56 protein-coding genes (2 of these 56 cut by a window edge) are annotated in these 55,109 nt (G+C 67.4%); 30 read left to right on the top strand and 26 right to left on the bottom strand.

The genetic code is table 11. From position 1 onward, the window contains the following. Window positions 1-1,092, top strand: the 3' portion of a protein-coding gene (locus ACFRAU_RS04355) for a PucR family transcriptional regulator (RefSeq protein WP_377998955.1). Its footprint begins 501 nt before the window's first position; only the last 1,092 of its 1,593 coding nucleotides appear in the window; its start codon lies beyond the left edge, outside the window; it ends in the stop codon at window positions 1,090-1,092. Window positions 1,093-1,187: 95 nt separating this feature from the next. Here the strand turns inward: ACFRAU_RS04355 and ACFRAU_RS04350 are convergent, their stop codons facing one another. Further along, entirely contained in the window at window positions 1,188-1,697 is a 510-nt protein-coding gene (locus ACFRAU_RS04350; protein WP_377998954.1) for a MarR family winged helix-turn-helix transcriptional regulator, read from the bottom strand. A 109-nt stretch (window positions 1,698-1,806) separates the two neighbouring features. Between ACFRAU_RS04350 and ACFRAU_RS04345 the strand changes: the two genes are divergently transcribed. The 6 genes from ACFRAU_RS04345 to ACFRAU_RS04320 all read left to right on the top strand — a co-directional run bounded on the left by ACFRAU_RS04345 (window position 1,807) and on the right by ACFRAU_RS04320 (window position 7,008). After that, entirely contained in the window at window positions 1,807-2,538 is a 732-nt protein-coding gene (locus ACFRAU_RS04345; RefSeq protein ID WP_377998953.1) for a hypothetical protein, read from the top strand. Between the two features lie 94 nt (window positions 2,539-2,632). Continuing rightward, window positions 2,633-3,733, top strand: a complete 1,101-nt coding sequence (locus ACFRAU_RS04340) for a hypothetical protein (protein ID WP_377998952.1) — start codon at window positions 2,633-2,635, stop codon at window positions 3,731-3,733. 66 nt (window positions 3,734-3,799) lie between these two features. Next, a complete protein-coding gene (locus tag ACFRAU_RS04335; RefSeq protein ID WP_377998951.1) occupies window positions 3,800-4,693 on the top strand; it encodes a potassium channel family protein in 894 nt (297 codons plus the stop codon). Between the two features lie 97 nt (window positions 4,694-4,790). Then, a complete protein-coding gene (locus tag ACFRAU_RS04330) occupies window positions 4,791-5,654 on the top strand; it encodes a sugar phosphate isomerase/epimerase family protein (RefSeq protein WP_377998950.1) in 864 nt (287 codons plus the stop codon). A 155-nt stretch (window positions 5,655-5,809) separates the two neighbouring features. Further along, window positions 5,810-5,959, top strand: a complete 150-nt coding sequence (locus tag ACFRAU_RS04325; protein ID WP_377998949.1) for a hypothetical protein — start codon at window positions 5,810-5,812, stop codon at window positions 5,957-5,959. A 68-nt stretch (window positions 5,960-6,027) separates the two neighbouring features. Continuing rightward, window positions 6,028-7,008 (top strand): SAM-dependent methyltransferase, encoded by a 981-nt coding sequence (locus ACFRAU_RS04320; RefSeq protein ID WP_377998948.1) that lies wholly within the window; start codon window positions 6,028-6,030, stop codon window positions 7,006-7,008. Here the strand turns inward: ACFRAU_RS04320 and ACFRAU_RS04315 are convergent. Continuing rightward, a complete protein-coding gene (locus tag ACFRAU_RS04315) occupies window positions 7,000-7,521 on the bottom strand; it encodes a flavodoxin domain-containing protein (RefSeq protein ID WP_377998947.1) in 522 nt (173 codons plus the stop codon). The genes ACFRAU_RS04320 and ACFRAU_RS04315 overlap by 9 nt on opposite strands. 182 nt (window positions 7,522-7,703) lie before the next feature. On the opposite strand from ACFRAU_RS04315, the gene ACFRAU_RS04310 reads away from it, so the two are divergent. The 4 genes from ACFRAU_RS04310 (at window position 7,704) to ACFRAU_RS04295 (ending at window position 11,374) form a co-directional block, all read left to right on the top strand. Continuing rightward, window positions 7,704-8,780, top strand: coding sequence for a glycerophosphodiester phosphodiesterase family protein (locus tag ACFRAU_RS04310; protein WP_377998946.1), 1,077 nt, complete (start codon window positions 7,704-7,706; stop codon window positions 8,778-8,780). Window positions 8,781-9,002: 222 nt separating this feature from the next. Further along, window positions 9,003-9,815 (top strand): hypothetical protein, encoded by an 813-nt coding sequence (locus ACFRAU_RS04305; protein WP_377998945.1) that lies wholly within the window; start codon window positions 9,003-9,005, stop codon window positions 9,813-9,815. Window positions 9,816-9,917: 102 nt separating this feature from the next. Continuing rightward, the gene (locus ACFRAU_RS04300; RefSeq protein ID WP_377998944.1) at window positions 9,918-10,463 is read left to right on the top strand and encodes an RNA polymerase sigma factor; all 546 of its coding nucleotides are present in this window, start codon (window positions 9,918-9,920) and stop codon (window positions 10,461-10,463) included. Continuing rightward, window positions 10,463-11,374, top strand: a complete 912-nt coding sequence (locus tag ACFRAU_RS04295) for a hypothetical protein (protein WP_377998943.1) — start codon at window positions 10,463-10,465, stop codon at window positions 11,372-11,374. Before ACFRAU_RS04300 ends, ACFRAU_RS04295 begins: the two co-directional genes overlap by 1 nt. Before the next feature lie 127 nt (window positions 11,375-11,501). Here the strand turns inward: ACFRAU_RS04295 and ACFRAU_RS04290 are convergent, their stop codons facing one another. From ACFRAU_RS04290 to ACFRAU_RS04280, 3 genes are all read right to left on the bottom strand, one after another. After that, complete coding sequence (locus ACFRAU_RS04290; RefSeq protein ID WP_377998942.1) at window positions 11,502-12,251, bottom strand: DUF2182 domain-containing protein; 750 nt, start codon at window positions 12,249-12,251, stop codon at window positions 11,502-11,504. Between the two features lie 19 nt (window positions 12,252-12,270). Continuing rightward, a complete protein-coding gene (locus ACFRAU_RS04285; RefSeq protein ID WP_377998941.1) occupies window positions 12,271-12,876 on the bottom strand; it encodes a DUF1326 domain-containing protein in 606 nt (201 codons plus the stop codon). Between the two features lie 166 nt (window positions 12,877-13,042). Then, window positions 13,043-13,477 carry an Lrp/AsnC family transcriptional regulator gene (locus ACFRAU_RS04280; protein ID WP_377997823.1) on the bottom strand — a complete coding sequence of 145 codons (435 nt, stop codon included), beginning with the start codon at window positions 13,475-13,477 and terminating at the stop codon, window positions 13,043-13,045. Window positions 13,478-13,556: 79 nt separating this feature from the next. Between ACFRAU_RS04280 and ACFRAU_RS04275 the strand changes: the two genes are divergently transcribed. After that, window positions 13,557-14,303: an AzlC family ABC transporter permease gene (locus tag ACFRAU_RS04275; protein WP_377998940.1), complete on the top strand. Its 747-nt coding sequence runs from the start codon at window positions 13,557-13,559 to the stop codon at window positions 14,301-14,303. Next, entirely contained in the window at window positions 14,296-14,622 is a 327-nt protein-coding gene (locus ACFRAU_RS04270; RefSeq protein WP_377998939.1) for a branched-chain amino acid transporter permease, read from the top strand. Before ACFRAU_RS04275 ends, ACFRAU_RS04270 begins: the two co-directional genes overlap by 8 nt. A 9-nt stretch (window positions 14,623-14,631) precedes the next feature. On the opposite strand, the gene ACFRAU_RS04265 is transcribed toward ACFRAU_RS04270, so the two are convergent. The 3 genes from ACFRAU_RS04265 to ACFRAU_RS04255 all read right to left on the bottom strand — a co-directional run bounded on the left by ACFRAU_RS04265 (window position 14,632) and on the right by ACFRAU_RS04255 (window position 19,649). After that, window positions 14,632-15,966 carry a hypothetical protein gene (locus ACFRAU_RS04265; protein WP_377998938.1) on the bottom strand — a complete coding sequence of 445 codons (1,335 nt, stop codon included), beginning with the start codon at window positions 15,964-15,966 and terminating at the stop codon, window positions 14,632-14,634. Between the two features lie 99 nt (window positions 15,967-16,065). After that, window positions 16,066-18,396: a hypothetical protein gene (locus tag ACFRAU_RS04260; RefSeq protein WP_377998937.1), complete on the bottom strand. Its 2,331-nt coding sequence runs from the start codon at window positions 18,394-18,396 to the stop codon at window positions 16,066-16,068. A gap of 305 nt (window positions 18,397-18,701) precedes the next feature. Beyond that, window positions 18,702-19,649, bottom strand: a complete 948-nt coding sequence (locus ACFRAU_RS04255) for a 2-hydroxyacid dehydrogenase (RefSeq protein WP_377998936.1) — start codon at window positions 19,647-19,649, stop codon at window positions 18,702-18,704. A 242-nt stretch (window positions 19,650-19,891) separates the two neighbouring features. Between ACFRAU_RS04255 and ACFRAU_RS04250 the strand changes: the two genes are divergently transcribed. From ACFRAU_RS04250 to ACFRAU_RS04210, 9 genes are all read left to right on the top strand, one after another. Then, entirely contained in the window at window positions 19,892-20,524 is a 633-nt protein-coding gene (locus ACFRAU_RS04250; RefSeq protein ID WP_377997829.1) for an RraA family protein, read from the top strand. A 48-nt stretch (window positions 20,525-20,572) separates the two neighbouring features. Then, window positions 20,573-21,922, top strand: coding sequence for an MFS transporter (locus ACFRAU_RS04245; RefSeq protein ID WP_377997830.1), 1,350 nt, complete (start codon window positions 20,573-20,575; stop codon window positions 21,920-21,922). Between the two features lie 86 nt (window positions 21,923-22,008). Next, window positions 22,009-22,812: a LamB/YcsF family protein gene (locus ACFRAU_RS04240; protein WP_377998935.1), complete on the top strand. Its 804-nt coding sequence runs from the start codon at window positions 22,009-22,011 to the stop codon at window positions 22,810-22,812. A gap of 85 nt (window positions 22,813-22,897) precedes the next feature. Further along, a complete protein-coding gene (locus ACFRAU_RS04235; RefSeq protein ID WP_377998934.1) occupies window positions 22,898-23,767 on the top strand; it encodes a carboxyltransferase domain-containing protein in 870 nt (289 codons plus the stop codon). Beyond that, window positions 23,754-24,782, top strand: a complete 1,029-nt coding sequence (locus ACFRAU_RS04230) for a biotin-dependent carboxyltransferase family protein (RefSeq protein WP_377998933.1) — start codon at window positions 23,754-23,756, stop codon at window positions 24,780-24,782. The genes ACFRAU_RS04235 and ACFRAU_RS04230 overlap by 14 nt, the downstream gene beginning before the upstream one ends. A 92-nt stretch (window positions 24,783-24,874) precedes the next feature. After that, on the top strand, window positions 24,875-25,672 hold the full coding sequence (locus ACFRAU_RS04225; RefSeq protein WP_377997834.1) for an SDR family oxidoreductase: 798 nt from the start codon (window positions 24,875-24,877) through the stop codon (window positions 25,670-25,672). 119 nt (window positions 25,673-25,791) lie between these two features. Further along, window positions 25,792-26,964, top strand: a complete 1,173-nt coding sequence (locus ACFRAU_RS04220; RefSeq protein ID WP_377998932.1) for a pyridoxal phosphate-dependent aminotransferase — start codon at window positions 25,792-25,794, stop codon at window positions 26,962-26,964. A gap of 5 nt (window positions 26,965-26,969) precedes the next feature. Next, complete coding sequence (locus ACFRAU_RS04215) at window positions 26,970-27,578, top strand: TetR/AcrR family transcriptional regulator (RefSeq protein WP_377998931.1); 609 nt, start codon at window positions 26,970-26,972, stop codon at window positions 27,576-27,578. 24 nt (window positions 27,579-27,602) lie between these two features. Next, the gene (locus tag ACFRAU_RS04210; protein ID WP_377997837.1) at window positions 27,603-28,202 is read left to right on the top strand and encodes a TetR/AcrR family transcriptional regulator; all 600 of its coding nucleotides are present in this window, start codon (window positions 27,603-27,605) and stop codon (window positions 28,200-28,202) included. Here the strand turns inward: ACFRAU_RS04210 and ACFRAU_RS04205 are convergent. The 8 genes from ACFRAU_RS04205 to ACFRAU_RS04170 form a co-directional block, all read right to left on the bottom strand. Then, window positions 28,199-28,723, bottom strand: coding sequence for a hypothetical protein (locus tag ACFRAU_RS04205; RefSeq protein WP_377998930.1), 525 nt, complete (start codon window positions 28,721-28,723; stop codon window positions 28,199-28,201). The two genes, ACFRAU_RS04210 and ACFRAU_RS04205, sit on opposite strands and share 4 nt — an antisense overlap. Then, window positions 28,707-28,922 (bottom strand): hypothetical protein, encoded by a 216-nt coding sequence (locus tag ACFRAU_RS04200; protein ID WP_377998929.1) that lies wholly within the window; start codon window positions 28,920-28,922, stop codon window positions 28,707-28,709. Before ACFRAU_RS04200 ends, ACFRAU_RS04205 begins: the two co-directional genes overlap by 17 nt. Beyond that, window positions 28,922-29,977 carry an L-idonate 5-dehydrogenase gene (locus ACFRAU_RS04195; protein WP_377998928.1) on the bottom strand — a complete coding sequence of 352 codons (1,056 nt, stop codon included), beginning with the start codon at window positions 29,975-29,977 and terminating at the stop codon, window positions 28,922-28,924. Before ACFRAU_RS04195 ends, ACFRAU_RS04200 begins: the two co-directional genes overlap by 1 nt. A gap of 16 nt (window positions 29,978-29,993) precedes the next feature. After that, window positions 29,994-30,770 carry an SDR family oxidoreductase gene (locus ACFRAU_RS04190; protein WP_377998927.1) on the bottom strand — a complete coding sequence of 259 codons (777 nt, stop codon included), beginning with the start codon at window positions 30,768-30,770 and terminating at the stop codon, window positions 29,994-29,996. A 233-nt stretch (window positions 30,771-31,003) separates the two neighbouring features. Further along, complete coding sequence (locus ACFRAU_RS04185) at window positions 31,004-32,455, bottom strand: MFS transporter (protein WP_377998926.1); 1,452 nt, start codon at window positions 32,453-32,455, stop codon at window positions 31,004-31,006. 62 nt (window positions 32,456-32,517) lie between these two features. Continuing rightward, window positions 32,518-34,008: an NAD-dependent succinate-semialdehyde dehydrogenase gene (locus ACFRAU_RS04180; protein ID WP_377998925.1), complete on the bottom strand. Its 1,491-nt coding sequence runs from the start codon at window positions 34,006-34,008 to the stop codon at window positions 32,518-32,520. A 65-nt stretch (window positions 34,009-34,073) separates the two neighbouring features. Further along, window positions 34,074-37,211, bottom strand: coding sequence for an FAD-binding and (Fe-S)-binding domain-containing protein (locus ACFRAU_RS04175; RefSeq protein ID WP_377999079.1), 3,138 nt, complete (start codon window positions 37,209-37,211; stop codon window positions 34,074-34,076). Between the two features lie 95 nt (window positions 37,212-37,306). Continuing rightward, window positions 37,307-38,584 (bottom strand): aspartate aminotransferase family protein, encoded by a 1,278-nt coding sequence (locus ACFRAU_RS04170; RefSeq protein WP_377998924.1) that lies wholly within the window; start codon window positions 38,582-38,584, stop codon window positions 37,307-37,309. A 66-nt stretch (window positions 38,585-38,650) separates the two neighbouring features. Between ACFRAU_RS04170 and ACFRAU_RS04165 the strand changes: the two genes are divergently transcribed. The 4 genes from ACFRAU_RS04165 (at window position 38,651) to ACFRAU_RS04150 (ending at window position 43,514) form a co-directional block, all read left to right on the top strand. Further along, the gene (locus ACFRAU_RS04165; RefSeq protein ID WP_377998923.1) at window positions 38,651-39,640 is read left to right on the top strand and encodes a D-2-hydroxyacid dehydrogenase; all 990 of its coding nucleotides are present in this window, start codon (window positions 38,651-38,653) and stop codon (window positions 39,638-39,640) included. A gap of 190 nt (window positions 39,641-39,830) precedes the next feature. Beyond that, window positions 39,831-41,012: a M24 family metallopeptidase gene (locus ACFRAU_RS04160; protein ID WP_377998922.1), complete on the top strand. Its 1,182-nt coding sequence runs from the start codon at window positions 39,831-39,833 to the stop codon at window positions 41,010-41,012. A gap of 4 nt (window positions 41,013-41,016) precedes the next feature. Beyond that, a complete protein-coding gene (locus ACFRAU_RS04155) occupies window positions 41,017-42,270 on the top strand; it encodes a PLP-dependent aminotransferase family protein (RefSeq protein ID WP_377998921.1) in 1,254 nt (417 codons plus the stop codon). Beyond that, window positions 42,267-43,514, top strand: coding sequence for a M20 family metallopeptidase (locus ACFRAU_RS04150; RefSeq protein WP_377998920.1), 1,248 nt, complete (start codon window positions 42,267-42,269; stop codon window positions 43,512-43,514). The genes ACFRAU_RS04155 and ACFRAU_RS04150 overlap by 4 nt, the downstream gene beginning before the upstream one ends. A 101-nt stretch (window positions 43,515-43,615) precedes the next feature. Here ACFRAU_RS04150 and ACFRAU_RS04145 read toward each other — a convergent pair whose 3' ends face one another. The 3 genes from ACFRAU_RS04145 to ACFRAU_RS04135 form a co-directional block, all read right to left on the bottom strand. Further along, window positions 43,616-44,305 carry a GntR family transcriptional regulator gene (locus ACFRAU_RS04145; RefSeq protein ID WP_377998919.1) on the bottom strand — a complete coding sequence of 230 codons (690 nt, stop codon included), beginning with the start codon at window positions 44,303-44,305 and terminating at the stop codon, window positions 43,616-43,618. A 221-nt stretch (window positions 44,306-44,526) separates the two neighbouring features. After that, entirely contained in the window at window positions 44,527-45,039 is a 513-nt protein-coding gene (locus ACFRAU_RS04140; RefSeq protein WP_377998918.1) for a DUF3830 family protein, read from the bottom strand. A gap of 8 nt (window positions 45,040-45,047) precedes the next feature. Then, window positions 45,048-46,478, bottom strand: coding sequence for an amidase (locus ACFRAU_RS04135; protein ID WP_377998917.1), 1,431 nt, complete (start codon window positions 46,476-46,478; stop codon window positions 45,048-45,050). Window positions 46,479-46,658: 180 nt separating this feature from the next. Between ACFRAU_RS04135 and ACFRAU_RS04130 the strand changes: the two genes are divergently transcribed. Then, window positions 46,659-47,399 (top strand): maleate cis-trans isomerase, encoded by a 741-nt coding sequence (locus ACFRAU_RS04130; RefSeq protein WP_377998916.1) that lies wholly within the window; start codon window positions 46,659-46,661, stop codon window positions 47,397-47,399. A gap of 107 nt (window positions 47,400-47,506) precedes the next feature. Here the strand turns inward: ACFRAU_RS04130 and ACFRAU_RS04125 are convergent, their stop codons facing one another. After that, the gene (locus ACFRAU_RS04125) at window positions 47,507-48,244 is read right to left on the bottom strand and encodes an Asp/Glu/hydantoin racemase (protein ID WP_377998915.1); all 738 of its coding nucleotides are present in this window, start codon (window positions 48,242-48,244) and stop codon (window positions 47,507-47,509) included. Window positions 48,245-48,331: 87 nt separating this feature from the next. On the opposite strand from ACFRAU_RS04125, the gene ACFRAU_RS04120 reads away from it, so the two are divergent. Beyond that, entirely contained in the window at window positions 48,332-48,790 is a 459-nt protein-coding gene (locus ACFRAU_RS04120; protein WP_377998914.1) for a RidA family protein, read from the top strand. A 4-nt stretch (window positions 48,791-48,794) separates the two neighbouring features. Here ACFRAU_RS04120 and ehuA read toward each other — a convergent pair whose 3' ends face one another. The 6 genes from ehuA to ACFRAU_RS04090 form a co-directional block, all read right to left on the bottom strand. Further along, window positions 48,795-49,610, bottom strand: coding sequence for an ectoine/hydroxyectoine ABC transporter ATP-binding protein EhuA (gene ehuA, locus ACFRAU_RS04115; protein ID WP_377998913.1), 816 nt, complete (start codon window positions 49,608-49,610; stop codon window positions 48,795-48,797). After that, window positions 49,594-50,250 carry an ectoine/hydroxyectoine ABC transporter permease subunit EhuD gene (ehuD, locus tag ACFRAU_RS04110; RefSeq protein WP_377998912.1) on the bottom strand — a complete coding sequence of 219 codons (657 nt, stop codon included), beginning with the start codon at window positions 50,248-50,250 and terminating at the stop codon, window positions 49,594-49,596. Before ehuD ends, ehuA begins: the two co-directional genes overlap by 17 nt. Then, window positions 50,247-50,945, bottom strand: a complete 699-nt coding sequence (ehuC, locus tag ACFRAU_RS04105) for an ectoine/hydroxyectoine ABC transporter permease subunit EhuC (RefSeq protein WP_377998911.1) — start codon at window positions 50,943-50,945, stop codon at window positions 50,247-50,249. The genes ehuD and ehuC overlap by 4 nt, the downstream gene beginning before the upstream one ends. Window positions 50,946-50,973: 28 nt before the next feature. After that, window positions 50,974-51,867, bottom strand: a complete 894-nt coding sequence (gene ehuB, locus ACFRAU_RS04100) for an ectoine/hydroxyectoine ABC transporter substrate-binding protein EhuB (RefSeq protein WP_377998910.1) — start codon at window positions 51,865-51,867, stop codon at window positions 50,974-50,976. Between the two features lie 379 nt (window positions 51,868-52,246). Further along, the gene (locus ACFRAU_RS04095; protein ID WP_377998909.1) at window positions 52,247-53,326 is read right to left on the bottom strand and encodes a TM2 domain-containing protein; all 1,080 of its coding nucleotides are present in this window, start codon (window positions 53,324-53,326) and stop codon (window positions 52,247-52,249) included. A 415-nt stretch (window positions 53,327-53,741) separates the two neighbouring features. After that, window positions 53,742-54,158 (bottom strand): ester cyclase, encoded by a 417-nt coding sequence (locus ACFRAU_RS04090; protein WP_377998908.1) that lies wholly within the window; start codon window positions 54,156-54,158, stop codon window positions 53,742-53,744. Window positions 54,159-54,341: 183 nt separating this feature from the next. Between ACFRAU_RS04090 and ACFRAU_RS04085 the strand changes: the two genes are divergently transcribed. Both ACFRAU_RS04085 and ACFRAU_RS04080 read left to right on the top strand, forming a co-directional pair. Beyond that, complete coding sequence (locus ACFRAU_RS04085) at window positions 54,342-54,632, top strand: YegP family protein (RefSeq protein ID WP_377998907.1); 291 nt, start codon at window positions 54,342-54,344, stop codon at window positions 54,630-54,632. A gap of 113 nt (window positions 54,633-54,745) precedes the next feature. Further along, on the top strand, window positions 54,746-55,109 hold the 5' portion of the coding sequence (locus tag ACFRAU_RS04080) for a RecQ family ATP-dependent DNA helicase (protein WP_377998906.1). The gene runs 1,400 nt beyond the window's last position; 364 of the gene's 1,764 nt are visible here — the first part of the coding sequence; the start codon lies at window positions 54,746-54,748; its stop codon lies beyond the right edge, outside the window.

Genomic DNA, 55,109 nt, shown 5'->3' with positions numbered 1-55,109 from the left:
CCCATCGACGAGCTCCGCAGGATCACCACGCTCACCCTGCAGGAAACCACCCAGCCGGCGTTTGACCAGGACTTCAAGGTGGTCTATGCGGCACCCGGGGCGGTCGTGGTTCCCGCCGCGGACGACGGCATGGCCCGGCTCGCCCTGGCCGTCCGCGCCGGCGGCGAGCTGCTGGGCTCCATCTGGATCATCGACCCCGGGGACGAAAAACGCGCGACGGCCCTGAACGCGCTGGACCGGATGGCACCTCTGGCCGGGCTGCACATGCTCCACGCCCGCTCGGCCTCGGACTTTGGCGAACGGCGCAACGCGGACCTCATCCGGACGCTCATGGACGATACGCCGCATGCCTCCTTTGCGGCCGCGCAGCTCGGGCTCGATGCCGCCAGCGGTCTCGCGGTAGCAGCGTTTTCCATCGTGCGGCCGGAGACCGTGAGCCTGGAGTCGGTGCGTGAGATCCATCGTCTGCTGCATTTGGTGACCACTGTGTGCAACGTCCAGTTCACCACCAGCCACAGCGCACTGATCGGCTCAGTGGTGTACGCGCTGCTGCCGTGCCAGGGGTCCTCGCCCAGGGCCGCGCACGGGCGGATCCTGCACGAAATCGAGGCCTACGCGCACACCATCAGCTCCTTCCCGGTCATCGCCACCGTGGGAGGAATCGCCCAAAGCATCGACGGTCTCCCCCGCTCCAGGTCCCAGGCCACGCAAACCCTCCAGCACCTGCTCAACCAGCAGGCCCGCGGCGCCAGCGCGCCCCGCGTCGCGCTCTACGAGGACTTCCAGATCCCGCTGAACCTGCTGAAAATCGGTGAGTTCATTGCGGACAACGGACTGGCCGGCGCGGACCAGATCGCCAAAATCCAAGCCCACGACGCCGCGCAGCAAACCGATTACCTCAACACCCTGCGGACGTACCTGGCCACCAACGGAAACATCTCCGCCATGGCCGCGCAATTGCACGTGCACAACAACACCGTCCGGTACCGCGTGACCCGCCTCGCCGAGGACTTCAACCTGGACCTGGCGGACCCGCAGAAACGGCTCTGGCTGTGGCTGCGGGTGACCACCATGGACCTCGCAGCCACATAGCCCTGCCCCAGCATCCAAAGGCGCGGTGGGGACCGCGGCGGTTGCCGCCGTCGTCGGCTCTAAGGCACGACGGCGGGCCGGCGCCCGGCGTGCGGTCAGCCCTTCCGCCCGGCGTTCCGTCCGCCGTCGGGGGCTGAGCCGCGGTGGACGTCGCGGTGGAGGTCGCGGTCCAGCCCGTGGCCGTCGGCGAGCTGCGCGAGCAGCAGCTCAAGCTGCGCGACCTGTTCCCCGGAAAGCGGGGCCAGAAGCTCCGCCTCATGCTGTTCGGCGATCCCGCGCAGGTCACGCAGCACCCGCTGGCCCGCGTCGGTGAGGTGAAGTTCGTAGTTCCGCCGGTCGGTGTTACTGCGGACCCTTTCCACCAGCCCGCGTTCCTGGAGGGAGTCGATGAGGGACACCACCCGGCTGGGGACGGCACCCAGCCTGTCCGCGAGGGAGCGCTGGCTCAGTCCGGGCGCGCGGCCCAGCAGGCGGAGGACACCGGCGTCGCCCGGCGTGAGGCCGATCTCGCGCGTGCGGTCGGCAAAACGGGACGACGCCACGGCACCGAGCTGCGACAGGAGAAATGCTGTCCGTTTCGACCGGCCGGGGGTGGCTGAGTTCATGACTCCAGAATACATCCTTGACAGAATAATTCTGTAGGTGAACCATTTTAGTAGTGATGCAATAACGGTCCGGCCATGAGGGCCCGGGCCGGGCGGAAAGGGTTCAGCCATGAGTAACCGTTCAGTTCCGAATGAACCACACCGGGCCCGTTCGGGCGGCCCGCACCCGGGGGTTCTGGCCAGTGCCAGCCTGGGCATTTTCCTTGCCGGCCTCATCACATCCGCGGCGCTCACGGGTGGCCAGACGTTCGTTTCCCCGTTCGCGCCCGCCGACCAGGTGGCCGCGTTCTTCCGGCAGAACATTGCCGCAGCGAGGGTGGGCGGCATGCTCCAATTCGGCTCCGCCGTGCCGTTGGGAATCTATGCGGCCACCGTCTACGCGAGGCAGCTCCGGCTTGGGGTGCGCGTTCCCGGGCCGGCGATCGGCTTCTTCGGCGGCATCAGCGCAGCCATCTTCCTCATGTTCTCGGGTTCCGTGACCTGGCTGCTGAGCCGGCCCGAGGTCACCACGGACGCCACGCTCACGCACGCGCTCTCCTTTCTCGCGTTCATTACGGGCGGCGTCGGCTTCGTCGTCGGACTCGGCCTACTCGTGGCGGGGATCGCCGTCCCGTCGCTGATCCTGCGGTTCATGCCGCGGTGGCTGGCCTGGACCGGCCTCGTCATCGCCGCCCTGTCCGAGCTGAGCTTCCTGTCCATGGCGGTCGAGCCGCTCCAGTTCCTCCTGCCGATCGGCCGCTTCGGCGGGCTCCTCTGGCTGATCGCCGCCGGCTTCCTGCTGCCACGCAACCGGGCCGCAGCGAACCAGGAACCGCGGACGCAAGGGACGGTAACGCGATGACGACGGCGGAGGGCGGCTTTGCGCTTCCCTTGTGGGCCCAGCCGGAGCGGCAGTACGATCCCCTCACCTGACGGTTCCGTGGAAGTGGGCAACGATGCTCGAGACTGCGCGCAACACCAGAACGGACAGCCGCCGCGACCTGGTCACCGAACTCCTGGGCCTGTGGCTGGTGCTGGCCGTCTTCCTCGACGGCTGGGCGCACATTAACCTGCCGAGCCTGGAGACGTTCTTTACCCCGTGGCACGCGGCCCTCTACTCCGGCATGCTGGCCACGGCGGCGTGGACCGCCGTCGTGATCTGGCGCAACCGGACACCCGGGCAGCCACTGCTGCAGGCAATACCGCCGGGCTACCGCGGGACCGCGGCTGGCGTGGTCCTCTTCGCCACGGCCGGCGGCCTGGACCTGCTGTGGCACGAACTCCTGGGCATCGAGGTTTCACTGGACGCTCTGGTCAGCCCCACGCACCTGCTCCTCGGCTTCAGCCTCTTCCTCATCCTGGGCACCGCCGTGCGGAGTGCCCGCGCGGCGGTTCGCGCAGCCGGCCACACCGGGAATCTCCGGCTGACCCCGGCGGCGATTTTCGCCGTCGTCCTCATGACCGGGCTGGGAGCGTTCTTCCTCATCTACGTCTCCGCCTTCGTCCGGCCGGGACCGACAGCCCTCTTCACCCCGACGCCGTTCGGCAGCCCCGGACGCAACCAATCGGAGCTGCCGGTAGTCGTCACCCTGGCGAGCTACCTGCTGACCACAGCGCTGATCATCGCCCCGTTCCTCTTCACACTCTCCACCGCTCAGCGCCCCGCCCGTGGCATCGTCACCCTGCTGGTGCTGGTCGCCGCCTGGCTTCCCGTGGCGATGATCGGCCTGCACCCCTATTCGATTGCCGGAGCCGCGGGCGCGACCATTGCCGCCATTGTTGCCGACCTGCTGCTGACCCGGATTCCGGACACCTGGCTGGGCCGGCGGCTGCCCGCCGTCACCGCCGGCATCGCGGCGCTGCTGTGGACGGGACAGCTGGTGGCGTTCACGGTGACGGACGCGATCCGCTGGCCGGTCTCGCTCTGGCTGGGCTCGGTGGTGCTGAGCGCGGCGGTGGCGGCCGGCCTCGCACTGCTCAGTTCGTGGGCGCCGGGGCGGTCGGCGCGTCCGGAACAGGGCGACGGCGGCGGCAGCCCCGCCGTCGAAAGTCTCTGACCGCGAGCGCCAACACATGGCCATGCCCGTAGGGCACCAAGGGATGGCGGGATCCTAAGATGAGGCATGGACTTCTGGGACGTCTTGTGGACTGCGACCGGAGCCGGGCTGATTCTGCTGATGCTCGTCGACGTCTTCCACACCCTGCTTTACCCGCACGGCTCCGGTCCCGTGTGCAGGACAATAATGCACGGATTCTGGCGCCTCTCCAGACTGTCCAGGAACGGATCCTCGTCGATCGCGGCTCCCGCGGCCATGGCTGCCGTCATCGGCGCCTGGGCAACCATGGCTGTCCTGGGCTGGGCATTTCTCTACCTGCCGCACCTGCCCGAGGGTTTCATCTACGGTGACAGGGTTCCCCGGCAGGCGGATTTCCCCGAAGCCGTCTACATCTCCATGGTCACTCTTTCCACCGTCGGATTCGGCGAGGTGGTGGCAGGCCATCCTTTGCTCAGGCTCGTCTCGGCCGCCCAGGCAGTCATGGGCTTTGGTTTGCTGACGGCCACGGTCTCGTGGATCCTTCAGATGTACCCTGCCCTGAACCGCCGCCGTGCCCTTGCCCATCAACTGAACCTTTTCCGGGAAGCGGCAAGTCCCGGCGGTCCGCTCACCATCAGTCCAGGCCATGCCGCCGCGCTGCTCGAGTCACTGGCCGGCAGCGTCGCGGCCGTCAGCATAGACCTGCTCGCCTTCCACGAAACGTACTATTTCCAGGAGGTCGAGCAGAGGGGCTCCCTGCCGGCCACAGTCACGTACGCCCAGCAGCTCGCGTCCGAAGCCAAGGCCAGCGACAACACCGACCTGCAGTTCGCAGGGCGGATGCTTGAGGCGGCATTGGACGATCTCGCCAAGGTTCTCCGGGGCAGGTTCGGGCACGCCGGCACAACGTCCACCGAAGTTTTCGAGCACTATTCCACGCACCACCGGCACCGCCGGTCCCGCGAAGCCGGCACTCCGTAGGTTCGGCTACGTTAGAGCATTGACATCCCGAAATATGTCCTGACAAACTGACAAATGCGCCACACTGGCACTCGGTCACGCTCTTCCAAGGGAAAACATGAAGATCTCAATGAATTCGACGGCGGCGTTCCACGGCACCACCGTCCGGGACATCGCGGTGGCCAAGGCGGCCGGCTATGACGCCGTGGAACTCCAGACGCCCAAGTTGTTCCGCTTCCTCGATGCCGGCTACACGGGGCACGATCTGGTGCCGCTGCTGGACGGATTTCCAGTCTCCGGTGTGGGCGCCATCCAGGAGGCCCCGGACGAGGAGCTCAAGCGGGATGCCGCCCGGCTCTCCGAGGTGGCAAGCATCGTCGGGGCGCCGTTCGTGCAGATGTGCACCGGCCCGGTGGACGTGCGGGTGGTCAAGGAGTTCCGCGCCGGCTCCCTGGGCGACGACGACCTGCGGTTCCGCGGCGCGCTGGGCATGGGCGATAAGGAGGCTCTCGCCGACACCGCACGCCGGGTGGCCCTGGCCGCGGACATCGCCGCCGACCACGGCGTGAGCCTGTACCTGGAGCCGCTGGCCTGGTCCCCCGTGAACCGCGTCAGCCAGGCGCTGCAGATCTTCGAGACCATCGACCGGCCCAACGCCAAACTGTGCGTGGACTTCTGGCACTTCTGGGCCTCCGGCGACACCCCCGAGGACATCGCGGCCCTCCCCGCGGACCTGATCGCCGCCGTCCATGTGTGCGACGGCCTGCATGTTCCGCCCGGCGAGGTCCCCGACCAGTCGGTTTCCCGCAACGTCTGGACCGGCGCGGGCAACATCCCGCTGCAGGAGTGGACCGACGCCTGCAAAGCCACCGGCTACGACGGCTGGTACTGCCCGGAGACCTTCTGCGACAAGGTGGCCGAGCTCGACGACGTCCTCGTCGCCTCGACATTGCGCAACACCGTCCGGATGCTTCTCGCCTGACAGTTCTGCCTGGTTCAGCGGTGAAATCCCCCGCCACCATGTGAGCAGACGGATACAAGAACGAAACGTTGGGTCGACGCCGTGAAACATGCCATGGCTACGCTAATTCCTACCTAAGAGCGGTTCATCCGCAGGTCATTTGGAAGGAAATAGCCATGCTTTGGAATACCTTGAACCTGTTTTTCACCGCGCGCACTGACGGGAACTCCCACTTCGGCGAGGCCGCGTCGAATTCCACTTTTCCCCAGGGCCAGCTCACGTCTGCTGCCTGGGAAGGCTGGTGGGACAGCGCCGCGCAGGCATGACCCGCATCACAGGCATTCGGGGGTAGGCTCGCCACGAGTGATCCACGACGGCGGGGAGGGCGAGGGGCGTGACAGAACAGGGACGCAGTGCCGAACTGGAGGGCAGCAGCGGATTCAAGGACCGGGGACTTCCGCTGACAGCCTTGGCCGTCGCGGCCGGCCGGGCCGTCGAGACGTCACGGGCCGACCCGCTCGTGGCGGATCCCTTCGCCTCAGCACTGGTGGTGGCGGCGCGCTCCCACCTGGACCTGCCGACAGTGTGGCCGGCAGAACCAGCGGAAGCCCCTCCCCTCCAGCAGCCTCTCCTGCTTGCCTCCATCTACATCGGCATGCGGACCAGGTTCATCGACGACTTCCTGCAGTCCGAGCCTCCCACAACGCAGACAGTGGTTCTCGGCGCAGGACTCGACACCCGGGCCTTCCGGCTGCCGTGGCCGGCCGGGGCCAAGGTCATTGAGATCGACAGCGCCAACGTCCTGGAGTTCAAGTCCCATGTGCTGAGCCGGCTTGCCGCGAAGCCCGGGTGCGAACTGATCACCCTGCCCGCGGACCTGTCCCTGCCCTGGCGGGAGCCGCTCCTCGCCGCCGGCTTTGACCCGGCGCAGCCCACCACGTGGGTCCTCGAGGGCCTGCTGCCGTACCTCGATGCCGCTTCGCAGCACGCGGTGCTGGGGGAAATTGCAGCACTGTCGGCACCCGGATCCCGGGCGGTGATCGAGCGGGCGGTGCCACTGCCGAAGACTGACGACATCGAAGCCAAGCTGCTGGAGTTCAGCCAGCAGACGGGCCTGCCCATGAGCGAGCTGCTGGCGCGGGCCGATCCGCCGGACCCGGTGGAGCTGCTCGAGGCAGCCGGCTGGCGCTGCAGCGGGCACAGCGTTGAGGAGCTGTGTTCGACGTACGGCCGGGTCCTGTCCCTGGCCGCCGGCCCCGAAACCGAACCCGAACCCGAACCCGAACCCGAACCCGAAAAGGATGAGTCCACACGGGAGCCTCAGCCAGCTCCCGGCGAGTCCCGGGGAGGCTTCGTCACCGCCTGGCTACGGTAGATCGGATTTTGTTAGTTCGGCGGTGACCTGGTCCGTCCAGGCGTCCACAGCCGCCCAGTCCCGCAGATCCCCGAAGCGTCCGCCGGTGAGCCGGAACAGCGCCCGGAGCACCGCCGGCAACTGGCTGGCCTGGTAGACGCCGGAAAAGACAGCGTGGCCGCGAAGCTGAACGTCCTGGAACTGCGTTTGCTCCAGACGTTGCTGCTGCAGTACCGCACCGCGGTTCCGAAACAGCTTTGGCAGGCCGTCGGCCATCCCCACGCTGAAGGCCCAGACGGGCCGTTCGGCCAGCCCGGGCGCATGCTGGCTGAGGAACTGCACAGCCGGGGGCAGCCACGCCTGGTTGTGGATGGCGCTGCCCACCAGCACCGCCTCGTAACCGGCGACCGACTCGACCTCGTCCACGGACCGGCACTCCACCTCGCCCAGTGCAGCCGCCATGCGTGACGCCACATGCTGGGCTATCTCGCGGGTGGAACCCAGCGCACTTGCATAGGCAACAAGAACAGTCATGGTTGAGCCTCCTGCGTTTTCTTTCTCCAGTCTGAGGGAACCCGTGCCGTCTGGAAACTGGTCCGGGCAACGTCGTTAACCTCAGCGCCACCTCCCCGCAGACGGAAGGCAACCTGGCCTCCCTAGGGTGAACGGGTCGGCGGCTCAGCGCCGGCCACCGACTCCCGGAGGAACCAAAAACCATGCGCAAAGTCCTTACCGCAGCGGCCGCCGTCGCGCTTTTCACCACAGCGTTTGCCTCAACGGCGGGAACCGCCGTCGCCGCTCCGACAGCGGACGCCGGGTCGCCGTCGTCGAACGCTGCCGGCAGCGAAACGTCCGCTATCAAGACGATTGAGCGCAACGGTTCCTTCGACCTGCAGTCGCACCGCGGCGGCCGCGGCGAGTGGACCGAGGAGTCTCTGGCCGCGTTCGCGAACTCGCTGAAGCTGGGCGTGAGCACGCTGGAGCTGGACACGCACCTGACCGATGACGGCAAGGTGATCGTCTGGCACGACGACACAATCCAGGCCAACAAGTGCGTGGACACCGCGCCCGCCACCGCCAACGACCCCGAGTACCCGTACGTGGGCCGCCGGGTGGCAGAGCTGTCGCTGGCCCAGATCAAGACCCTCAACTGTGGCTTCAGGCAGCTGCCGGGCTACCCGGAGCAGCAGGTGATCGAGGGCAACCGCATCGCCGAGCTCAAGGACGTGTTCGCATTGGTCACGGAGTCCGGCGCCAAAAAGGTCCGTTTCAACGTGGAGACCAAGGTGGAGGACGGCCAGGCCGGCGGCGCGGGTTCCGTGGCGCTGACCAAGGCCGTGGTCACCGAGATCTACATGGCGGGGATGTCCCGCCGCACCACCGTGCAGTCGTTCGACTGGTCCACGCTGAACTACACCAAGAAGATCGCCCCGCAGCTGCCCGTCGTGGCACTCTCCAGCGGCGACGCCTGGCTGCAGGTGGGCAAGCCCGGCGCAGCTCCGGAGCTCGGCGGCATCGACATCGACGACTACGACGGCTCCCTCCCCAAGGCCGCCAAGGCCCTCGGCTACGACGTCATCTCCCCCGCGTTCGCATCCGTCACGCCGAAAATGATCGCCGAGGCGCACGAGTTCGGCCTGCCCGTCATCCCGTGGACCGTGAACACCACCGCGGACATGGCCCGCCTGATGGACCTCGGCGTGGACGGCATCATCACCGACTACCCCACCCGCCTGCGCACGCTCATGGACCAGCGCGGGCTGAAGCTGCCGAAGGCCTACGCCAGCCACTGACCGGGCCGGGCCCCACGCCACATCCAGAACGTACGACGGCGGGCCGTCCCCTTTTCGGGGGCGGCCCGCCGTTTCTGCCCGCCGTCGAGCCACGCATGTCGTCTGCCAAAAGTTTTTTTACCAAACCCGTAACCTTTGTGACTGAATTTAGGATCCACAGAGTGCGGAGAGAAAACCGCAAAGTTGAACGCAACTATTTTCGTCAACGGAGGGTCTCATCTCATGTCTTTGTTCACTCTTACTGGAAGCAGGCTGGCGGCAACCGTGCTCGCGGCGGGGGCTTTGGTGGTAACCGGGACCGGCTGCAGTGCCGTAACCGCGTTGCTGCAGGACAGTTCCACCGCCGTGGACGCGGAAACGCCATCGCCCACGCCCACGCCCACGCCCACGGAAACAGAATCGCCGTCACCCGCCCCAACGGCTACGGAGACGGAATCACCCTCCCCGAGCCCCACGGCCACGGAGACGGAAACGCCGGCCCCGGCCCCCACGGCCACCGAAACTGAGTCGCCGTCGCCCACGCCAACGGAAACGGCCACGCCGAGCCCGTCCCCCACCGAGACCGACAAACCGGCCCCCGCGCCGACCTCTGCCCCCAAGGGACCGGACGCCACGGGTCCGGCGGCCTTCGGCCTCTGCAACGCCTTCATCCACGGCGGCCTGGGCCACAAGTCCACCGCGCGTGCGGCGCTTGTGCGGGCGGCCGGCGGCGAAAGCAAGATCGTCTCTTACTGCGTGGACTTTGCCAAGCGCCACTCGGATGACGATGATGCCCGCAAGTCCACCAAGTCTGAGACACGCCGGTCCGGCGAGGAGCAGACCGAGCGGCGGGCGGAGCGCAAGGTCGAGCGCCCCGTGGAGCAGCGGGTGGAACAGCGCGTGGAGCAGCCGCGCCAGGCCCCGGCACGTGGCTCGTGGGACGGTGCACGCCACCACTCTGATGACTCGCACAAGCGCTCCGGCGATTCACACTCACGTGGCAACTCGCACGAGCGTTCCGGCAACTCGCATTCGCATTCCGGCGGACACCGGTAGCCTGTCAGCAGGAGGAACGTCGGGCGGGGGGGACGCACAGTTCATCCCGCCCGGCGCCACATCCGAAGGATGCCCGCGATGGGGCATCTGCACAGGGGGCGCATGCAACCGGTCAAAGGTGATCCCACGACGCCTGATCAATCCGACGAGGGCGTCTTTTGCGCTGTCTACCGCGAGTTCTCGCCTGCCGTGCTGAGCTACCTCCGGGCACGCGGCCTGGAGGACCCGGAGGGAACCACGCAGGAGGTGTTCCTGGCCCTGCACCCGCAGCTTGGGCAGGTGCGCGGCGGGCCGAAGGGGATCAAGTCCTTGGTCTTCTCCATCGCCCATGCGCGCTACGTGGACGAGCAGCGGCACCGCAGCAAGGCCCCGCAAACCACCGGCTACGATCCGGAAGCCGACCCGCGCAGCGATCCGTCCGCCGAAGACCAGGTGCTGGCATCGGAGAGCACCGCGAACGTCAAGGCGCTGCTCGGGACACTGCAGCAGGACCAGCAGGAGGTCCTCGCGCTGAGGATCGTCGCGGACCTGTCCCTGGAAACGACGGCGGAAATCATGGGCAAAACTCCCGGCGCCATCAAGCAGCTGCAGCGCCGGGCCCTGTGCCGGCTCAGGAAACTCCGTCACCTATTGAGAGAAGGTGCGTAATGACGAATTCGGACAGCGGGCAGGAAGAGCGCCGGCTCGACGACGAGCGTTGCGTGGACGGACTGCTCGCCGAGGCGGGCCTTCCGGACGACGACGAGATGCGCGCCCTGCTGCTGGAGATGAGGAACCTTCGGGTTGCAGACGTGCCGGAGCCGTCGGCGGAAGTAGCCGCCTTGATGGGACAGCGCGAAACAGCGGATGTGATCCGTCTGCAGGACTGGCCCCGGAAGCACCCGAGAACGGGGCGCGTTATGTTCACCAGCCTGGCTGTGGCGGCTTCGCTCGGCATCGCCGGCGGGGCGGCCGCCGGGAATGACACGCTGCGCGGCCAGGCCGAGGGAACCATCAGCGGCATCATCTCCCTCTTCCAGCCCACCCCAGCCAAGCCGGCGCCAACATCTCCGGCGCCAACGTCTCCGGTTCCGGCCTCACCGGCACCGGCACCCAAGCCCGCCCAGGCACCCTGGCCGGCACCCGCCGTCGTCCTTCCTCTTCCCGAGTCTGCCCCTGCAGCCCCCGTCAGCGTTCCGGCTCCCCGGGCAGAGTCATCCGGAGGCGACCGGCGGGAGGACTTCCCGAAGCCCCGGCACGGCCGGCACGGGCGGGATGACGCCGGCCCCGGGCGTTCAGCCGCGGTGACGCAGCCAGGCGGAACGCCGGCAGAGACCGGGTCATCCCGCCGGGCTGACGTACCACGGCACCCGACCGAACGCGGCGCGTTCGACGGGCGGGGGCACGATCGGCTGGCGTTCGAAAGGCGGGGGTACGATCGGCTGGCTGGCGGAACGGAGGCGCCGCGCCACGGGAACCCCAAGGGCAAGGCGCGCCACAACGGCGGCGCCGGCCAGGATGCCGGCCGTGGCGCCTGGCACCCCGGACCTGCTCCTGCTCAACGCGGCGACCGGCGGTAGGCGTATCGGCCAGACACCGTCTGACGGAGTTCCCGTTCCCCCATCGATTGCTCCCTAACTGCCGTTTTGAGGCCTGAAAAGGGCAGTTACGGAGCAGTCGATGGTCCGGGAAGCGCGTGGCCGGAGCCTACATCCCTGATGACATGTACAGACCGGGCAGCAGGGCGGGATTTCCCAGGGCGAAGAAGGCGAAGATGATCAGCGCCACTCCAACGATCCTGCTGAGCGCACGCCCGTGGCTCCACGACTTCTCCAGCAGCACGGTGACCGCGATGACGGCCATCCAGGCGAGGTTCATCACGCCTACGGCGATAAGGACCACCATCAGCCCCCAGCAGCATCCGATGCAGTACAGACCGTGGTAGAGCCCCACGCGCAGGTCGCGGAGCCGGCCCTTGTAGCTTGAGACATGGAGCAGGAACGCAACGGGTGAGCGGCAATGGCGGAGGCAGAAGTCTTTGAGCGGCGTCAGTTGATAGATGCCTGCGGACATCACCACCCCGGCTCCCACCCATGGTGCGGCGTCCGGCGCTCCCGTTGCCAACTGTTCCGCCAGCAGCGCGGCCGCGAAGGCGACGGCGCCGAAGATCGCCCACGCCGCCAGGTACCCGATGACGAGCGCGGCGGTTCGGGTCGCCCGGATGGGTGCGCTCCGGGTCGCCCGGATGGACCGCAGATAAAGCGTGGTGAGGGGCGATAACGCCGGAAGCATCATTGCCGCCATCATCAGCGTCCAGGCCGCCAGGAAGCCGGCAAGCCCGAAGCCCATCGTGCCGGGCCCGGGGGTCATCTCCCGGAAGCCCAGGACGGTGAAGTACCAAGCGACAGCCGCGCAGCCAAGCAGAACCAGCAGTGCCGCGTGGTTGCGGACTGTCACATGTGCCTGCCCCGACAAGTCAGGCCGACCAGGCGAACGGTGCCGAGAAGGAGTTCTTTCCGGCGTTGTCCCACGACAGGCCGAAGACATCCACCGTGGACGTGGTGGCGCGTCCGGCGGCCAGCGTGTCGGCGGGGAAGCCGACGCCGCTGACCTTGACGCCGGCGCCGGTCGGGTCCATTGGCGAGACGAAGTCCTCCACCGACATGTCGACCGCTGTGCCGATCCGGACGCGGTGCTCCCGCCCGTCATCCTCATAGGTGAAGTCGCGGGACTCGATGCCCAGCATCTCGCCGATCAGGGGGGCCATGCCCTCCATCGGTCCGCCCAGCTGGCCGCCGAACACGGCCCCGAGCGCCTCGGCCTGTTCGGGTGAGGCGGCTGCGTCCATAAGGACGCCTACCTTCCAGCCGCCCTCGCTCATCAGGGCAGGCGCGTCGGTCACCACGCAGACGTTCAGGCCGCCGACGTCGACGCCGTTGACGGTGCCCTTCTGGACGTGGAAGGCCAGCGCCACCGTGCAGCGGTCCTCATCCGCAGGCAATGTTTGGCCGGAGGTGGTACACGGGCAGACCATGTCGCAGTTGCAGTTTTCGAAGTACGTGCCTTCGATTTGCCATGCCATTTCGGGGCTCCTTTCCCACGAACCCCCCTTATGGCTGACAGTGTGCTCCGGGCTACGGACCGCGTCAATAAGGAAATACCGCGGTGCGGAAGCCCCGGCAGACGCGGAAAATGCCGGGCCGGACGGCTGGTGCAGAGGCCACTGACCAGGCCCGGGTTAACGCGACTCAGCCCTTGATGGTCTTCATGGTGAACCTGGAGCTGAGCTTCTGAATCCCGGGAATCGTCATCACATGATCGCTGAGGAACGCCTCGTACGCAGGGAGGTCCTTCACCTTGATCCTGATGAAATAGTCCGGCGAACCGAACAGCCGGTGCAGCTCGGTGACTTCGCTGAACGCAGCCATGGTGCTTTCAAACCGGTCCACGCTTTTCCGGTCGAAGTTGGTGAGCTCGACGTCGAGCAACACCTCGAAGCCCCGCCCCACCGCGGCCGGATCCACCACCGCCCGGTAGCCGCGGATCACTCCGGCCTGCTCCAACCGCTGGACGCGCCGCAGGCACGGGCCCGGCGTCAGCCCCACTTCCGCCGCCAGATCGACGTTGGGAATCCTGCCGTCCCGCTCCAAAACCTCAATTATTGCTGCGTCCAATGAATCCATACGAATAGATTGCTCCAGCGACCTATGGAGTGGCAATTTTAGCAATCCTGTGTCTCGGAAAACCTGAAAAAATTGGGACATGCAAAACGCCCCTGAATTGCCCCTTCCCTCTTCCCGGCGGCGGGAGATGGCCCAAGGGCTGAAGGACTCCTTCGCCGCAGGGCTGGGCATGTACCCGCTCGGCATTGCCTTCGGCCTCCTGGTGATTCAGGCAGGCCTGCCCTGGTGGGTGGCTCCGGCCTTATCCATTGCGGGCTTCGCCGGCTCGCTGGAGCTCCTGCTCGTGGGACTGATCGTGGCCGCCACGCCGCTGGCGGCCATCGCCCTGACCACCTTCCTGGTGAACTTCCGGCACGTCTTCTACGCCTTCTCGTTTCCGCTGGGGGTAGTGAAGCACCCGGCAGCCAAGGCATATTCGGTCTACGCACTGATCGACGAAGCCTATGCCGTCACGGCCGCCTCCCGTGACACCTGGACTTCCTGGCGGCTGCTCACCATGCAGCTGGCATTCCACAGCTACTGGGTAGGCGGAGGCCTGACCGGCGTTGCGGTGGCGGCCCTGCTGCCCGGTCCAATTCGTGGTTTGGACTTCGCGCTGTGTGCCCTGTTCGTCACGCTCACGCTCGACGCCGCCCGCACCCGCAAACAGGTACCTTCCGTCCTGCTGGCCGGACTAAGCTTCGCCCTGACCACGCTGGTTCTCCCAGGCCAGGCACTCTTCGGAGCACTGCTGTTGTTCCTTCTCCTGCTGCTGGCCCGCTACGCGCTGCTGCGCCGCAATGCAAAGAAGGACAGCCGCCTTGTGAAGGAGACAGTCGATGCCTGAAACCGGCTACATCCTCGCCGTTTGCGCGATCGTTTTCGTGATCACCCTGAGCCTGCGCGCACTGCCGTTCGCGGCCCTGAACAAGCTCCGGGGCTCGCGCCTGGTTCAGGTCCTCGCCCTGTGGATGCCGGCGGGCATTCTTGGAATCCTGGCCGCCTCCACCCTGCAGCACACCCTTCAGGCCGAACCGGCCAAGGCAGCTCCCGCCCTCGCCGCGGTGGCCATCACAGCGGCGACCCACCTGCTTGGCGGGCGGCGCACATTGCTCAGTGTCGGCGTCGGCACAACCGCCTACGTGGTGCTGGTCAACCTGCCCTGAACCGGGGGCTCAGGAAACTTTGTAGCTCAACCGGTACCTGGCGCCGTCCTTCGTAAACTCCATGATCCCGTCCTTGGCCCCGCGTTCGAGGACCTGCTGACCGAGGTAGTCGTCCCCCTCGACGTCGTTTTCATAGAGCTTCACGGAAACCTTGCCGGTGAACTGGACGGTCCTGTCGATTTTCTTCTTGTCGCCCTCGCTGATCTGCACGGACTTCCCCAGGTTCTGATCCTCCACCCGGATCCGGATCTCGTCATCGCCGACGAAGTCCTCCTGCTCAACGCAGTGCAGGGTTCCGAGATGGATTTTGCCGCCCGGTACGGATGTTAGCGTGCTGAGTTTGGCCCGGTGCACGCCACTGATCACGTTGATCGCCGGGTTCCCAGTGGCACCGTTGTACTTGTACGAACCGGATTCGAACAATAGGTACGCCTCGCCATTCGGCGTGGCGGTGATTCCTTCCGCCATGCTGGGCGCGCGGAAGCAGCGTACGGATGCCCTGTCGAGGTTAGTTTCGCCCTTGTTGGTGATGTACACGTTGCTGCGGTACTTGCGCCCGCTGGACGTGCTGAAGAGGAAGCGTCCGTCCGCGACCGCCACGCCCTGCGTCCACTGGGGCACCTCCCAGCGCAGGCCGTTTCCGTCCGCTTTCCGGTCCAAAGTCAGGGATCCGTCGCCGGCGATCGTGTAGCTGTACATCCAGTCACGGTGCTTGTCGCTGAACTTGCCCGCGTACAGATGGTGCCCGTCGATGGTCATGAATGACGCGCCGTAGACCTTGCGGTCCTCGCCGTCCGGACTGACGGATCCGCCTTTGGCCGTCATCGCCTCCCTGAGATCGGTCAGGCTGTACTTGCGGATTGTGTGCCAGCCATCTTTCTTGGGGCCGTCCACGAAGGCCCACTTGCCGTTCAGTGCGATGGCACCGGCGTGGGTCTGGTGCTTGTCGCTATCCCTCGGCTCGATGTCAACGGTGCCCACAGTTCTGTTCCCCGCCTTCGGATCGAGGCCGACGATGTGCGCCTTGCCCTTTCCGTAGGTCGACACGGGCAGCAGATCGTTGCCCTTGCCGTCCCAGTTCTTCCACCAGGCGACACCCTGCGGCGTGTGGTCGCTGAGCTCGTTGCCGGTCAGCTCCGGCCCCGGTTTGAAGCGCGAGTCGTACATGTACGAGGCGGACTTGCCGTCGTACAGGGGTGCCGTTCCGCCGGTGGCGGCCTGCTCGCATTTGATGGTGGTGGTGGTTTCCGGTGGTTTCGTTTCCTGCGCTCCCGCGACACCCGCCGTCGTCAGAAGCAAAAGCGGTGCGGTGAGCGCCGCGACGGTTGTTCTTCGCACATGCATGGTGATCAGACCCTCAGCGTCCGTTTGGTCTTGTCCGTCCCGGTGACGGGGATCCGGCCGAACTTCTACGCCTATCACGTGGAAGCCGGACCGTGCATGTCACACCGTGGATGGGTCCTCTGGCGGCGTATCCTTCAGCTGGCGCAGCCACTCCGTCAGGTGCCGGGCATCGGGCGCGATCAGGACCCGCTGCTCGATGCTTTTCTGCAGTTTGGCGATGAAGGAGTCCTGCTGTCCCGCTGCGGCTGTTTCCACGGCTTCTTCATTGAGCCAGCCGGGTTCTATGTCGGCAGGAGACTCGATACCCGCCTGTATGAGCGCTCCGATCACTTCCACGCGGAACTTCTGGACAGGCCCGGCCTCACCGTGGGCCGGCACTGCCTCGGCCCGACGGACTAAGGTGGCCAGCCGGGCAAGGCGCTTGATCACCAACGGGTTGACTTGGAGGTACGCGCTGATGTCGCTCTGCCCCACCTCATGAGCGTACAGATCGCGTGGTCTTGCTATCCCTGCCTTAGGCAACTGCTTTTCGTAAGGCTCGAACGCCTCCAGCTTCCAGAAGTCCTGCCGCGGCTCTATCCCCAGGAACTTCAGGAATTCCTCCTTCTTCCGCAGCTCCGCAAGCTCGGGGTCCTTCCGCGCCCACGCCTTGAGTCGCGGATCCGCAAATGCAAGCTTGAGCCGGCGGGCTATCTCTGGTTCGGCTGCGACGCCCTTGTTTCTGGCGATGCTGCATGCCGCGTTATAGGCCGTCTGGGGTGCGACGGAGTCGAGCGCCTGCTGGCACAACTCAGAGTGCGGAGCGGCCTGCTCAGAAAGGGAGGGACTGAGGTCCTTGTAGGCGAGCGCCGCGTAGAGACGCATTGCGTGCGCCCAAGGTCCGGGGATCTGTAGCCGTTCCGTCGGCGCCAGTTCCTGAACCATGTTCCCAGCGATGTCCCGTGCAAGCCGGCGCCACTCGTCGTCGGACTTTGATGGCTTGACTGGCAAGTTGAGAGCAACGTTTACGAATGTCAGTTCAACCCGATACAGGAGAGCCAGGTAGCCAGCCGCCGATTTCGCTCCCCGCCCGATATCTCGCCGGACCGCCGTGGCCCTGCGCCACAGCCAGTCCGCGTAGTTCCGAAGCGCCTCCGCGTCAGTGCTTTCCCGCAACAGCGAGTGTTGCAATGCCACCTCGGCGGGCAGGTTTCCCGCGTCGTAGTCAAGGGCGGCGCCCAGCAGCTTCGTTTCCTGTTCCGCTGCGATCCCGGAGCCGGTTGTGGCGATGCAGTGCAGCCCGAGGCTGCGCCAGTCGGTGGCACCACACAGCCCCTCGAACCCGTGATGGTTCCGCGCGAGGGTAGCCAGGACAAAGGCTGCCGCCATCTTATGCAGTTCTGCCTGCGCAGTGGGGCCGGCCTTCGAGGCAGTTGCTTTTCCGTCTGCGGCGGCCTGCTCCCCTGCCAGACCGAGGATCGTCCTGTCGATGTTGGCTGCCGCTACAGTCCAGCCGTTTCGTGTGATGGCGATCGTCAGCGCGTTCTCGCCTGCGGGGGAAGCAGCCACCCTCCATGGCGTGACGCCAAAAATAGACGTCACAACCTTCTGAACCGCAGCCAAGAACTTATTGCTGAACGTCAGGGCCACAGCGGTATCGCCGAGGTCATCGACGTCGGTGCCTACAGTGGTCTCGACTCCCCGCGGCGGTGCGGCACCGAACTCATGCAGAAGGGCAGCAATGTGCTCGGTGTCAGCTCCGTTGCTCTTGCCATCCGGACCGCGCACGTCCAGCGACACACGCAGCCTGCTGCTCAGATAGAGGGCGAAAGCCACGGCACCGCATAGCGCGGCAAATGCCCACTCAAGAACGACGAGGCCCCAGACGGCACGGGTCAGGCCAGCCGCCGCCGCAGCTGCACCCACTGCCAGAACCGTGCCGGCGGAACCCAGAAGTATCAGGCCCAGCCCACCGAAAAGCAGTCCTGCCCGCCACCCTGGACGCATCTTGACGAAGGGCATCCTTGGAACAAAGACCAATAGCCGCCCCAGCAGCAGAAAGAAAGCCACCACCCCCAGCAGCGCCGGCCCCGCCCCCAGCAGGGGTTTTATCCACTCCGCCTGGAACCGGTCCCAGTTGGCGCCAGCCCGCTCGGCCGGGTTCTGCGGCGGGGCCGGTGGCGCGGGCTGCGCCGCCGCACGGATGGCCGCCAGCCGTTCCTGCTCGCAGGCCGTCGTGGCGGCGACCACGGGGGTTCGTACCTGGCCACGGATTTTTTCGATCAGCGCCAAGGCGTCAGCCGGCTTTCCGGCCTGCGTCAGGTCAGCGGCTTGGGCACACAGGCGGCCGAGGTCATCTGTCGGCGTCGGACTCGCCGCGGCACTGGTTGGAAGGAATCCGACCACCGCCGTGAGGCAAAGCGTGCCCAATGCCGGCAGTGCGCCCAACATCAGCGACCTGGCTCCAATTAGCCGGTGCCGCGCAACATCAGAGTTTGTGATTGCCTCGGGTGTCGAAACTGACGCCTTCGAAAGTGCCCTGCCCATGTCCATCGCCAGCCCTCAGGGCCACACGGCATTGTGCGGCTCGCAGGGTTATTTTGCGCTCACTCCCAACAAAGGAAAAGAGCGCAAAACTTTGGCCGCGGTTTCTGCAGGCTCAGGCGGCGGGCGGCTCCCCAAGTGACTCGCAGTTGTTGTCGTTTTGGGGTGTCAAAACGACAACAACTGCGAGTCAGTTGGGATGGGGTACAGGCTCAACCGGCGAACGGGCCGTCCTGCACGAGGTTGGCCGGGCGGTTCCCGCCGGCCAGCGCCTCGAGCTGCCGGGCCAGGAGTTTAACGATCCGCGGTTCGAACGCCGACGCGTTGCCGCCGATATGCGGCGTGATGAGCGCGTTCTCCGACGACCACAGCGGGTGGTCGCTGGGCAGCGGTTCCGGGTCGACGACGTCGAGCGCGCAGTGCAGCCGGCCGGACAGCACCTCCGCGGTCAGGGCCTCGGTGTCCACCACCGGGCCGCGCCCCACGTTCACCACCAGGGCGCCGTCCGGCAACGCTGCCAGGACCTCGGCGTTGACCAGCTTGTGCGTGGCCTCGTTCAGCGGGGTCACCGCAACCAGAACGTCGTGCGTGGCGGCCAGGGAAACCAGGCTGGCGGCGGCGTAGACCTCGCCATGCTCGTCCGTGCGGGCACTGCTGCCCACCCGGGTGAGCTCCACCTCGAACGGCGCCAGCCGCTTGGCGATCTCATGGCCGATCCCGCCGACGCCGATGAGCAGCACCCGGCGGTCCGCCAGGGACGGACGGCGCTGCGGACGCCAGCTGCCCGTCTGCTGGTCCCTGACCGCCGCGTCGATGCCGCGGAGCTTGGCGAGGATAAGCCCGACGGCGAATTCGGCCGTCGCAGCAGCGTGCACACCCGCTGCAGTTGCCACGGCGGCCGACGCACCCGCCGCCTCCGGCACGCCGTCGTACCCTGTCGACTGCGTCTGGACCAGCTGAAGGTTGCTCGCCTTCGCGAGTGAGCCCAGGACAGCCGACGCGTCGATGTACGGAAGGACCACTGCGTCGATCTCCTCGAGGGCAGCGCCCTCCGGGTCCGACCGCAGATCCCACACAGCGCCCCTTAGGTTCCCGGGAAGCGGCTCCAGGCGTGCAAGGAGATCCCGGTCGGGAAAGCTGACGGTGCGGATTGACGGCATAGTGGCGTCCTTTTCGAAGGAAGAGATGTGCGAAAGTTTTCTCATATGCGATCATCATCGCATCCGGGCCGCGGCGTGACAAGGGCGGCACCAAGCCCGCGCAGGCGGAACTGAACCTTTTACATCCCGGAAACAGAAAAGGCTTGACGGATGGAAAAAGAAACGCGAAACTTTTCTCATATGTGATTGCGGTCTCAGGATCAGCCGCCGCATCCAACTCTCCAAACTGAAGGTGAAACCCCATGGCAACAACGCTCGAACTCACTGTCCGCACCGCACAGTGGACCCGCCCCTCCCGGGACCTGGTCAAGGCATTCGAGAAGTTCCCGGTGGCCAACATCGGCGACGCAATGGAGCGGCTGGGCCTGGTGGACGGCAACATCAACCCCGTCTGGGCCGGCGCGCACTGCGTCGGTTCCGCACTCACCGTCCTCGGTGCAGCCGGGGACAACGCGGCCGTCATCGAGGCACTGAACTACATCGAGCCCGGCGACGTGGTGGTCATCAACGGCTTCGGCCACGAGCACCGTGCACTGGTGGGCGAGCAGCTGTCCCAGCGCTTCGAGGCCGCCGGCGCCACCGGCGCAGTGATTGACGGCTACATCCGCGACCGCGCCACCATCACGGAAATCAAGTTCCCGGTCTTTGCCCGGGGCACCACCCCGGCTGGCCCGTTCAAGAACGGCCCCGGTGTCATCGGCGAACCGGTGGCCATCGGCGGCATTGTCTGCTCCCCCGGCGACATCGTCGCCGCCGACGACGACGGCGTCGTCATCATCCCCCAGGCCCGCGCCGCGGAAATCCTGGAACGCGTTATCGAAGTCGCCGCGCACGAGGCCGAAATGACGGCCGAAGTCACCCGCGAATACAGCTAATCCAAGCTTCTCCCGCAACAGGGACCCTCCTAGACTGAGAGAACTCCAATGACTAATTCATCGACGGAATCAGTGGACCTCAACACCGCTCAAGTACAGGTCGTCACAGCCGACGGCAAGATGGTGCGCAAGGCGACCTTCGCCGGCACCATGGGCTCCTTCGTGGAGTGGTACGACTACGGCATCTACGGCCTCCTCACCACCTACCTGGCCATCAACATCATGGGCTCGAAGGACCTCGGCTCCCTGCTGCTGACCAACGTCGGCTTCCTGGTGAGCTTCCTGGCCCGCCCGTTCGGCAGCGTGATCTGCGGCTACCTCGGCGACAAGCTGGGACGCAAGAACCTGCTCGCCGTGCTCCTGCTGCTCATCTCCGGCGCCACGGCCTGCATCGGCCTCATCCCGTCGTCGTCCGTCATCGGCTGGGCCGCACCGGCACTGCTGATCCTCTTCCGCATCCTGCAGGGCTTCTCCGCCGGCGGTGAAGTGGCCGGCGCCATGGCCTTCGTGGGCGAATACGCCCACAACCGGCACCGCAACTACAGCATGAGCTTCATCGCCGTCGGATCCTTCTGCGCCCTCCTCTTCGGCAGCGCACTGTCCGCGTCGCTCATCACCACCCTCGGCGACGCCACCATGGAAGCCTGGGCCTGGCGCGTGCCGTTCCTGTTCGCCCTGCCGCTGGGCTACGTGGGCTACTACATCCGCTCCAAGATGGAGGACACCCCGCACTTCGCCGCCCTCCGCGACCGCAAGCAGGTGGAACGCAACCCGCTGCGCGCCGCCCTGACGTCCAAGCGCCACCTGAAGGCCATCGCGCTGACCATCTTCCTCCCGGCAGTCAACGGCCCCGGCTACTACCTGCTCTTCGCCTACATGCCCACCTACCTGAAGACCCAGCTGGGCACTGGCAACAACTTCTCCATGGTCCAGGCTCTGACCGTGACCGCCTTCAGCCTGGTGGCCATCATCATCTCCATCCCGCTCATGGCCCGCCTGTCCGACCGCATCGGCCGCAAGCCCGTGCTCGCCGTGTCCGCCGTCCTCATGGCCGTGGTGTCGTACCCGATGTTCGCCATGATCACCACCGGCAACATGGTCCTGGCCTGCATCGCCACCGTGGTCATGGCCATCGCCTTCTCCGGCCACGCCGCCGTCGTCCACACCGTCCTGACCGAAATGTTCCCGACCACCGTCCGCTACAGCGCCTACAGCATCGGGTTCAGCATCAGCACCATCATCTTCGGCGGCAGTGCCCCGCTGGTCATGACCGAGCTCATCAAGGCAACGGGCAACAGCATGGTCCCCGCCTACGCCGCCATCGGCACCGCCATCATCACGCTGGTGTCCGTGTCCTTCCTGAAAGAAACCAAGGGACTGCCGCTGCAGACCCACTAAGCAAACCACGACGGCGGCCTGCCGCCCTCGCCGGCCGGCCGCCGTCGGACCATCAGCACCACAACCTGAACCACCGGGAGCAAACCTTGAGCATCAATTCAGTGGCCGTCGTCGCAGACCTCGGCGAAAGCTACGGCAACTACACCATCGGCGACGACGACGCCCTCCTGGGCCTGGTCACCGCCTCCAACATCGCGTGCGGCTTCCACGCCGGCGACCCGCGCGTCATGGACGCCACGGTGAAGTCCTGCGTGGAGCGCGGCATCGAACTCGGCGCCCACCCCGGCTACCCGGACCTGGTGGGCTTCGGCCGGCGCCTGATCGAGGCCAGCGAAGTGGAAATCCGCACCGACGTGCTCTACCAGATCGGCGCCCTCGACGCCTTCGCCCGCATCCACGGCGGCAAGATCAGCCACGTGGCCCCGCACGGCCGGATGGGCAGCATCGCCCAGACCGACGCCAAGCACGCCCGCGCCATCACCGACGCCATCAAGGCCTACGACCCCTCCTTCATCGTGATCTGCCAGAACGGGCTGCTCGCCGACGAGTCCCGCAAGCGCGGCCTCGAGGTGGGCTACGTGTTCCTGGCCGACCGCGGCTATGGCGAGGACGGCATGCCCGTCTCCCGCAACACCGAGGGCGCCCTCCTGCACGACCCCGAAGAAATCGGCCGCCGCGTGGTCCGGGTGGTCACCGAAGGCACCGTCCGCGCGGTCACCGGCAAGGTGGTTCCGCTCGGTCACGACGCCGACGTGGTCCTCCTCCACGGCGACCACCCGCAGGTCCTGGAAAACGGCACAGCGCTCCGTGCGGCCCTGGAGGCCGCCGGCGTCAAGGCCACCGGGCTGCAGGACGTCCTGGCCGAGAAAGCCCGCCGGGCCGCGGCGTAGTTTTTAGCCGACACCGCCAGCACCTGCCCCTGCACCTGCACCTGCACCTGCACCTGACACGTCACCTGACACGAACCAAGGAATCATGGACACCCAGCCAGAGCCCGAGCAGCCGACGCAACGATTATTCGACATCGAGGCGACACCCTTTGGCGACTCGGCCCTGATGCTGAAGGCGGCGGCCGGCACGGCGGAGGAACGCCAGGCCGGAAGCCGCCGGCTCCGCGAACTGGTGTTCGAGCTGCAGCCGCACGGGCTGCTGGACGTGGTGGCCGGCGTGGATTCGGTGCTGGTGGAGTTCGACTGCCTGGCCGTCAGCCACGGCCAGCTCGCCCAGACCATCCGGCTGGCTGCGGCAGGCGGCGGCGCTACTGTTGGCGGCCTGGCCGCTGCGGGCAGCGGACTTGCCCCTGTGGGCGGCGGGCTGGCCGCTGCGGGCAGCGGGCCTGCCACTGCGGGCAGCGGGACGCGGACCGGCACCGGACGCTCCCCCGAACTCTTCGAGATCCCGGTGGTGGTCAGCGAGGCCTTCTCCCCCGACCTCCCCGGCGTCGCCGACGAGCTCGGCATCAGCCAGGAGGCCGTGCTGGAAATCCTGGAGAGCACGGAACTGTCCATCAACCTGCTCGCTTCCGCGATGGCGCCGATGATGGGCAGCCTGCCTTTCCCCGGCCAGGTCAGCCGCTGCCGGGAGCCGCGCACCAACGTGGACCCCGGATCGGTCATGGTGGCCGGCACCAGCGCCATCATCCAGCCTTTCCCCGGCCCGAGTGGCTGGAAAGTCATCGGCCGCACGCCGCTCACCGTCTGCGACATCCGCGAGGACCCGGCCACGTCCTACACCCCCGGCGACCGCGTGCGTTTCCGGGTGATTCCGGAGAGTGAATGGGACGCCCTCGAGGGCCGTTTCCTCCGCCCAACAATTTCCGGAGGGCTCACCGATGGCAACCGCTGATCTGACCGTTGGCCTGAAGATCCGCGAGGCCGGCTGGCTTTCCACGTTCCAGGACCTTGGACGGGAACATTCTGAATACATGGGCGTGCCCTGCGGCGGCGCGGCCGACCAGCATTCAGCCGCCGTGGCCAACATCCTGGTGGGGAACCTCCGCACCGCCACGTGCGTCGAGATCATGGGTGGCCGGTTCAGCTTCACTCCCGATGCTCCCGTGCTGGTCGCCGTCACCGGTGCCCCGGCGGACGTGACGGTCAACGGGGAGGCCGCCGCGATGTGGGAGCCGGTCTGCGTCCCCGCCGGCGCACGCGTGGTCATCGCCAACGCGCGGGGCGGCATGCGCAACTACCTTGCCTTCAGCGGGGCTCTGGCCACCGGACTGTTCATGGGCAGCGCCGCACCGGAAGCGCGCATGGGCTTCCCGCAGCAGATCGGCGCCGGGCAGGATCTTCAGCTCGCCACCAGCTATGCGGGCTTCGAGCACCCCTACCTGTCCCAGCCCCTCTTCCGGCTTCCCGTGCCCATCCCGGCTTTCAGCCCGGGCACGTGGCGCGTCGACATCGTGGAGGGTCCGGAAACCGGTGCCGCGCCCGGCATCAAGGAACTGCTGGCCTCCCGCGAATACACCGTCACCGCCAAATCAAACCACGTTGGCCTGCGGCTGGACGGGCCGGTGGTCCACCCGGAGGGACTCGGCGAAATCGTGTCCCACGGCGTACCGATCGGCGCGTTCGAGATCCCGCACGGCGACGAACTGATCATCCTGGGACGCTACCGGACGCTCACGGCGGGCTATCCGATCGTCGCCTTCGCCACGCGGGCGTCCCTGCCGATGCTGGGGCAGGCCCGCCCCGGCCAGAGGATGACCTTCCGCTGGGTCAGCAACGACGAAGCTGTCGAGGGCTACCGCGAACAGCAGCGCCTGCTCACGGTCCTCGAGGGCCGGGTCCGCAGCCTGTTCGCCGCCGTCCGGCTGCCCCACGCATCAGTGCCGGCCGCCACCCCTGCCGCGGCCTGAGCCCGACAAAAGACCGCTTGACCCGGCCAACCAAAAGATGAGAAACTTTTCTCATATGAAGCACAAATCTCACTGCAATTAGGAGCGGTAAAGTGGCACTTCTCGAAGGCAAGGTGGCCGTAGTCACCGGCGCAGGCAGCGGCATGGGGCGTTCCACCGCCGCACTACTGGCCGCCGAGGGCGCGAGCGTGGTGCTGGTGGGCCGTCGCAGTGAGGTGCTGGACGACGTCGCTTCCGCCATCACGGCCGACGGCGGCCACGCCGTCGTCAAGGCCGCGGACATCTCATCGAAAGCGGAGGTCGACGCCCTGATCGAGGACGTCCGCACCTCGCTTGGCCCGGTGGACATCCTGGTCAACAACGCCGGCAGCGCCAGCAAGGTCCTCAACGTCCGCTGGATCAGCCAGGAGGAATGGAACGAGGTCCTGGACGTCAACCTCAACGCCGTCTACCTCCTCACCCAGGCCGTCCTGCCGGACATGCTCTCCCGCAACACCGGCACCATCATCACGGTCTCCTCACTGGCCGCCGTGAACCCAAATCTGCTGGGCGGCGCCGCGTACGGCGCGGCCAAGGCAGCCGTCCGGAACTTCATGACGTACCTGCACAACACCTTCCGCAACGAGGGGCTGCGCGCCATCACCATCCTTCCCGGTGAAACCGCCACCCCCATCCTGGACAACAGGGCACGCCCGCCGCACGCCGAGGAACGCGACGCCATGGTCCAGCCCGAGGACGTGGCCCGGGCCATCCACCTCGTGGCCACGCTGCCGCAGCGCACCGTGGTCCAGGAACTGGTCATCGCCCCGACCGTGCAGCGCGACACCTCCGGGGACATCGAAATCAGCCGCTGGACCGGCGCTCCCGCAGGGGAAGTTCCCCAGCGATGAAACGCCGCCGTCCTTTCGTCACCGCAGGCGTCACCGCTTCTTCGAACACCACGGGCGCCGCCGCCACCAGGGCCAACGTCGCCCCAGCAAGCCATCCATCAACTTCAGGCAGGACCACCATGACCATCGAACCAGCCACCACCCTCGCCAACGCCTTCCAGCCCTCGGAGGCAGTGCTGCGCGTCCAGCGCACATCCCTGCGCGTCCAGCAGCCGCAGTCCAAGGGGGACCTCGTGTCCCTTGCCATGGGCGAGCCGGACTTCGACACCCCTGCCCAGGTGCGCGCCGCGGCAGCACAGGCCCTGGAAGAGGGCCACACCCACTACTCGCCGCTGCTCGGCGAGCAGGTGCTTCGCGAGGAGCTGGCCGCCCGTATCGGCCGGCTCCTCGACGGAGTGGCCAGCCCGGGCGACGTGCTCATCACCCAGGGCGGAACCGCCGGCCTCTCCGCCGCGATCCTCGGCATCGTCAACCCCGGCGACAAGGTGGTCATCCCGGACCCCACCTACTCCCTGTACGCGGACCTGGTGAGCATGGCCGGCGGTACCGTCGTACCGGTGCCGCTCGCCGAGGACCTGCACTGGGACCTGGAGGCACTGGCCACGGCACTCGAGGGCGCCAAGCTGTTCGTCTTCTGCAACCCCTCCAACCCCACGGGCATCGTCCACTCCCGCCGGGAACTTGAAGCCCTGGCGGACATGGTGGCCGGCACCGAGACCCTGGTGCTGTCCGACGAGGCCTACAGCGACCTCGTCTACACCCCCGAGCCCTTCGTCTCCGCCCTGGAAATCGAAGGCCTCCGCGGCCGGACCATCTACTGCCAGACCTTCTCCAAGAGCTACGCCATGACCGGCTGGCGGGTGGGATACCTGTGGGGCCCGTCCGGGGTCATCGCCTCCGCGGCCCGCGTCCACAACACATTCAACGGGTCCATGAACACTGCCGTCCAGCTGGCCGCGCTGACCGCCCTGAAAACCTGCGGCCCGGACATCGAGCGCATGCACGCTTCCTACTCACAGCGCCGCGAACTGATGGCCAGCGGCCTCCGCAAGATTCCCGGACTCACCGTCAGTTCCCCGGAAGGTGCCTTTTACCTCTTCCCCAAGTACGACGTCGACCTTCCGGCGGCGCAGATGGTGGCGCACCTGCGCGACTTCGGTGTCGCTGTCCGTCCGGGCAGCGAATTCGGCCGGAACGGCGAATTCCACCTCCGGCTCTCGTACGCCGCCAGCGCCGAAGCCATCACCGCCGGCGTCGAACGCCTGGCCGCCGGCCTGGCAGCCCTCCGGTAGCCCGGATGCTGGTCTCCGATCCGGCCACGGGGCTGCGCCCCGACACGCTGCGAAGCCGGACGCTCCTGGTCAACGCCGCCGGCGCGCTCTTCGGAGCGGGCACGGCGGCGTCCATGGCTGAGGTGGCCGCCCATGCCGGTATTTCCACCGCCACCGCCTACCGCCACTTCGCCTCTGTGGATGAGGTGCTGGCCGCGTACCGCTTCGAGGTGGGACGCGAGCTGCTGACCTTCAGCGCCTTGCAGGAGGCGCACGGCTACGAACTGCTTGAGCTGGTCTGCCGGAAATGGGTGCAGCTGGTGGTGCAGCACGGCGGCTCGATGGTCCACACGCGGTCCGCCCAAGGCTACCTCGCCCGCATGCGGGACAGCGCCTACTACCTCACCGTGCAGGCCGACGCGCTGACGCGGCCGCTGGAGGAGGTCACCCGCGCCCTCGGAGCGGAGGGCCAGGGCGACGAGGCGATGTTCCTGTGGAACGTTTTCTTCGATCCGCGCGAAATCTTCGATCTCATCGAGAGCCTCGGCCTGACGCCGGACCAGGCCTCGGAACGGCTGGTCCGAACGTTCACCGCAGCCCTCAAAGGGTGGGCCGCCGCGAAGGCCCTAAGCTAGGTGAGTACCGAGAGGGGACCCAACATGCGTAGCGACACCCAGCGCAACCGACGACAACTCATCAAGGCCGCGGGCCAGCTGTTCGCTGCCCGGCGGGGTCCCATCAGCATGACCGACATCGCCAAGCATGCCGAGATTTCCACCGCCACCGCCTACCGCCATTTCCCGTCCGTCGAGGACATCCTGGCGGAATACCGCTTCGGCGTGGGCGAAAAGCTGCGTGAGTTCAGCCTCAAGCAGGACGCCACGGGGCTGGAACTGCTGGTGTCCGTCAGCCGCAAGTGGGTGGAGCTGGTCACGCGCCACGGCGGAGCGATGCTCTACACCCGTTCCGGTGAGGGCTACCTGGCCCGCCTGCGCCAGGGCGCCTTTTATTTGACCGTCCAGGCCGAGGCGCTCGAACGGCCGCTCCGCGAAACCTGCGACGAGCTCGGCCTCGAGCCGCTCGGCGACGAAGCGATGTTCCTCTGGAACATCCTGTTCGACCCCCGTGAAATCCTCGACCTCATCAACACCGTCGGTCTGACCAAGGACCAGGCGACCGAGCGCCTCGTGTCCGCGCTCAAGGGCGCCATGACGGGGTGGAGCGAGGACCGCACCGCATCCGGTAAGGCCGCCAGCTAGGATCCCAGCCGGAAGTTTTCCGAACTGAAGTTTTCGCTTCGGAGTCCCGTTCCGCGTGTGAGTTCACGCAGCCGGTCGGCCGTAACGGCCGTCAGCGCAGCGATCCTGAAGACGTCCATTGTCCCGCTGCGCAGGACGTCCACGACGTCGGCCCGCAACTGCCGTTCGGCGCTTTCCTTCGCCTCGATCACCGTCTGCAGCTGCTCCGCCAGGGCGGCAAGCCCGGCAACATGCTGCTCGCGTGAGAGCTCAGGAACGTAAGACTCGGAAAAGGCCTTGGCTGTTTTCTTCACCTCGGTGATCTTCAGGCCGGTTGCGGCGGACACGGCCGCAGCGGGCACTCCGCCGGCCACCGCTGCCGCCACAGCCTCGTTCCGCCTGCTCAGCAGCGCCCGGATCCGGCTTTGACGGTGCGCCCGGGCGGCTTTTTCCTGGGAGAGCCTGCGCTCCACCTCCGGTGTCGCGTTGATGCGCGGCGGAGCGGCGCGGCGCCGCGGCCGGGCATCAGGAATGTACGTCACGGCGCTGCAGGCCCTCGATCAGTTTCCATTCCGCCGCCCGGTTCCGGAAGGCGGGCATCACGCTTCCCTCGAGGACCCGGCAGACGGTGTCCTGCGCGCCGACGGGCGCCCATTCGCCGCTGACGGGGCAGTGGCTGCCGGTCGTGGCGGTGACGGCGCGGGCGCGCGTGCCAGTGGCTTGCCTTGGTGTGCGCAGCATCAGTTTGCTCCTGTGGCTGTCTCGGGGCTGAAGGAAATGAGGACTTTGCCGGAGCGGCGTGCGTCCTTGGCGGTGGTGAAGGCGTCGATGGCCTGGCTGAAGGGATACTCGTGTGTGATCACGGGATCCACGAACAGGCTCCCGTCAGCGAGCGCGGCGAGGACCTCGTCCATTTCACCGTTGAAGCGGAAGGAGCCGAGGAGATCCAGTTCGCGGGTGATGGCGAGCGAGATGGCCACCGGCTGCGCCCCGCTCGGGAGCAGGCCCACCATCACCACCTTGCCGCCGCGCATCGTTCCACGGATAGCGGACTCCAGGCCCCGGTGGTTCCCTGAGGACTCCACGGTGACGTCGGCCTCCACGGCGGCGATAGCATCGGCGTCGGACGCCAGAATGGTGCCCGTGGCACCCACCAGCCGTGCGCGCTGCAGCGGCTCATCATGCACGTCGACGGCGACAACTTCCGACGCGCCCGCACGCTTGAGGACGGCGATCGCAAGGCAGCCAATGGGTCCGCTGCCGATCACCAGGGCCCGCTTGCCCCGGACGTCCCCGGCGCGGGCGACGGCATGCCAGGCGACGCTGGCCGGTTCGGCCAGGGCGGCCGCCCGCAGCGTCAGCCCTTCGGGCAGGGGCCGGAGCATTCTGGTGGGCAGTGCGGCGTACTGGCTAAATGCGCCCTGCGTGTGCGGATACCGGGCGGCGCTGCCGAGATAGGTGCATCCAGGCGACAGGTTGGGGCGGTCCCCCGGGTAGCGGGCGCCGTTGCCGCCGGGCGTGGCCGGGTGGACCGCCACGCGGGTGCCTTCTGCCGGTCCGGAACCGTCTGCCGCAGCCTGCGTTACCGTGCCCACCACTTCATGTCCGAGGACGAGCGGTTCGCGAAGGATCGATTCGCCGGCGGCACCGTGCAGCCAGTAGTGCAGGTCGGACCCGCAAATGCCGCCGTAGGCGATTTCGACGACGGCCTCGTCGTTCCGCGGCTCCGCGGGCTTCACCGGGTCGAGGCGCAGGTCCTCCACGCCGTGTACCACCAGTGCGGCGCCCGCCGTCATGCTGTGATCGTTCACGTCAGACCACCGCCGTCATTCCGCCATCAATGAAGATGGTCTGGCCGTTGACATACGCTGAGGCGTCCGAGGCGAGCCACTGCACGGGACCCATGAGATCCTGCACGGTCCCCCACCGGGCGGCGGGGGTCCGCTTGCAGATCCAGGTGTTGAATTCGGGGTCGTCCACCAGGGCCTGGGTCATTTCGGTATGGATGTAGCCCGGCGCGACGGCGTTGATCTGGAGTCCGGCCGCGGCCCATTCGGCCGTCATGGCGCGGGTCAGGTTCCGCAGGCCACCCTTGGCCGCGGTGTAGGCGCCGATGGTGGGACGTGCGAGGTCGGACTGCACGGAGCCGATGTTGACGATCTTTCCCCGGCCCCGCGGCAGCATCCTCCGCGCGACTTCCCGGCCAACCAGGAAGGCGCTCGTCAGGTCGGTGGAGATCACCCGGTTCCAGTCCTCGACGGCGAGGTCCAGCAGCGGGACGCGGTGCTGGATCCCGGCATTGTTGACCAGGATGTCCAGCTCGCCCAGCTTCTCCTCGATGTGCGCGATGCCCCGCGCCACGGAATCCTCGTCGGTGACGTCGAAGGCTATGGCCTCGACCCGCTCCTCACCAAAGCGCTCGGCGAACACCTTGCGGGTCAGTTCCAGGCGGTGCGGGTCGAGCCCGTGCAGCACCACGCTCGCGCCGGCGGAGGCCAAGCCGTCCGCCAGGGCGTGTCCGATTCCCCGCGAGGAGCCGGTGACCAGGGCACGACGCCCCGTTAGATCAAAGGGTGTGGGGGTGTTCATCAGCGCTTCCTTCATCCCTGCCTGGTGAGGCGCCGCGCTTCTCTGCAGCGGCGGAAATTGGTTCCTTCCCAGCCTATGCGCCACGCCGCCTTAAAACAAGAATAATTTCTCATATGAGTACAGAATCTTATTTTTGTGAAACCCAACTAGGTAGCAGCAGATGGCGTTCTCAGCGCTGGGAACGCCATCTGCTGCTACCCAGTTGGGCCCTCACCCGACAACGACGGCGAGACCTAGACGCGCGCCCTCCGCGCCTCCGCGTCCCGGCGGTTCAGCTCCACGTGGCTGCGCTTTGGCAGGCCCGCGGAACCGGGGACGCCCGGAAGCTCCTCGCCACGGAGCGTCGCCTGCGCGGTTTCCCGCATGCACAGCACGCTCACCAGGCCGATCACCCCGGCGAGGGCCATGTACCAGCCCGGCACCAGCTGGTTACCGGTGCTCTCGATCAGCTGGTTGGCGACCGTCTGCGACGGACCGGCAAAGAACGCCGTGGAGAAGTTGTAGGCGATCGCGAAGCCCGTGTACCGCACCGCGGTGGGGAACAGCGCCGGGAGGGTCGAGGACACCGAGGCCACCAGGACCACCAGCAGGAGCCCCAGCACTGCCAGGCCGAGGAACTGCAGGACCAGGTTGGGCATGCCCAGCAGCATCACGGCCGGCACAGAAAACACCGCGTAGCCGGCGGCGGCCACCAGCAGCAGCGGCTTGCGGCCCACACGGTCGGACAGTGCACCCACCGGCGGAATGGCCACCAGCATCAGCGCCATGATGGCCACCAGCATCCAGTTGCCCTGCGCCGGGCTGTGGCCCAGCTGGCCGCTGAGGTACGTGGGCATGTAGCCCAGGATCAGGTAGAACGCCACGTTCAGCAGCACCACAAAGCCGGCCAGGACCAGCAGCTGCCGCCAGTTGTTCTTCAGCACGTGCCGCAGTGGCGACTTGGTGGTCTCCTGGTGCTGCGAGGCCTCGGAGAACACCGGCGCCTCCACCAGCCGGGTCCGGATCCACAGTGCAGTGAGGCCCAGCGGAATGGTCAGCAGGAAGGGCAGCCGCCACCAGCCCGCCGCCATCCCGGCCTCGCCCACCACGGCAATCAGCGACGTGCACACAATCGCAGCCAGCATGAACCCGACCGTGGTGCCGAACTCCAGGAACGAGCCGAGGAAGCCGCGGCGCCGGTCCGGCGCGGACTCCGCCATGTACACCGCCGCGCCGCCGTATTCGCCGCCGGCGGAGAAGCCCTGGAGCAGACGGCAGACCAGCAGCAGCACCGGGGCAAGCAGACCGACCGTGTCCAGCGTGGGCAGCAGGCCGATCGCACCGGTGGCCAGCGTCATCAGCGTCACCGTGAGCACCATGACTTTCTGCCGGCCCACCCGGTCACCCAGCGGCCCGAGGATCAGGCCGCCCAGCGGCCGCACCAGGAAGGACAGTGCCAGGGTGGCGAGGGTCAGTGTGACTCCCAGGCCGCCGTCGCCCTCCTTTGATCCGAAGAAGTTGGTGGCCATGTAAATGGTCAGGTATCCGTACACGCCGTAGTCGAACCACTCGACGGCGTTGCCCAGGGCGGACCCCAGGATGGATCGGTGGAGCGTGCGCTTACCCTCCGCGGTGCAGGGCTCGGCGCCCGGCGCGGTGAGGGGTTCCGGGTGCACGTCATGCACGGGCTGGGGACTGGTCATCATTGGTTCGTCCTTCAGGAAAGAGGTTGTCATTGCGTGGCCGCCTGGGTGTTCAGCCGCCGGGATCAGCCGCGCGGTACGGCCATGTACTTGGTCTCGAGGAATTCCTCGATGCCCAGCCGCCCGCCTTCGCGGCCCAGGCCGGAGGCCTTGACGCCGCCGAACGGTGCCGCCGGGTTGGACACGATGCCGGTGTTCAGGCCCACCATGCCCACCTCGAGGGCGTCGCCCATGCGGAAGCCGCGGTCCACGTCCCGGGTGAACAGGTAGCCCACCAGCCCCCACGGGGTGTCGTTGGCCAGCCGCGTGACTTCCTCTTCGGTGTCGAACGGAATCACGGGGGCCACCGGGCCGAAGATCTCCTGGCTCATCAGGTCCGACTCCGGGTTGACCCCGGACAGCACGGTGGGCGTGTAGAAGTAGCCCGGACGGTCCGGGCGGGAGCCGCCGCACACCACCGTGGCGCCCTTGGACACGGCGTCGTCCACGAGCTCCTGCACCTTGGTGAGCGCCTTCTCCTCCACGAGAGGCCCGACGTCGGTCCCGGACTCCGCGCCGTCGCCCACCGAAAGGGCGCCCAGGCGGGCGGCCAGCCGGCGCGCGAATTCGTCGGCAATGGGGCGCTGGACAAACAGCCGGTTGGCTGCCGTGCAGGCCTCGCCCATGTTCCGCATCTTCGCGGCCACGGCGCCTTCCACGGCGCGGTCCAAGTCCGCGTCCTCGAACACGATGAACGGCGCGTTGCCGCCCAGTTCCATCGAGGAGCGCATCACGTGCTGCGACGCCTGCTGCAGCAGCCGGACGCCCACCTCGGTGGACCCGGTGAAACTGACCTTGCGGGCAATGCCGCTGGCCATCCAGGGCGACACCACGTCCGACGCCTTGGTGGTGCAGACGACGTTGAGCACGCCCTTGGGCAGGCCGGCCTCCACCAAGATGTCCACCAGTGCCAGCGAGGACAGCGGGGTGAGGTTGGCCGGTTTGAACACCATGGTGCATCCGGCGGCGATGGCCGGGCCGATCTTGCGGGTGCCCATGGCCAACGGGAAGTTCCACGGCGTGACCAGCACGCACGGGCCTACCGGCTCCTTGGACACCAGGATGCGGTTCTTGCCGTCCCCGGTGGTGGTGAGGTCGCCGCCGATGCGCACGGCCTCCTCGGAGAACCAGCGGAAGAACTCGGCCGCGTAGGCCACCTCACCCTTGGCCTCGGCGAACGGCTTGCCCATTTCGGTGGTCATGATGAGCGCGAGTTCGTCCTGGCGGGCCATGATCAGGTCGTAGGCGCGGCGCAGGATTTCGCTCCGCTCCCGCGGTGACGTCCCGGCCCACTCCTTCTGCACGCGGCCGGCGGATTCGATGGCGCGCCGGGCGTCCTCCGGTCCGCCGTCGGCCACCGTGGCGATGACCTCCTCGGTGGCGGGATTGACGACGTCGAACCGGTTGCCGGAGGCTGCGTCCGCCCACTCGCCGTCGATGAACAGGCCGGTGCTGACCTTGGCGATCGCGTCGAGCGCCTTCTGCGAGGTGCGGTAGGTGGAGGTCTGGGTGGTCATGGTCGGAATCCTTTTCGGTTGGTATTCGGAAGTTCGCGGGGCGCCGCGGGGCGGCCGGGGTTGGTCTAAGTGCCGGGATCGTTGGACCGGGGATTGCCGGAGCCGGGATCGAGCAGCTGGGCCAGGTGGCGTCCGGCGCGCCCGGTGTCGAGCTGTTTGACCTGCATGGCGCAGGAGAAGCCGTCGGTGAGCACCACCGAGTCGCTGTCCGTGTTGCGCAGCGCCGGTGCGAGCGCCTGCTCGGCCACCTGCATGCTCACCTCGTAATGCTCCTTCTCGAAGCCGAAGTTGCCTGCCACGCCGCAGCACCCGGAGGCGTCCGTGACGTCCCTAATTCCGACGGCGGCCAGCGCGGCCTTCTGGGTTCCGGCGCCGAAGACGGAGTACTCGTGGCAGTGCGTCTGCAGCACCACCTGTTCCGGCAGCGGTTCCGCCGGGGCGGGGGTCCAGCCTCCGCGCGCCAACTGGTCCACGTGCGCGGCGAAGCTGCGCACCCGGGCCGCCACACGCTTGGCCTGGTCCGTGTGGACCAGCTCGGGCAGGTCCTTGCGGAGCGCGGCCGCGCAGCTGGGTTCCACCACCACGATGGGCCTATCGGTGCCGTCGTCCAGCACCTCGGCAGCGTTGCCCAGCAGCTTCTTGGCGGTGTCCAGCTGGCCGGTGGAGATCCAGGTCAGCCCGCAGCAGGCATCGGCCGAGCATTCGGTCCGCTCCCCCGCGCCGGTCAGCACGCGTGCCGCGGCGCCCGCCACCTCGGGGCGGAAGCCCCTGGTGAACGTGTCCACGAACAGGACGACGCCCTCGTCGGTCTTGACGGCTCCGGCGGCACCGGAGGCACCGGATCCGGGGGCACCCGGACCGGTCCCGCCGTCGTGCTTCCTGACGCTGCGCCCCTTGCGTCCGTTCTGACCAGGCATCACCACGCCCGCCGCAGCAACCTCCCTGCGCCACTCATTGCCGCCGGCGAACCGGGGCAGCGAGCGCTCGGTGGTGAGGCCGCCCAGCAGGGCCGCCACCTTGCCGAGCGGGGTGGCCAGGACGGCGTTGACCAGCGGCGAAACGCGGCCAGTGATCTTGAGCCAGCGCGGCAGCCACCCCAGCGAGAAGTGCGACAGCGGACGTATACGGCCCCTGTAGTAGTGGTCGAAGAATTCGGATTTGTAGCTGGCCATGTCCACGCCCGTGGGGCAGTCGCTGGAGCAGGCCTTGCAGGAGAGGCAGAGGTCCAGGGCCTCGCGGACCTCCTCGGACTTCCAGCCCTCCTCCACGGTGCGGGCGCCGCGGACCATGTCCTGCAGCACGCGGGAACGGCCGCGGGTGGAGTCCTTCTCGTCGCCGGTGGCTCGGTAGCTGGGGCACATCACACCGCCGGCGTCGGTTCGGCACCGGCCCACGCCGATGCAGCCCTGGACGGCATGGATCCAGGGGTCGATGCCGCTTCCGGCGGCGTGCTCCGGGTTGTCCGTCTCGGTTGTGGATCCGCCGTCGGGCGATCCGCCGCCGCCGTGCAGCGGCCGGAGGTCGAAGCTGGTGCGCCACTCGCGCTGCGGTACGCCGTCCAGCGCCAGGTTCTCGTCCAGCGGGTCCGGGTCCGTGAGCGAGCCCGGGTTCAGGATGCCGGCCGGGTCCCACAGGCGGCGGTAGGCGGCGAACGCCTCCAGCATGGGCGGCGAGTACATGAGCGGCAGCAGCTGGGACCGGGCCCGGCCGTCGCCGTGCTCACCGGAGAGAGAGCCGCCATGCCGGACCACCAGCCTGGCCGCCTCGCCGGAGAACGTCCGGAAGACCTCCCGGCCGTCCTCGGTGCGCAGGTCGTAGGTGATGCGGATGTGCATGCAGCCGGCACCGAAGTGCCCGTACATGACGCCCTGCAGGCCGAAGCGGTCCAGCAGCTCGCGGAAATCGGACAGGTAGTCGGCCAGGTTTTCGGGTGCGACGGCGGAGTCCTCCCACCCGGGCCAGGACTCGCCGCCGGTGGACAGCCGGGACGAGAGCCCGGCGCCGTCCTCGCGGACGCGCCACAGCGAGGCCCGCTCGGCGGCATCCGGGACCGGGCGGCCGGCCATGAGGCGCCCGTTCTCCTGAAGACGGGCCACCAGGCGGTTAGCCTCGGCTTCGACTTCGGCGGGGTTGTCGCCGTCGAGGTCCACGTACAGCCAAGCCTTGCCTTCAGGCAGGCCGAGCACCGCGCCCGCGCCGCGACGGAAGCGCATGGTGTCCACGATGGCCTGGTCGATGCCCTCCACGGCGGCCGGCGAGAACTCCAGGATGGTGTTGATGTCCCGCGCCGCGTCCACCACGTCCGCGTAGCCCAGGCACACCAGCAGCGCGCTGGCCGGCTTGGGCACCAGCTTCATCCGGGCACCCGTGACGATCACGCAGGTGCCCTCCGAGCCCACCAGGGCCCGGGCCACGTTGTACCCCTTCTCCGGCAGCAGGTTGGCCAGGTGGTAACCCGAAACCTGCCGCTGGATCCGGCCCAGCTCCGTGCGGAAACCGGCCAGGTTGCTGTGGGCCAGCTCCTTCAGCGAGTCGGTCAGCGCCGCCGCGCGCGCCGCCGCGGCCGTGTCCTCCGGGCGCGTGGCGCGCAGCCCGGTGGCAGTGGCGGTGAGCCGGGCGCCGTCGGACGTGACGACGTCGAGCTCCACCACGTGGTCCGAGGTGCGGCCGTAGCGGACGGAGTGGTTGCCGCACGCGTCGTTGCCCAGCGAACCTCCCACTGTGGCGCGGTTCTTGGACGACGGGTCCGGGGCGAACGTGAACCGGTTGCCGGTGGCCTGTTCCACCTCGCGGGACAGGACGGCGAGCACCACGCCCGGGTCCACGGCCACGGTGCCGGCCGCCTCGTCGATCCCGTGGATCCGGTTCATATGCCGGGAGAAGTCCAGCACCACGCCGGGCCCGATCGCGTTGCCCGCCATGGACGTGCCGCCGCCGCGGCTGACCAGCGGTGTCCTGGTTTCCCGGCACGCCGCCAGCACTGCCACCACGTCCTCCGTTGACCGGGGGAACACCACGGCCAGCGGAGGCACCCGGTAGTTGGACGCGTCGTAGGAGTACTCGGCCAGCCGCCGCGGCGAAGCATCGGCGCTGATCCCGGCTGCGGACAGCCGCTCCAGCACCGCCTGCTGCTGCGGGTTTGGCACGGTGGAAGGCACGACGGCGGCGGCGTCCGTTGCGGGGGTAGCGTCAGGTTGCTTCATGTCGGTCAGCGTAGTCCCGGCCGGTGCTGCGGCGGTCGGCGGGGCGGCCGGGGCCGGCGGGGTGAGAGGCAGCGAAGCGTCAGTCATTGAGAGGCTCAGGCTCCGGCGGTTGCGGGGACGGCTCCGACGACGGCGCCGACCGCTGCCTCGAAGCGCTCCAGGCCGGTGGCGATCTCCTCGGCCGTAACCACCAGGGCCGGGATCAGGCGGACCACGTTGCCGGCCGGGCCGCAGGTCAGGGTCAGCAGGCCCTGCTCCGTGGTGGCCTGCTGGATCGCGGCGGCCGTGGTGGCGTCCGACTTGCCGTCCTCGCCGGTGAATTCGATACCCTGCATGAGGCCGCGGCCGCGGACGTCCCCGATCACCGGGAAGCGCTCCTGGATCTCCTTCAGGCCCGCTTGCAGCTGCTCGCCGCGGACGCGGGAGTTCTCCACGAGGCCCTCCTCCTGGACCACCTCGAGGGTGGCCACGCCGGCGGCAGCGGACACGGCGTTGCCGCCGTAGGTGCCGCCCTGGGATCCTGGCCAGGCCTTGGACATGGTTTCGGTGGAGGCGGCGATCGCGGAAATCGGGAAGCCGGAGGCGATGCCCTTGGCGGTGACGATGATGTCCGGGGTTGCGGCGGAGTACTGGTGGCCCCAGAACTTGCCGGTGCGGCCCACGCCGGCCTGGACCTCGTCGAAGATCAGCTGGATGCCGTACTTGTCCGCGCGTTCGCGCAGGCCCTCCATGAAAGCCGGCGGGGTGGGCAGGTAGCCGCCGTCGCCCAGCGCGGGTTCGATCAGGAACGCGGCAGTGTCGTTGGGGGCGGTGCGGGTCTGCAGCAGGTAGTCAAGCTCCTGCAGCGCGAACTCCACGGCAAGGGCCTCGTCCCAGCCGTAGCGGTAGGCGTACGGGAAGGCGGACATGTGGACGCCGGACATCAGCGGGGAGAAGCCGGCGGAGAACTTGGTGCCGGCCGTCGTCAGTGACGCGGCGGCCACGGTGCGGCCGTGGAAGCCGCCCTGGAAGACGACGATGTTGGGGCGGCCGGTGGCCATGCGGGCCAGGCGGATCGCGGCTTCAACGGCCTCGGATCCGGAGTTGGCGTAGAAGACTGAGTCCAGGCCGGCAGGAAGGACTTCGCCGAGCTTTTCGGTCAGTTCCAGCAGTGGCTTGTGCATCACGGTGGTGTACTGCGCGTGGATGATCTTGCCCACCTGCTCGCGGGCGGCCGCCACCACCGTCGGGTGGCAGTGGCCGGTGCTGGTCACGCCGATGCCGGTGGTGAAGTCGAGGTAGTCCTTGCCGTCCGTCCCGTGGATCCAGCTGCCAAGGGCGTGTTCCACGACGACGGGGGTTGCTTGCTTGAGTGCGGGGCTGAGGGAAGTCATGCCAACCATGATGCGGGCCACATCTGTCTATTGTCAACAATCCTGCAATGGGGGTACGGTTGTGGTGTGAGTAACACTGAAAACAGCCAGCCGCCGCGTGTGGTGATCCTCGCCACCGAAGGCCAGCCCCGGCCCTACAACCTCGCCGAAATCGAAGCCCTGGCCGACGTCACCGTCACCGACGCCGCCGGGCTCCCCCATGCAGCCCGCGGCGCAGACATCCTGTTCCTCTGGGATTTCTTCTCTTCGGCCCTGCGGGAGGCCTGGCCGCACGCCGACTCGCTTAAGTGGGCGCATGTGGCGGCCGCGGGGGTGGACGCCATGATGTTCGATGAGCTGCGCGACTCCGGCGTGCTGGTCACCAACGCGCACGGCACGTTCGACCGCCCCATCGCCGAGTTTGTCCTGGCCTCCATCCTGGCCCACGACAAGCAGCTGCACCTGAGCAAGAAACTGCAGCAGCAGTCCGTGTGGCAGCACCGCGAGCTCACCCGCACCGAAGGTTCGAGCGCCCTGGTGGTGGGTACCGGCGGCATTGGCCGCGCCACCGCCCGGCTCCTGCGGGCCGTGGGGATGGAGGTCCGCGGCGTGGGCCGCACCGCCCGGCAGGACGATGAGGACTTCGGCACCGTCTATCAGAGCGCGGACCTGGCCGAGCATGCGGGCCGGGCAGACCACGTGGTGCTGATCGCCCCGCTCACGGAGCAGACCCGGCACATGCTGGACGCCGGCGTCCTTGCCGCCATGAAGCCCTCCGCCCACCTCATCAACGTTGGGCGCGGCGCCCTGGTGGACGAACAGGCCCTGATTCAGGCCCTGCGCAACGGGCAGATCGCCGCCGCCTCCCTGGACGTGTTCAGCGAGGAACCCGTTCCGGCATCGCATCCCTTCTGGGGCATGGAGAACGTCCACATGTCCGCGCACATGTGCGGCGACGTCATCGGCTGGCGCGATGCGCTCGCCCGGCAGTTCCAGGACAACCTGGAGCGCTGGATCTCCGGCGGCCAGCTGAACAACGTGGTGAACAAGGAACGCGGCTACGTCAGCGTCAGCTGACACGGCCATGACCCCGGCGGCGACAGTCGCCGTCGCCGGGCTGGCCACCGTCGTCCCGCCCGGACCCAATCCAACCGCAACCCATCAGCCAGCCCGGCGCAGATCCGCCGCATGCAGTAGTTTTGTGTGAGGCGCACCACATGGGCTATAAATTGCAAACAATCTACTATCCCCAATCGGAGGTGTCTTTTTGCTGTTCAGCCAAGAGGAGTACGACGCCCGGCTCGCCGGTGTCCGCATGCGCATGGCCAAGCAGGGTCTTTCCGCCCTGCTCGTGACCGACCCGGCCAATATCTACTACCTGACCGGGTACAACGCGTGGTCCTTCTACACACCGCAGCTGGTGTTCGTGCCGGCCGACGGCCCCATGCTGCTGTTCACCCGCGCCATGGACGCCGGCGGAGCCTTCCGCACCACCTGGCTGCCGGAGGACTGCATTGTGGGATACCCCGAGCAGTACGTCCACCGTCCGCACGTGCACCCCTTCGACTGGGTGGCCTTCGCCCTCCGCGAGCGCTACCTCATCGCCCCGGCCGCCAAGGGTTGCGTGGGCCTGGAAATGGATTCGCACTTCTTCTCCCCCAAGGCCTACCGCTCCCTGGTCAACGCCATCCCGGAATGGACCCTGGTGGACAGCTTCGAGCTGGTCAACTGGGTCCGGTCCATTAAGTCCCCCGCCGAAATCCAGCTGATGCGCGGCGCCGCGCAGGTGTGCATGGCTGCCATGCAGGCCGCAGTGGACACGATCGACGTCGGTGTGCGCCAGTGCGATGCGGCAGCGGCGATCAGCCAGGCGCAGATCCAGGGTGCCGACGGCATCGGCGGCGACTACCCGGCTATTGTGCCGATGCTCCCCACCGGAGAGGCCGCGGACACCCCGCACCTGACCTGGAGCGAGGACCGCTTCGAAGCCGGGCAGTCAGTGGTGATCGAACTGGCCGGCGCGTACAAGCGGTACCACACTCCCCTGGCCCGCACGCTGACGCTGGGCCAGAAGCCGGACCGCCTCGCCAAGCTTGCGGACGCCGTCGCTGACGGCATCAACGCCGTGCTGACCGAGGTCCAGCCGGGTGTTCCCGTCCGGGAGCTGGCCCGGGCCTGGAACTGGACGCTGGCCAAGTACGGCCTGGAAAAGCCGTCCCGCATCGGCTACTCGATTGGCGTCGGCTATCCGCCCGACTGGGGCGAGCGCACCATCTCCATCCGCTCCGAGGAAGAATCCGTCCTCGCGGAAAACATGACCTTCCACGTGATCGGCGGCATGTGGATGGACAGCTACGGCTACGAACTTTCCGAGTCCATCCGCGTCACCGCCGACGGCGTCGAAACCTTTACCAGCTTCCCCCGCGAACTGCTCCAGAAAGGCAGCTAAGCCTATGACTGTTGACCACTTTGCCACCCGCTCCCGCGCAACCCTGCCCCTCGCAGACCGCGCCGCCGGCCTCGTCGGTTCCGTAATCGACTCCAGCACGTCCCTGCTGGCGGCGCAGACCCACGACATTGTCCGCTTCGCCATGGGCTCCCCTGCGGACGAGGCCGTGCCGCTCGAGGAGTTCCGCGACATCGCCGCCAAGGTCATGGACCACAGCTCCCTGACCTATGGCGCCACCGAGGGCGAGCCCGTGCTGCTCAAGGCCCTGGTGGACTACCTCGCCGGAACCTCGGACCCCACCAGCGAGGACCGCGTCACCATCACCGCCGGCGGCATGCAGGGCCTGGACCTTGCCTGCAAGATCTTCATCAACCCCGGCGACCTGGTGGTCGTGGAAAGCCCCACCTACACCAACGGCAGCGCCACGGCTCTGAGCTACGGCGCCGAGCTGCTCGAGGCGCCCACCGACGAGCACGGACTCATCGTGGAGGCCCTGCCCGAACTGGTCGCCGCCGCGGGCCGGCTGCCCAAGGCCATCTACACCATCCCCAACTTCCAGAACCCCGCCGGCGTCACTCTCTCGCTGCCCCGCCGCCACCAGCTGCTGGAGCTGGCGCACGAGTGGAACTCGGTGATCATCGACGACGACCCCTACGGGCTGCTCCGCTTCGAGGGCGAGGACCTGCCGTCCCTGCAGGCCCTCAGCCCGGGCGATCCGCTGCTGTTCTCGGTCCGCACGTTCTCCAAGATCCTCGCCCCGGGCCTGCGCGTGGGCTGGGTGGACACGGACCCGGCGCTGCGCCAGCTGGTGATCAACGCCAAGCAGGCGATGGACACGTGCGCCAACGTGCCCGCCCAGCACCTCGTAGCCGAGTTCATCCGCCGTGGCGGCCTGGACAGCCACCTCGCAGGACTGCGCACCGAATACAAGCGCCGCAAGGACGCCATGCAGGAGAACCTGCGCCGCCACCTTGGGGACAGGATCACCACCACCGATCCCGAAGGCGGCTTCTTCCTCTGGCTCACCCTGCAGGGCGAGGACGCACGGATCTCCACCCGGAAACTCTTCGAGACGGCCCTCGCCGAGGGCGTGGCCTTCATCCCCGGCCCTGCGCTGTCCGCCAGCGGAAAGTTCGACGACGCCCTGCGGCTCTGCTTCGCGTCCACCACTCCCGAACGGGCCGAGGAAGGCATCATCCGCCTCCGCCGGGCGATGGACCGCGAGCTGGCCGCGCTGAAGGTTGGGGGTCCGGCTTGAGCCGCCCGGTTGAAGAGCAGGTCCTGGGCCTGATCAGCGAGGACGAACTCGTCTCGCTGACCACTGCCCTCGTGGCCGCCGGCGGCGAGAACCCCGGCGGCACCGAGGAGGCAACGGTCGAGGTCCTGAAGGCCTTCTGCATCGGGGCGGGGCTTGAGGTTTCCACGGACACTGTCGCCCCGGGGCGGCCGAACTTCACGGCCGTCCTCCCGGCCGTCCTCCCTGGTGTCCTCCCGGGCAGAGTCCAGCCGGGCGGAGTCCAGCAAGGCGGGATTCAGCCGGGGATCCTGTTCCTGGGGCACTCGGATGTTGTTCCCGCCGGCACCGGCTGGGAGCGGCCCCCGTTTGAGCCCTATGTCCGGGACGGCCGGCTCTTTGGCCGCGGTTCCACTGACATGAAGGGCGGCCTCGCCGCCGTCCTCATCGCCCTGAAGGCGCTGCGGGATGCCGGCGTGCAGCTGCCGTTCAACGCGGCGCTGGCGTGCACAGTGGACGAGGAGGACCTGGGCACCGGCATCAGAGCCTATACCGCCGCAGCCCTGGCCGATCCGTCCTTCTCCTACTCCGCGTGTGTGGTGGCCGAGCCAACGGACCTCGAGACCGTGATCGGCTGCCGCGGGGACAGTTACATCGAGCTCAAAGTCACCGGCAAGTCAGCCCATTCGGGCCGGCCTGCCGACGGCCGCAACGCCATTGACGCCGCGGCGAGGATCCTGTCCCTGGTCCGCGACGACCACGCCCGGCTCCAGTCAGACCAGGACCCGCTGCTCGGCGCCGGCACCTGGAACATCGGCCTCATCCGCGGCGGCACGGGCACGTCCATGGTGGCTGCCGAATGCACCGTTTCGCTGGACCGGAGGCTCATGCCCGACGACAACGCACAGCAGATCCTGGACAAGCTCCTGGCGCAGATCAGCGAGGCCGGCATCGACTCCGGCGGCATCTCCGTGGAGGCATCCGTGACCATGGAAATGCCGGGGTTCCGCACGCCGGCGTCCCATCCGCTCGTGGCCAATGCCGTGGCAGCGTTGGCCGACGCCGGCGTGAGCAGCGCCATCACCGGCTGGACCGCGGCCTGCGACGGCGGCTTCGTGGCCCGCGACCTCGGGGTGCCGGCGATCGTCATGGGCCCCGGTGGGCTGAACGACCAGGCCCACCAGGTCAACGAGTCGGTCAGCATCGCCGAGATCGTCGCGGCGGCCCGGGCCTACGCCCTCATGTGCCTGCGGCACGGCACCGGCTAACGGCGTCCCACTACACCAGGGCCCCGGACAAACGGGAAAGGCTGGCTGCATCTGCAGCCAGCCTTTCCCGTTGTTCTTGCGTTAGTGCAGTGGCATCGGACCTAGGCCGACGCCGCCTGGGTTTCCTGCTGGGTTGTCTCGCCCCCGCCGGTCAGGCGTTCCAGGGCGTCCTCCATGTGGCTGATCAGCAGCTTTCCCACCCGCTCGACGTCGCCCTCCCCCAACGCCTCGGCGATGGCGTGGTGTTCGGCAACGCGCGTATGCGGGTCAGGGTACTTCTTCTCCAACGCTGTCAGGCACATCCGGGTCTCGGTCAGGAGCGTGTTGTGCATCCGCTTGAGCCTGGTGCTCTCGGCAGCCGCCACAAGGGTGGCGTGGTACTCCATGTCCGCCTCGGACATCGCATCGAGGTCGCCCTTGTCCGCGGCCTTCTTCATGGCCTTGACCACCTGCAGCAGCTTCGCCGCAACATCCTTGCCGTCCTGCTGCAGGATGAGTTCGGACGCGGCACGCTCGACGGCGGTGCGGGCCACGTACATGTCGCGGACTTCCTCGTTGGTCATGGTGATGACGAAGAGCCCGCGGTTGCGGATGCTGATGAGCAGGCCCTCCTGGGTGAGGCGCTGCATGGCCTCGCGGAGCGGTCCGCGGCTCACGCCGAGCTCCTTGGCCAGTTCGGCCTCGCCAAGCTGGGCGCCGGGCGGAATCTGGCCGCGTCCGATCGCAGTGCGCAACTTGCCGGCAATGATTGATGGCGTGGATTCGCGCACCACGGGCTCAAACCTCTGCATCGGGGACCACATTTCCGCTCAGGGGTCAGCCTGCGGGCCCTCGGGCACGCAACCTGACCCGTCATTCATGTCCGGCCCGAGGGCCGGGGTAAAACTGTCTACAATCCTACAGGATTGGCCGGAGCGCCGTCCAAGAACATTTCGAAGAGTCCGGCATTCGGACCCGGAAGGGTGCCGGGCCCCCTCAACGGCGGCCCGACCCTCCGCACCAGGCCCCGGCGTCAGCCCTCCGTGTCCACGGCCCGCGAGTAGGTCAGGGTCTCGTCCCGGGCGCCGCCCATCCAGATGTCCTGGCAGGCGGCTGCCATCTCGTCGAGCCCCTCAACAATGGTGGCGAAGACGTTGCCGGGCACCCATCCGGTGTCGCCGTTCAGGAGCAGGTTGTTCCGGCCGTAGAACACGGCCAGGTCCACGATGGTCTGGACGGCGTCCGTTTCGGAGTCCTGCTCGTAGCCGTGGGACGGGGTCTTGAGATCGTTCGAGGTGAAAGTGAAGTAGCAGACGTCGCCGGGGATCGGCGTCACGGTGGTGTTTTCCGCGCCGGGCTCGGCCAGGGCGAACGCGGGCACGAGGTTGTAGATCTCGTTGCGGGCGTACTTGCCATGGAAGACCTGGCTGCTGAGGGGCAGGGCATCCCAGACGGCCTTCGCCGTGCGGGGTGCCACGTCGTCGTGAAGGAGCGCCTTGCAGGTCACGCCGCGCTTTTCGAGGGTGATGTTGATGTACCGGGCCATGCTGTTCCTTATCTCCTGGTGGGGGCGGACAATGCCGCCTTGCTGGTGGGACGGTAGTGGTGCCAGTCGCTGGCATTCTGGTAGGCAGCAGCCGCGGAAAGCACGCGCGCGTCTCCGTGGCGCGGCCCCACGAACTGCAGCCCCATGGGCAGGCCGTCTGCGGTGAAACCGCAGGGAACGCTGACAGCGGGCTGCTGGGTGAGGTTGAAGGGGTAGGTGTAGGGCGTCCAGGACGTCCAGTCCTGCGACGCCGAGCCTTCCGGCACATCGCGTCCCGCTTCAAAGGCGGGGATGGGCAGGGTGGGCGTCACCAGGAGGTCATAACGCTCGTGCAGCAGCCCCATCTCCCGGCCCAGCTTCATTCGCACCGCGGTGGCGTCCAGGAAATCGCCGGCGCTAAATCCGGCGTGACGCTCCAGCGCCGCCGCGAGCAGCGGATCGATCTGCTCGGTGGCGCCCGGGCCATAGCCCTCCACCACTTTGGCGGCGCCGCTGAACCACAGCACGTGGTACGCGTCAACGGGATCGGACCAGCCGAGGTCGATCTCCTCCACCTCGGCAACGAGCCCGCGCAGCACCTGCACCGCGTTGCGGACGGCGGCGTCGACGTCGGGATCATTACTGCCGTAGCCAAGGTCGGGACTGAAGGCGATCCTGCACCCGCGGAGCCCTTCGCCGACGGCATCCAGGAACGAGCCCCTTGGGGCCGGCCCGGCGGACCAGTCGCGGGCATCGGGCTGCGACAGGATATCCATCATCAGCGCCGCATCCTCCACGCTGCGCGTGATGGGACCGGCGTGCGCAAGCGTACCGAAGGGACTGGCCGGGTACAGCGGAACTGTTCCGTAGGTGGGTTTGAAACCCACGACGCCGGTAAAGCCGGCGGGGATGCGGATGGAGCCGCCGCCGTCGGTCCCCACGGACCACGGGCCCATCCCCTGAGCGACCGCGGCGGCACTGCCGCCGCTGGAACCGCCGGAAGTGCGGGACAGGTCCCAGGGATTCCGGGTGATGCCGCACCGCGGGCTGTCCGTGACCCCCTTCCAACCGAATTCGGGGCTGGTGACCTTGCCCAGCAGGACGGCGCCGTTCTCCCGCAGCCGTGCGACAGCGGGCGCGTCCTCCGTCCACTCGGCGTTGGGTGAAGTAAGCCGGGACCCGCGCAGGGTGGGCCAGTCCTTGGTCAGGATCAGGTCTTTGATGGAGGTCGGCACGCCATCCGCCAGGCCCCGTGGCTCATTCCGGCGCCAGCGGGCCTCTGACTCCCGGGCCGCCTGCAGCGCCGCTTCTGGCTCGACGAGGCAGAAGGCATTGACGTCCTTGTCGTGCCGGTCGATCGAGTCCAGCGCCGCAACTGTGGCCTCCACGGGCGACACCTCGCCGGCGCGGTAGGCGGCCACCAGTTCCGTGGCGGTGGCCCATTCCAGTGCATCGATCACGTGCAAATCTCCCTGTCCGTCGCATGCCGTCCCTCGTGTGGTGCAGATAACACTGCGATCAGGCTATGTGCCGCGTCGTCTTATTGTCAACAATCCTACGTCTCTATCTTTTGCGGTTGGCAGTTCGTATGATTGTCCACAATCCGCGGGGAGGGTCCGCGGCACTGCAGAGGAGAATTTATGGAAGTCACCGTTGGCATGCTCTACCCCGGCTTCGGAGCCGAGGACGATTACCCGTACATGGAAGAACTCCTGGGCAGAGGCGTCAGCCTGCCGCTCGTCCACACCTCCGTGGGCGTGGATGCACACGAGGTGCAGGCACTGCTGGACCTCGGCAAGAGCGAAAGGCTCCTCGAAGGCGCGGAATCCCTGCGCGCCACCCTGCCCGACGCCGTGATGTGGGCCTGCACGTCCGGCAGCTTCGTCTTCGGCTGGGACGGAGCGCACCAGCAGGCCTTCGAGGTACAGGAGGCGCTGGGGGTTCCCGTCTCGTCCACGTCCCTCGCGTTCGTGGACGCCGCCCGCGCGCTGGGGCTGGAGCGCGTGGCCGTGGCCGCCACCTACCCTGAGGATGTCTCACGCCACTTCGCCACCCTGCTGGGGCACGGCGGCATAGAGGTGACCCAGCTGGTCAGCCACGACATCCCCACGGCAGCCCTGGCCGGCGAACTGGACCAGGCCGGAGTGCTGGACCTGGCGCGCAGCAACGACAGCCCTGCGGCCCAGGCCATCCTGATCCCGGATACCGCGCTGCACAGCGCCCGCTGGATAAACGAACTCGAGGACGTCCTCGGCAAGCCTGTTCTCACCGCCAACCAGGTCACGGTGTGGCAGGGCCTGCGACTGGCCGGCGCCCTGCGCCCGTGCGAGGCCCTGGGGCTCTTGTTCCGGCAGACGGCCGGCGTTCCCGCCGGGGCCTGATCCCAACGCCACAGCAGGAAGGCGGGCCCCTCCGGCAACGATGCCGGAGGGGCCGGCACGTCTTTCCACAGCACCCCCATCCATGGGGGCGCGCGGCCGCGGTGCGCTTACCGCGCCAGGAGCCGCTGCCCCGGACCCACCGCCAGCTTGCCTACACGCCGCAGGGAAGCCCAGGCGGTGACCTGGTTGGCTGACAGCACCGGCTTGCCCAGCTCTTCCTCCAGTGGGGCAATGATGTCGTACGTGGGAAGGTTGGTGCAGCTGATGAAGATGACATCGGCCTCCGGCACATCCGCCGCCCTGATCAGCTCGCTGGTGGTTCGGTAAGGCACTTCCCAGATGCCGCCACCCAGGCCCAGCCCGGCCTGCGCCACCACCGAGCGCCCCGCCTCCTCGAGGAAGTCACCCAGCCTGACCGTCAGCTCGGCGACGTAGGGCGTTACCACCACCACGCGCGAGGCATCCAGGAACTCGAGGGCCTCCAGCAGCGCCTCCGACGTACTGACGCCTTGTGCACCGCTGGCAGCCTCCATCACCTTGGAAATATGCCGGGCACCGGCCACGCCGTGGATGAAGCTGCCCGACGTGCATGCGTAGGCCATGACTTTCGGGCCCACGGCGCTCAGGTTCCGGGCGGCGGACCGGATGTCGCCGTCGTCGCTCACGTCCTCGGCCAACTCCAGGCCTACAGGCTCATCGACGAACGGCGTCCGCGTGAAGTAGAGGGAAACGTCCTCCGGCATCCAGCGCCACAGCTCCCTGTCCAGGGCCATGTCAAAGGGGCAGACCATGCCAATCCCCGTCCGTAGCGCCGGCCCCGGCGCGCTCTGCACGATACTCTCCATCCTTACTCCTCATTTAGTAGATTGTTGACAATAGTGTGTTCCGTGCCTAGTGTCCGTGATGACCCCACCCCTACCGGAGGAGCACCCATGGAGCATCACGAAAGCCCGCTTGCCGCCGTCGAACGTCATTTGCCTGACCCGCCGGTTCCGGTGGCCAACTATGTGCCGGTCCGGCAGGTGGGGAACCTTGTGTTCACTTCGGGGCAGACGCCCCACCGGAACGGCTCGCTGGCCGTCAGCGGCAAGCTGGGGCGGGAAGTCAGCATCGAACAGGGACAGCAGGCCAGCGCCGACGCGGTAATGAACTGCCTGTCCGCGCTCCGCCAGCACCTGGGTTCGCTGGACAGGATCGTGTCGGTGGTCAGCCTGACCGGCTACGTGGCCTCTGCCGAGGGCTTCACGGACCAGCCCGCGGTGATCAACGGCGCCTCCCTCCTCCTGGAGAAGGCCTTCGGCGACAAGGGGCGCCATGCCCGGGCCGCCCTCGGCGTTGCAGAGCTGCCCGGGCACGCACCCGTTGAGATTGCGCTGATTGTGGAGGTGTAACCGCTCAGTGCTGGAGCACGGCCCGGAGGAACGTCCGGGTCCGCTCCTGCTGCGGATCCTTGAAGATCTGCGACGGCGGCCCGCTCTCCACGGCTGCGCCATTGTCGAACATGACCACACGGTCCGAGATCTCCTCGGCGAACCGCATCTCGTGCGTGACCATCAGCATGGTCATGTCCGTGGTGTGCGCCAGGTTGCGGATGACGTTGAGCACCTCACCGATCAGCTCCGGGTCCAGGGCCGACGTCGGCTCGTCGAACAGCAGCACCTTGGGCCGCATGGCCAACGCACGGGCGATGGCCACGCGCTGCTGCTGGCCGCCGGACATCTGCGGCGGGGTGTGGTTCATGTGTTTGCCCAGCCCCACCAGGTTGAGGAGCTCGGCAGCCCGCTCACGGGCCTCGGCCTTGTCCATTCCCAGTACGTGGATGGGCGCCTCGATGACATTTTCCATCGCCGTCATGTGCGGGAAGAGGTTGAACTGCTGGAACACCATGCCGATCTTCCGGCGGGTGGCGCGCAACTGCTTCGTTTCCCGCACCTTCTGGCCAGCCGTGACGTCCCACAGCGTGTCGCCGTCGACGGTGACGAGCCCTTCACTGGGGGTCTCGAGCGTCATGAGGATGCGGAGGATCGTCGTCTTGCCGGAGCCTGACGGGCCGATGATGGACACCTTCTCCCCCGGCGCGACTTCGAAGTTGAGGGATTTCAGGACCTGGTTGGACCCCCAGTTCTTGCTGACGTTCCGGAACCGGACAATCGTGTCCGGCGCCACTCCGACGGCGGCGGGCAGGGGTTGGGGTTCAGTGCTGGGGCGCATAGCGCCGCTCCAATCTGTTGACGAGCCGGGAGGCCGGGTAACTGATGGCCAGGAAGAGCAGGGCGGCCATGGTGAGCGGCTCCAGGTAACGGAAGTTGGAGGTTCCGATTGCCTGGGCCGTTGCCATCAGCTCCACCACCGTGATGGCTGACAGCACGGCGGAGTCCTTGAACATCTGGATGAGGTAGTTGCCGAGCATGGGGACCACGGTGCGGATGGCTTGCGGGAGGATGATCCTGCCCCAGGTGCGCAAACCGGGAAGGCTCAGCGCCGTTGCCGCCTCCCATTGGCCCTTGGGCACACCCTGGATTCCGCTGCGGTACACCTCTGCCATGTACGCGCTGTAGTTGATGCCGATCACCACCAGGCCGGTGGTGAAGGCATCAAAGCTGATGCCGTAGGCGGGCAGCACGAAGAACGCGCAGTAGGCCTGGACCAGCAGCGGCGTTCCGCGGACGAACACCACGAAGAAGGACAGCACGGGTGAAAGCACCGGGATGGCAAGCCTCCTCAGCACGGCGAAGGCCAGGCCAAGGACGGCCGCGAGCAGAGTGCCCAGCAGCGTGATCTGGACGGTGACCCACAGCCCGTCCAAAAGGAGCGGGAACACCGAGATGGCAAAATCGTTGTCCCAGATCATGCGGCACCCACCTTCATCAGACGGCTTTCCTTCCGTTGGGCGGCGAGCGCCTTCCGGTCCAGCGCGAAGCGGCGTTCAAGCCAGCCGGTGAGCAGCGTCAGCAGGCAGGACAAGGCGAAGTACATCACCAGGATGGTGAGGAAGACCGCCGTCGTCTGTCCCGTGGTGCTGCGGACCATCTGGGCGCGGAAGGTCAGGTCCGCCACGGTGACCAGGGAGACCAGGGACGTGTTCTTCAGCAGGTCCACCATGACGTTGCCGAACGGCGGCAGCATGGCGGGAATGGACTGCGGAATGATGATCCGGCGCAGGCGCAGTGCCGGTTCCATGCCGAGGGCGATGCAGGCCTCGGTCTGCCCCTTGGCCCGGCTGGCGATGGCGCCGCGCACCACCTCCGCGGCGTAGGCACCCTCGTTCAGGCCAAGAGCCAGGACCGCGGCGGTCAGCGGATGGAGCTGGATGCCGAAGAACGGCAGGGCGAAGAACAGCCAGAACATCTGCACCAGCAGTGACGTCCCCCGGAAGACTTCGATGAAAACTCCGGCCGGCCAGCGAACGAGGCGGTGGCTGGACAGGCGCGCCAGCCCGGCCGCGAAGGCGACCACCAGGCAGAGGGCCCCGCTGAGCACGGTCACCAGGATGGTGGTCAGCAATCCCTGCCACAGCAGCGGCGCGTATTCGATCACCGCGGACATTCCGCGCTCCCCTTTCCGGCAGCCCGGATCATCCCGCGGTCTTGCATAGCTCCTCGGCGGTGACGCCCTGAACCACCGTCGCGTCAAAGCCCCACTTCGTGAGGATCGCGGCAAACTCGGGGGTCTTCTTGAACGCCGCGAGCTCCTTGTTGTAGGCCTCATGGAAGGCGGAATCGGCCTTCCGGAAAGCGGCCCCCGAACCAGTGCGGGGGGCGTCGTCCACCGGCTTGCTGACGTCGAAGCTTGCATCATCCTTCGCCAGGGCCTGAAGCGACAGCGTGGGCAGCATGAAGGCGTCGGCCCGGTTGGCCCTGAGCGCCTCGAGGCCGCTGCGGCCGTCATTGATCTTGACCTGCTGCGATGCGGGGACATTGGCCGCCTTGAGCACGCCCTCCTCGAAGCCACCGGGCAACACCGCGATCCGGAGGGACTTGTCCGCCAGCACGTTGGCAACAGAGGTGATGCCCTTCGGGTTTCCCTTGGGCGTGGCGAAGGATTCCGTTGACACGATGACGGGCTCCGAATAAAGGACCTGCCCGCAACGGGACTGCTTCATGAAGAGGCCCGCTGCAATGACGTCCCAGCGGTTCGCGTTCAACCCAGGAATCATCGACTCGTACGGCGTGACGATGCCCTGGACGTCGCCGATGCCGAGGCGCTTGCACACGGCCCGCAGCACATCGGGCTCACAGCCGGTCACTTTTCCGTCGGCGCTGACCTGGGTGTACGGCGGTTCGTTGGCGATGCCGACGCGGAGGAAGCCCTGCGACTTCGCCGTCTCCAGCAGGTTGGTCGCAGCACCGGAGGCAGGGCCGCCGACGGCGACGCTGGAGCAGCCCGTGGCCCAGCCGGCCACCGTTGCTCCAAGGACCGCGACTCCTGCGCCGCGCAGGACGCTCCGCCGTGAAATGTTGCCAGTCATATGTACTCCATTCGCCCGGCGATGCCGGGGTTAGCGGGGATTCCCACACCGCGTGACGTGGGTTACATAAAACCTAGAAGTCGCGTGTACTATTGTCAACAATCAGAATGTAAAATCTGGATGGCAGCCATGCTTCGAGTCAAAAGAGGATCCGCACCGCACACCAAAGTAGCGAGCAGTAGTTTTATGTGTTGGTTGGGAGTAACAGAAAAAAAGAGATCGAAGGTCTGGGCGTCCTACCCTTATTAGGCACTGCGTGAGTGTTAACCAATGAATTTTCTGGAACACATATTCCCTGGCCCCAAAGGGCTCGCAGTTGTTGTCGTTTTGACACCCCAAAACGACAACAACTGCGAGCTACTTGGGATGCGGGGGACCGCTACTTCGCGGTGATGGTCCAGTCGCCGTCGGAGTTGACCTGGATGAAGCCCGGGGTGAGCTTCACGGTGCCGCTGTAGTCACCGATCTTGTTCACGGCCAGCTCCGGAACCTCACTGCCGAAGCCCTGCACTACGAAGTTGCTTTCGCCCTTGTTGGTGATGGCTGCCTTGTCGGTGGCCACGTCCCAGTACAGGACCCTGTCGCCGTGGCCGGTGACCTTGTCCGTGGAGGAGGGAACGCTGTCGATGTCCTCGATTTTCAGTGTCCAGGCGGAATCGGCGCTGACGTTGAACTCCGTGGTGGGCGCGCCCGCGCTGGTGTCCACGAGGTGCGAACCGGCGTAGGCGCCCGTGGTGTTGACCAGCAGTATCTCGGCGCCGTTGGTTTCCAGGACGGTGTTGCCGCTGCAGGCCTTGCAGGTGAAGGTCACCACGGCGGGAAGTCCCTTGAGATCAACCGACTTGACGGCGTCGCCCGTGCCCGTCAGCGTCCGGGCCTCCAGGTGCTGCCGGTCTTCCCCGGCAGCTGCTTCCTCGGTGGTCTCCGGCGCCGCCGGTGAACCCGCGGCGCTCTCCTGCGTGACAGGTGCGGCCGAGATGATCGGCGGGGTGGCGGCCTGCCGGACCACAGCCGCAGCGGCGATCCCGCTGAACACGCCAACCACCAGGTTGACCACCAGAAGGACCACCGTGACCACAACGGCCACCGTCTTGTGCTGCGCATACCCTGCCAGCGGCCGGCCGTTCTTGTCCGTCTGCTTCCCGGCCAGCGTCATGATCAGGTCCACGAGCGACCAGACGCCGACACCGCCCAGCGTCAGCAGCTTGGCAATGCCCGTGCCGATCTTGCCGAGGTAGAAGCGGTCCACGCCCAGGCCGCCAAGGAGCAGTGCGAACAGCCAGGTGACCAGGAAGGACTTCTGCGGTTCTGCCCCGTACTGCCCGGGGAACGCCCCGTACGGCCCCGGATACGCCTGCCCAGCGTTCTGCCCGTCCAGCAACTGCCCGTTCGCATACTGCGGCGCGCCGTAGGTGGTGTAGTCGGAGGGCGGCGGCGGGGTTGGGCCGGGGTGGCTCATTGCGGTCCTTTCAGGGCAGGCGACAGCAGGGGTCGCCGAGGTGGCGGAGGGAGAAAGAGGTGGGCAGTGCGGAAGGGGGTGGTGCGGAAAAGGGGTGGGGCGAGCGGATAATCCTCCTGCCAAACCATCGCCCGGGTGGGCGGAGATTTGCGGTGGATGACACGTCGCGTGACAGCGGGCACATGGCTTCAAAAAGCCCGTTACCTTACGGCTTTATGGTTTGCACATCTGCTGCTGTCCCCCAGTTTGACGCTTTGGCGTCACCGCCCCCTGAAGGGATAATACAGGGCTTCCGGAGGGCAGGCCGGGACGCCACGGCGCGTCCCCAGAGACGCGCCGGAAAGACGTTCGACGACGGCGGCGGCCGCCCGCCGTCGTCGTGCCTTAGTTCCCGAAACGGGCAGCTATTGCGGCCCTACTTCGGCGCAGCTCCGATCTGCTGCATGAGGCTCAGCGTGTCCGTCGATCCCCAGTGCTCGGCGACCTTGCCGTCCTGCACGCGGATGATGTCGATGCCCGAGAATTCCACCGACTTGCCAGAGGCCGGGATCCCCGCGAACTCGCCCTGGTGCGTTCCGGTCAGGATCACGTGGGCCGCCTCAAGGTCCCCGTCGGCGAGCGCCGGCTCGCTGGTCTTGACCGCGAGGTCCGGGAACGCCGTCCGCACCGCGTTCACATAGAACTTCACGCCCTCCTTGCCCGGGGGCTGGCCGGGAAAACCCTCCTCGTGGTCGACGACGTCGTCCGCCACTATCTCGTCGATGATCGCCAGATTGCCGCCCGTCAGCACCTCATCGTAAAAACGATTGATCAGTCCGTTTCCGCCAGCCATCTCCGTCTCCTTTGAGGTTGTGGCTGTATATGGCAGTTGCATTGTCCTCCTGCCCGGAGGGGGCTTCAATGGCCAGTTGCTTAAGGAATCAGGCGGCCATCCCGGGGGTCCTTCCGGGCGGGAAAGGTCCAAAATGGGGTATGGGAGACATGCCAAAACCAGCAACGAACGAAGGGGTTTGCCATGGCCGGCTACTTTGAAATCACCGACGCCCCGGACGGCGGCTTCCGCGTCAGGCTTCTGGACGGGACGGGAACGCTGGTGGCGATCTCGGTCAAGTACCCCACCAAAGAGGCTGCCGTCGCAGGGATTTCCTGGACCAGGGAGGTGGCCGGGACCGGCCTCATCCGCGACATGAGCCGGGGCGGCCACGGGGAGATCATCATCCCCAAGTCCAGGGTTGCCCATGCGACCACGAGAATCCACTCCCATACCCGGTTCCAGACCACGGCCAGAGGGGTCCATTCCCGCTGACCGGACGCGTGGGGCCTGGCCGACGGGGACATGACGGCGGCCGGACCTCACACTAGGCTGGGTTCCACGGCTGAAGACACCCGGCCTCGGAACGCCCCTACGGAGCTGCCGCCATGACCGACGCCCTCGCCCCCAGTGCCGGAAGCCCCGGCGACGGAAGCCCCGCAGCCGAAGCCACCCTGCGCCGCATCGCCGCCGACAGGCTCGGCCTCCCCCACCTCCGGGACGGCCAGCTCGCCGGGATGACTGCCCTGGCTGCCGGCCGGGACGTGCTCGCGGTGATGCCCACGGGCTACGGCAAGTCAGCCATCTACCAGGTGGCCGCCCTGTTCCTCCACGGTGGCCACGAAAGCGCGAAGCACCCCGACGACCCCGCGGCCGACAGGGCAAGGCGCGGTCCCGCCGTCGTGGTTTCCCCGTTGATTGCGCTGCAGGAGGACCAACTGGACGGCCTGCTGGAGGACCTGGGCGGGGAGT

Origin of the sequence: Arthrobacter sp. NPDC056691 (assembly GCF_042791415.1) — a bacterium.
Taxonomy (GTDB): domain Bacteria; phylum Actinomycetota; class Actinomycetes; order Actinomycetales; family Micrococcaceae; genus Arthrobacter.
Note: the sequence above shows the minus strand (reverse complement) of the source record. Positions and strands in the feature narration are given on the sequence as shown.

What these genes read in the sequence shown, in the direction of transcription:
- ACFRAU_RS04350 (WP_377998954.1), bottom strand. Translation starts at nt 1,697, where the DNA reads ATGAACTCAGCCACCCCCGGCCGGTCGAAACGGACAGCATTTCTCCTG.
- ACFRAU_RS04345 (WP_377998953.1), top strand. Translation starts at nt 1,807, where the DNA reads ATGAGTAACCGTTCAGTTCCGAATGAACCACACCGGGCCCGTTCGGGC.
- ACFRAU_RS04340 (WP_377998952.1), top strand. Translation starts at nt 2,633, where the DNA reads ATGCTCGAGACTGCGCGCAACACCAGAACGGACAGCCGCCGCGACCTG.
- ACFRAU_RS04335 (WP_377998951.1), top strand. Translation starts at nt 3,800, where the DNA reads ATGGACTTCTGGGACGTCTTGTGGACTGCGACCGGAGCCGGGCTGATT.
- ACFRAU_RS04330 (WP_377998950.1), top strand. Translation starts at nt 4,791, where the DNA reads ATGAAGATCTCAATGAATTCGACGGCGGCGTTCCACGGCACCACCGTC.
- ACFRAU_RS04325 (WP_377998949.1), top strand. Translation starts at nt 5,810, where the DNA reads ATGCTTTGGAATACCTTGAACCTGTTTTTCACCGCGCGCACTGACGGG.
- ACFRAU_RS04315 (WP_377998947.1), bottom strand. Translation starts at nt 7,521, where the DNA reads ATGACTGTTCTTGTTGCCTATGCAAGTGCGCTGGGTTCCACCCGCGAG.
- ACFRAU_RS04310 (WP_377998946.1), top strand. Translation starts at nt 7,704, where the DNA reads ATGCGCAAAGTCCTTACCGCAGCGGCCGCCGTCGCGCTTTTCACCACA.
- ACFRAU_RS04305 (WP_377998945.1), top strand. Translation starts at nt 9,003, where the DNA reads ATGTCTTTGTTCACTCTTACTGGAAGCAGGCTGGCGGCAACCGTGCTC.
- ACFRAU_RS04300 (WP_377998944.1), top strand. Translation starts at nt 9,918, where the DNA reads ATGCAACCGGTCAAAGGTGATCCCACGACGCCTGATCAATCCGACGAG.
- ACFRAU_RS04295 (WP_377998943.1), top strand. Translation starts at nt 10,463, where the DNA reads ATGACGAATTCGGACAGCGGGCAGGAAGAGCGCCGGCTCGACGACGAG.
- ACFRAU_RS04285 (WP_377998941.1), bottom strand. Translation starts at nt 12,876, where the DNA reads ATGGCATGGCAAATCGAAGGCACGTACTTCGAAAACTGCAACTGCGAC.
- ACFRAU_RS04280 (WP_377997823.1), bottom strand. Translation starts at nt 13,477, where the DNA reads ATGGATTCATTGGACGCAGCAATAATTGAGGTTTTGGAGCGGGACGGC.
- ACFRAU_RS04275 (WP_377998940.1), top strand. Translation starts at nt 13,557, where the DNA reads ATGCAAAACGCCCCTGAATTGCCCCTTCCCTCTTCCCGGCGGCGGGAG.
- ACFRAU_RS04270 (WP_377998939.1), top strand. Translation starts at nt 14,296, where the DNA reads ATGCCTGAAACCGGCTACATCCTCGCCGTTTGCGCGATCGTTTTCGTG.
- ACFRAU_RS04265 (WP_377998938.1), bottom strand. Translation starts at nt 15,966, where the DNA reads ATGCATGTGCGAAGAACAACCGTCGCGGCGCTCACCGCACCGCTTTTG.
- ACFRAU_RS04260 (WP_377998937.1), bottom strand. Translation starts at nt 18,396, where the DNA reads ATGTTGGGCGCACTGCCGGCATTGGGCACGCTTTGCCTCACGGCGGTG.
- ACFRAU_RS04255 (WP_377998936.1), bottom strand. Translation starts at nt 19,649, where the DNA reads ATGCCGTCAATCCGCACCGTCAGCTTTCCCGACCGGGATCTCCTTGCA.
- ACFRAU_RS04250 (WP_377997829.1), top strand. Translation starts at nt 19,892, where the DNA reads ATGGCAACAACGCTCGAACTCACTGTCCGCACCGCACAGTGGACCCGC.
- ACFRAU_RS04245 (WP_377997830.1), top strand. Translation starts at nt 20,573, where the DNA reads ATGACTAATTCATCGACGGAATCAGTGGACCTCAACACCGCTCAAGTA.
- ACFRAU_RS04235 (WP_377998934.1), top strand. Translation starts at nt 22,898, where the DNA reads ATGGACACCCAGCCAGAGCCCGAGCAGCCGACGCAACGATTATTCGAC.
- ACFRAU_RS04230 (WP_377998933.1), top strand. Translation starts at nt 23,754, where the DNA reads ATGGCAACCGCTGATCTGACCGTTGGCCTGAAGATCCGCGAGGCCGGC.
- ACFRAU_RS04220 (WP_377998932.1), top strand. Translation starts at nt 25,792, where the DNA reads ATGACCATCGAACCAGCCACCACCCTCGCCAACGCCTTCCAGCCCTCG.
- ACFRAU_RS04215 (WP_377998931.1), top strand. Translation starts at nt 26,970, where the DNA reads ATGCTGGTCTCCGATCCGGCCACGGGGCTGCGCCCCGACACGCTGCGA.
- ACFRAU_RS04210 (WP_377997837.1), top strand. Translation starts at nt 27,603, where the DNA reads ATGCGTAGCGACACCCAGCGCAACCGACGACAACTCATCAAGGCCGCG.
- ACFRAU_RS04200 (WP_377998929.1), bottom strand. Translation starts at nt 28,922, where the DNA reads ATGCTGCGCACACCAAGGCAAGCCACTGGCACGCGCGCCCGCGCCGTC.
- ACFRAU_RS04195 (WP_377998928.1), bottom strand. Translation starts at nt 29,977, where the DNA reads ATGACGGCGGGCGCCGCACTGGTGGTACACGGCGTGGAGGACCTGCGC.
- ACFRAU_RS04190 (WP_377998927.1), bottom strand. Translation starts at nt 30,770, where the DNA reads ATGAACACCCCCACACCCTTTGATCTAACGGGGCGTCGTGCCCTGGTC.
- ACFRAU_RS04185 (WP_377998926.1), bottom strand. Translation starts at nt 32,455, where the DNA reads ATGATGACCAGTCCCCAGCCCGTGCATGACGTGCACCCGGAACCCCTC.
- ACFRAU_RS04180 (WP_377998925.1), bottom strand. Translation starts at nt 34,008, where the DNA reads ATGACCACCCAGACCTCCACCTACCGCACCTCGCAGAAGGCGCTCGAC.
- ACFRAU_RS04175 (WP_377999079.1), bottom strand. Translation starts at nt 37,211, where the DNA reads ATGAAGCAACCTGACGCTACCCCCGCAACGGACGCCGCCGCCGTCGTG.
- ACFRAU_RS04170 (WP_377998924.1), bottom strand. Translation starts at nt 38,584, where the DNA reads ATGACTTCCCTCAGCCCCGCACTCAAGCAAGCAACCCCCGTCGTCGTG.
- ACFRAU_RS04155 (WP_377998921.1), top strand. Translation starts at nt 41,017, where the DNA reads ATGACTGTTGACCACTTTGCCACCCGCTCCCGCGCAACCCTGCCCCTC.
- ACFRAU_RS04145 (WP_377998919.1), bottom strand. Translation starts at nt 44,305, where the DNA reads ATGCAGAGGTTTGAGCCCGTGGTGCGCGAATCCACGCCATCAATCATT.
- ACFRAU_RS04140 (WP_377998918.1), bottom strand. Translation starts at nt 45,039, where the DNA reads ATGGCCCGGTACATCAACATCACCCTCGAAAAGCGCGGCGTGACCTGC.
- ACFRAU_RS04130 (WP_377998916.1), top strand. Translation starts at nt 46,659, where the DNA reads ATGGAAGTCACCGTTGGCATGCTCTACCCCGGCTTCGGAGCCGAGGAC.
- ACFRAU_RS04125 (WP_377998915.1), bottom strand. Translation starts at nt 48,244, where the DNA reads ATGGAGAGTATCGTGCAGAGCGCGCCGGGGCCGGCGCTACGGACGGGG.
- ACFRAU_RS04120 (WP_377998914.1), top strand. Translation starts at nt 48,332, where the DNA reads ATGGAGCATCACGAAAGCCCGCTTGCCGCCGTCGAACGTCATTTGCCT.
- ehuA (WP_377998913.1), bottom strand. Translation starts at nt 49,610, where the DNA reads ATGCGCCCCAGCACTGAACCCCAACCCCTGCCCGCCGCCGTCGGAGTG.
- ehuD (WP_377998912.1), bottom strand. Translation starts at nt 50,250, where the DNA reads ATGATCTGGGACAACGATTTTGCCATCTCGGTGTTCCCGCTCCTTTTG.
- ehuC (WP_377998911.1), bottom strand. Translation starts at nt 50,945, where the DNA reads ATGTCCGCGGTGATCGAATACGCGCCGCTGCTGTGGCAGGGATTGCTG.
- ehuB (WP_377998910.1), bottom strand. Translation starts at nt 51,867, where the DNA reads ATGACTGGCAACATTTCACGGCGGAGCGTCCTGCGCGGCGCAGGAGTC.
- ACFRAU_RS04095 (WP_377998909.1), bottom strand. Translation starts at nt 53,326, where the DNA reads ATGAGCCACCCCGGCCCAACCCCGCCGCCGCCCTCCGACTACACCACC.
- ACFRAU_RS04090 (WP_377998908.1), bottom strand. Translation starts at nt 54,158, where the DNA reads ATGGCTGGCGGAAACGGACTGATCAATCGTTTTTACGATGAGGTGCTG.
- ACFRAU_RS04085 (WP_377998907.1), top strand. Translation starts at nt 54,342, where the DNA reads ATGGCCGGCTACTTTGAAATCACCGACGCCCCGGACGGCGGCTTCCGC.